Annotated in this window: 54 protein-coding genes, 6 tRNA genes, 2 rRNA genes and 1 other RNA gene (1 of these 63 running past the window's edge); 22 read left to right on the top strand and 41 right to left on the bottom strand. The window is 28.8% G+C overall.

Annotated features, from left to right (window positions below):
* The 4 genes in view from rplD to tuf are tightly spaced (at most 53 nt apart) and all read right to left on the bottom strand, a layout consistent with a single transcriptional unit that may run on beyond the window.
* A protein-coding gene (gene rplD / locus HNP67_RS00315) for a 50S ribosomal protein L4 (protein WP_184123908.1) crosses the window boundary here: on the bottom strand, positions 1 to 193 show its 5' end (the start). It extends 437 nt beyond the left edge of the window; the window shows 193 of its 630 coding nt (coding positions 1-193); the start codon lies at positions 191 to 193; the stop codon falls past the left edge of the window.
* A 9-nt stretch (positions 194 to 202) separates the two neighbouring features.
* The gene (gene rplC, locus HNP67_RS00310) at positions 203 to 823 is read right to left on the bottom strand and encodes a 50S ribosomal protein L3 (RefSeq protein WP_184123906.1); all 621 of its coding nucleotides are present in this window, start codon (positions 821 to 823) and stop codon (positions 203 to 205) included.
* 35 nt (positions 824 to 858) lie between these two features.
* Entirely contained in the window at positions 859 to 1,170 is a 312-nt protein-coding gene (gene rpsJ / locus HNP67_RS00305) for a 30S ribosomal protein S10 (protein WP_002557068.1), read from the bottom strand.
* 53 nt (positions 1,171 to 1,223) lie between these two features.
* Positions 1,224 to 2,408 carry an elongation factor Tu gene (tuf, locus tag HNP67_RS00300; RefSeq protein WP_184123904.1) on the bottom strand — a complete coding sequence of 395 codons (1,185 nt, stop codon included), beginning with the start codon at positions 2,406 to 2,408 and terminating at the stop codon, positions 1,224 to 1,226.
* A 481-nt stretch (positions 2,409 to 2,889) separates the two neighbouring features.
* Here tuf and HNP67_RS00295 point away from each other — a divergent pair, with 481 nt between their 5' ends.
* Positions 2,890 to 3,279 (top strand): hypothetical protein, encoded by a 390-nt coding sequence (locus HNP67_RS00295; RefSeq protein ID WP_184123902.1) that lies wholly within the window; start codon positions 2,890 to 2,892, stop codon positions 3,277 to 3,279.
* A 93-nt stretch (positions 3,280 to 3,372) separates the two neighbouring features.
* Here HNP67_RS00295 and HNP67_RS00290 read toward each other — a convergent pair whose 3' ends face one another.
* The 16 genes from HNP67_RS00290 to HNP67_RS00215 all read right to left on the bottom strand — a co-directional run bounded on the left by HNP67_RS00290 (position 3,373) and on the right by HNP67_RS00215 (position 15,106).
* On the bottom strand, positions 3,373 to 4,737 hold the full coding sequence (locus HNP67_RS00290; protein WP_184123898.1) for an MATE family efflux transporter: 1,365 nt from the start codon (positions 4,735 to 4,737) through the stop codon (positions 3,373 to 3,375).
* Positions 4,738 to 5,270: 533 nt separating this feature from the next.
* A complete protein-coding gene (murA, locus tag HNP67_RS00285; protein WP_184123895.1) occupies positions 5,271 to 6,554 on the bottom strand; it encodes a UDP-N-acetylglucosamine 1-carboxyvinyltransferase in 1,284 nt (427 codons plus the stop codon).
* 89 nt (positions 6,555 to 6,643) lie between these two features.
* Positions 6,644 to 7,465: a TIGR00282 family metallophosphoesterase gene (locus tag HNP67_RS00280; protein ID WP_184123891.1), complete on the bottom strand. Its 822-nt coding sequence runs from the start codon at positions 7,463 to 7,465 to the stop codon at positions 6,644 to 6,646.
* Positions 7,466 to 7,478: 13 nt separating this feature from the next.
* The gene (locus tag HNP67_RS00275; protein ID WP_184124533.1) at positions 7,479 to 7,658 is read right to left on the bottom strand and encodes a hypothetical protein; all 180 of its coding nucleotides are present in this window, start codon (positions 7,656 to 7,658) and stop codon (positions 7,479 to 7,481) included.
* A 44-nt stretch (positions 7,659 to 7,702) separates the two neighbouring features.
* The gene (gene lspA / locus HNP67_RS00270) at positions 7,703 to 8,215 is read right to left on the bottom strand and encodes a signal peptidase II (protein ID WP_184123888.1); all 513 of its coding nucleotides are present in this window, start codon (positions 8,213 to 8,215) and stop codon (positions 7,703 to 7,705) included.
* 10 nt (positions 8,216 to 8,225) lie between these two features.
* Positions 8,226 to 8,972: a Nif3-like dinuclear metal center hexameric protein gene (locus HNP67_RS00265; protein WP_184123884.1), complete on the bottom strand. Its 747-nt coding sequence runs from the start codon at positions 8,970 to 8,972 to the stop codon at positions 8,226 to 8,228.
* A gap of 1 nt (position 8,973) precedes the next feature.
* Positions 8,974 to 9,663, bottom strand: coding sequence for a peptidoglycan editing factor PgeF (gene pgeF / locus HNP67_RS00260; RefSeq protein ID WP_184123881.1), 690 nt, complete (start codon positions 9,661 to 9,663; stop codon positions 8,974 to 8,976).
* Complete coding sequence (gene lptB, locus HNP67_RS00255) at positions 9,660 to 10,451, bottom strand: LPS export ABC transporter ATP-binding protein (RefSeq protein WP_184123878.1); 792 nt, start codon at positions 10,449 to 10,451, stop codon at positions 9,660 to 9,662. The genes pgeF and lptB overlap by 4 nt, the downstream gene beginning before the upstream one ends.
* Complete coding sequence (locus tag HNP67_RS00250) at positions 10,429 to 11,124, bottom strand: LptA/OstA family protein (protein ID WP_184123875.1); 696 nt, start codon at positions 11,122 to 11,124, stop codon at positions 10,429 to 10,431. Before HNP67_RS00250 ends, lptB begins: the two co-directional genes overlap by 23 nt.
* Entirely contained in the window at positions 11,121 to 11,648 is a 528-nt protein-coding gene (locus HNP67_RS00245; protein WP_184123872.1) for a hypothetical protein, read from the bottom strand. The genes HNP67_RS00250 and HNP67_RS00245 overlap by 4 nt, the downstream gene beginning before the upstream one ends.
* 281 nt (positions 11,649 to 11,929) lie before the next feature.
* Positions 11,930 to 12,439 carry a nucleoside-diphosphate kinase gene (locus tag HNP67_RS00240; protein WP_184123869.1) on the bottom strand — a complete coding sequence of 170 codons (510 nt, stop codon included), beginning with the start codon at positions 12,437 to 12,439 and terminating at the stop codon, positions 11,930 to 11,932.
* A gap of 170 nt (positions 12,440 to 12,609) precedes the next feature.
* Complete coding sequence (gene efbC, locus HNP67_RS00235) at positions 12,610 to 12,909, bottom strand: nucleoid-associated protein EbfC (RefSeq protein WP_184123865.1); 300 nt, start codon at positions 12,907 to 12,909, stop codon at positions 12,610 to 12,612.
* A 4-nt stretch (positions 12,910 to 12,913) separates the two neighbouring features.
* Positions 12,914 to 14,596 carry a DNA polymerase III subunit gamma/tau gene (dnaX, locus tag HNP67_RS00230; protein ID WP_184123862.1) on the bottom strand — a complete coding sequence of 561 codons (1,683 nt, stop codon included), beginning with the start codon at positions 14,594 to 14,596 and terminating at the stop codon, positions 12,914 to 12,916.
* 233 nt (positions 14,597 to 14,829) lie between these two features.
* Positions 14,830 to 14,926: signal recognition particle sRNA small type (gene ffs / locus HNP67_RS00225), an RNA gene on the bottom strand.
* A 3-nt stretch (positions 14,927 to 14,929) separates the two neighbouring features.
* A tRNA-Ser gene (locus tag HNP67_RS00220) sits at positions 14,930 to 15,016 on the bottom strand.
* 16 nt (positions 15,017 to 15,032) lie between these two features.
* A tRNA-Arg gene (locus tag HNP67_RS00215) sits at positions 15,033 to 15,106 on the bottom strand.
* A 74-nt stretch (positions 15,107 to 15,180) separates the two neighbouring features.
* Between HNP67_RS00215 and HNP67_RS00210 the strand changes: the two genes are divergently transcribed.
* Positions 15,181 to 15,885 (top strand): hypothetical protein, encoded by a 705-nt coding sequence (locus tag HNP67_RS00210; protein WP_184123859.1) that lies wholly within the window; start codon positions 15,181 to 15,183, stop codon positions 15,883 to 15,885.
* 22 nt (positions 15,886 to 15,907) lie between these two features.
* Here HNP67_RS00210 and HNP67_RS00205 read toward each other — a convergent pair.
* From HNP67_RS00205 to HNP67_RS00190, 4 genes are all read right to left on the bottom strand, one after another.
* Positions 15,908 to 15,994, bottom strand: a tRNA-Ser gene (locus tag HNP67_RS00205).
* 56 nt (positions 15,995 to 16,050) lie between these two features.
* A tRNA-Ser gene (locus tag HNP67_RS00200) sits at positions 16,051 to 16,139 on the bottom strand.
* A gap of 62 nt (positions 16,140 to 16,201) precedes the next feature.
* Positions 16,202 to 17,512 carry a tetratricopeptide repeat protein gene (locus HNP67_RS00195; RefSeq protein ID WP_184123856.1) on the bottom strand — a complete coding sequence of 437 codons (1,311 nt, stop codon included), beginning with the start codon at positions 17,510 to 17,512 and terminating at the stop codon, positions 16,202 to 16,204.
* The gene (locus HNP67_RS00190) at positions 17,505 to 19,022 is read right to left on the bottom strand and encodes a fibronectin type III domain-containing protein (RefSeq protein ID WP_184123853.1); all 1,518 of its coding nucleotides are present in this window, start codon (positions 19,020 to 19,022) and stop codon (positions 17,505 to 17,507) included. The genes HNP67_RS00195 and HNP67_RS00190 overlap by 8 nt, the downstream gene beginning before the upstream one ends.
* A gap of 121 nt (positions 19,023 to 19,143) precedes the next feature.
* Between HNP67_RS00190 and uvrC the strand changes: the two genes are divergently transcribed.
* Positions 19,144 to 20,955 (top strand): excinuclease ABC subunit UvrC, encoded by a 1,812-nt coding sequence (gene uvrC / locus HNP67_RS00185; protein WP_184123851.1) that lies wholly within the window; start codon positions 19,144 to 19,146, stop codon positions 20,953 to 20,955.
* 79 nt (positions 20,956 to 21,034) lie between these two features.
* On the opposite strand, the gene HNP67_RS00180 is transcribed toward uvrC, so the two are convergent.
* Together HNP67_RS00180 and holA are read right to left on the bottom strand one after the other, a co-directional pair.
* Positions 21,035 to 21,658: a hypothetical protein gene (locus HNP67_RS00180; RefSeq protein WP_184123848.1), complete on the bottom strand. Its 624-nt coding sequence runs from the start codon at positions 21,656 to 21,658 to the stop codon at positions 21,035 to 21,037.
* Between the two features lie 3 nt (positions 21,659 to 21,661).
* Positions 21,662 to 22,651 (bottom strand): DNA polymerase III subunit delta, encoded by a 990-nt coding sequence (holA, locus tag HNP67_RS00175; protein WP_184123845.1) that lies wholly within the window; start codon positions 22,649 to 22,651, stop codon positions 21,662 to 21,664.
* Between the two features lie 56 nt (positions 22,652 to 22,707).
* On the opposite strand from holA, the gene HNP67_RS00170 reads away from it, so the two are divergent.
* On the top strand, positions 22,708 to 23,856 hold the full coding sequence (locus HNP67_RS00170; protein ID WP_184123842.1) for a glycosyltransferase family 4 protein: 1,149 nt from the start codon (positions 22,708 to 22,710) through the stop codon (positions 23,854 to 23,856).
* On the opposite strand, the gene HNP67_RS00165 is transcribed toward HNP67_RS00170, so the two are convergent.
* The gene (locus HNP67_RS00165; protein ID WP_184124531.1) at positions 23,853 to 24,695 is read right to left on the bottom strand and encodes a mechanosensitive ion channel family protein; all 843 of its coding nucleotides are present in this window, start codon (positions 24,693 to 24,695) and stop codon (positions 23,853 to 23,855) included. The genes HNP67_RS00170 and HNP67_RS00165 overlap by 4 nt on opposite strands.
* 206 nt (positions 24,696 to 24,901) lie before the next feature.
* On the opposite strand from HNP67_RS00165, the gene HNP67_RS00160 reads away from it, so the two are divergent.
* Genes HNP67_RS00160 through aspS form a run of 7 tightly spaced genes read left to right on the top strand, consistent with a single transcriptional unit; the run spans position 24,902 to position 31,742 of the window.
* Entirely contained in the window at positions 24,902 to 25,489 is a 588-nt protein-coding gene (locus HNP67_RS00160; protein ID WP_184123840.1) for a chromate transporter, read from the top strand.
* 14 nt (positions 25,490 to 25,503) lie between these two features.
* Complete coding sequence (locus tag HNP67_RS00155; RefSeq protein ID WP_184123838.1) at positions 25,504 to 26,037, top strand: chromate transporter; 534 nt, start codon at positions 25,504 to 25,506, stop codon at positions 26,035 to 26,037.
* A gap of 2 nt (positions 26,038 to 26,039) precedes the next feature.
* Entirely contained in the window at positions 26,040 to 27,299 is a 1,260-nt protein-coding gene (gene rpoN, locus HNP67_RS00150; RefSeq protein WP_184123837.1) for an RNA polymerase factor sigma-54, read from the top strand.
* The gene (locus HNP67_RS00145) at positions 27,289 to 27,582 is read left to right on the top strand and encodes an HPF/RaiA family ribosome-associated protein (protein ID WP_184123835.1); all 294 of its coding nucleotides are present in this window, start codon (positions 27,289 to 27,291) and stop codon (positions 27,580 to 27,582) included. Before rpoN ends, HNP67_RS00145 begins: the two co-directional genes overlap by 11 nt.
* Positions 27,583 to 27,594: 12 nt before the next feature.
* Positions 27,595 to 27,876 (top strand): HPr family phosphocarrier protein, encoded by a 282-nt coding sequence (locus tag HNP67_RS00140; protein ID WP_184123834.1) that lies wholly within the window; start codon positions 27,595 to 27,597, stop codon positions 27,874 to 27,876.
* Positions 27,873 to 29,978 (top strand): cation:proton antiporter domain-containing protein, encoded by a 2,106-nt coding sequence (locus HNP67_RS00135; protein WP_184123833.1) that lies wholly within the window; start codon positions 27,873 to 27,875, stop codon positions 29,976 to 29,978. Before HNP67_RS00140 ends, HNP67_RS00135 begins: the two co-directional genes overlap by 4 nt.
* Before the next feature lie 3 nt (positions 29,979 to 29,981).
* A complete protein-coding gene (gene aspS, locus HNP67_RS00130) occupies positions 29,982 to 31,742 on the top strand; it encodes an aspartate--tRNA ligase (RefSeq protein WP_184123832.1) in 1,761 nt (586 codons plus the stop codon).
* A gap of 443 nt (positions 31,743 to 32,185) precedes the next feature.
* Here the strand turns inward: aspS and fbaA are convergent, their stop codons facing one another.
* The 9 genes from fbaA to dnaA form a co-directional block, all read right to left on the bottom strand.
* Positions 32,186 to 33,265, bottom strand: a complete 1,080-nt coding sequence (gene fbaA / locus HNP67_RS00125; RefSeq protein WP_184123829.1) for a class II fructose-bisphosphate aldolase — start codon at positions 33,263 to 33,265, stop codon at positions 32,186 to 32,188.
* 167 nt (positions 33,266 to 33,432) lie between these two features.
* Positions 33,433 to 34,500: an NAD-dependent epimerase gene (locus HNP67_RS00120; RefSeq protein ID WP_184123828.1), complete on the bottom strand. Its 1,068-nt coding sequence runs from the start codon at positions 34,498 to 34,500 to the stop codon at positions 33,433 to 33,435.
* A 44-nt stretch (positions 34,501 to 34,544) separates the two neighbouring features.
* Complete coding sequence (gene jag, locus HNP67_RS00115) at positions 34,545 to 35,273, bottom strand: RNA-binding cell elongation regulator Jag/EloR (protein ID WP_184123826.1); 729 nt, start codon at positions 35,271 to 35,273, stop codon at positions 34,545 to 34,547.
* 11 nt (positions 35,274 to 35,284) lie between these two features.
* The gene (gene yidC, locus HNP67_RS00110; RefSeq protein ID WP_184123824.1) at positions 35,285 to 36,919 is read right to left on the bottom strand and encodes a membrane protein insertase YidC; all 1,635 of its coding nucleotides are present in this window, start codon (positions 36,917 to 36,919) and stop codon (positions 35,285 to 35,287) included.
* Positions 36,920 to 36,930: 11 nt separating this feature from the next.
* Complete coding sequence (rnpA, locus tag HNP67_RS00105) at positions 36,931 to 37,266, bottom strand: ribonuclease P protein component (protein ID WP_184123823.1); 336 nt, start codon at positions 37,264 to 37,266, stop codon at positions 36,931 to 36,933.
* On the bottom strand, positions 37,247 to 37,402 hold the full coding sequence (rpmH, locus tag HNP67_RS00100) for a 50S ribosomal protein L34 (protein WP_004789541.1): 156 nt from the start codon (positions 37,400 to 37,402) through the stop codon (positions 37,247 to 37,249). Before rpmH ends, rnpA begins: the two co-directional genes overlap by 20 nt.
* 91 nt (positions 37,403 to 37,493) lie before the next feature.
* Positions 37,494 to 37,793, bottom strand: coding sequence for a hypothetical protein (locus HNP67_RS00095; RefSeq protein ID WP_184123821.1), 300 nt, complete (start codon positions 37,791 to 37,793; stop codon positions 37,494 to 37,496).
* Between the two features lie 90 nt (positions 37,794 to 37,883).
* Positions 37,884 to 39,044 carry a DNA polymerase III subunit beta gene (gene dnaN / locus HNP67_RS00090; protein ID WP_184123818.1) on the bottom strand — a complete coding sequence of 387 codons (1,161 nt, stop codon included), beginning with the start codon at positions 39,042 to 39,044 and terminating at the stop codon, positions 37,884 to 37,886.
* Between the two features lie 239 nt (positions 39,045 to 39,283).
* Positions 39,284 to 40,738 carry a chromosomal replication initiator protein DnaA gene (dnaA, locus tag HNP67_RS00085; RefSeq protein WP_184123816.1) on the bottom strand — a complete coding sequence of 485 codons (1,455 nt, stop codon included), beginning with the start codon at positions 40,736 to 40,738 and terminating at the stop codon, positions 39,284 to 39,286.
* 186 nt (positions 40,739 to 40,924) lie between these two features.
* Between dnaA and gyrB the strand changes: the two genes are divergently transcribed.
* The 3 genes from gyrB (at position 40,925) to HNP67_RS00070 (ending at position 46,174) form a co-directional block, all read left to right on the top strand.
* On the top strand, positions 40,925 to 42,829 hold the full coding sequence (gene gyrB / locus HNP67_RS00080; protein ID WP_184124529.1) for a DNA topoisomerase (ATP-hydrolyzing) subunit B: 1,905 nt from the start codon (positions 40,925 to 40,927) through the stop codon (positions 42,827 to 42,829).
* Between the two features lie 11 nt (positions 42,830 to 42,840).
* Complete coding sequence (gene gyrA / locus HNP67_RS00075) at positions 42,841 to 45,273, top strand: DNA topoisomerase (ATP-hydrolyzing) subunit A (RefSeq protein ID WP_184123813.1); 2,433 nt, start codon at positions 42,841 to 42,843, stop codon at positions 45,271 to 45,273.
* Between the two features lie 118 nt (positions 45,274 to 45,391).
* Positions 45,392 to 46,174, top strand: coding sequence for a ParB/RepB/Spo0J family partition protein (locus HNP67_RS00070; protein ID WP_184123811.1), 783 nt, complete (start codon positions 45,392 to 45,394; stop codon positions 46,172 to 46,174).
* 264 nt (positions 46,175 to 46,438) lie between these two features.
* Here the strand turns inward: HNP67_RS00070 and HNP67_RS00065 are convergent, their stop codons facing one another.
* The 3 genes from HNP67_RS00065 to HNP67_RS00055 form a co-directional block, all read right to left on the bottom strand.
* Positions 46,439 to 47,152, bottom strand: a complete 714-nt coding sequence (locus HNP67_RS00065) for a hypothetical protein (RefSeq protein ID WP_184123808.1) — start codon at positions 47,150 to 47,152, stop codon at positions 46,439 to 46,441.
* A gap of 2 nt (positions 47,153 to 47,154) precedes the next feature.
* A complete protein-coding gene (locus HNP67_RS00060) occupies positions 47,155 to 47,907 on the bottom strand; it encodes a ParA family protein (protein WP_184123806.1) in 753 nt (250 codons plus the stop codon).
* A gap of 109 nt (positions 47,908 to 48,016) precedes the next feature.
* Positions 48,017 to 48,622 (bottom strand): YigZ family protein, encoded by a 606-nt coding sequence (locus HNP67_RS00055; protein ID WP_184123803.1) that lies wholly within the window; start codon positions 48,620 to 48,622, stop codon positions 48,017 to 48,019.
* A gap of 113 nt (positions 48,623 to 48,735) precedes the next feature.
* On the opposite strand from HNP67_RS00055, the gene HNP67_RS00050 reads away from it, so the two are divergent.
* Complete coding sequence (locus tag HNP67_RS00050; RefSeq protein WP_002557021.1) at positions 48,736 to 49,125, top strand: DUF1893 domain-containing protein; 390 nt, start codon at positions 48,736 to 48,738, stop codon at positions 49,123 to 49,125.
* Positions 49,126 to 49,154: 29 nt separating this feature from the next.
* On the opposite strand, the gene HNP67_RS00045 is transcribed toward HNP67_RS00050, so the two are convergent.
* Positions 49,155 to 49,472, bottom strand: a complete 318-nt coding sequence (locus HNP67_RS00045) for a hypothetical protein (RefSeq protein ID WP_184123801.1) — start codon at positions 49,470 to 49,472, stop codon at positions 49,155 to 49,157.
* 207 nt (positions 49,473 to 49,679) lie between these two features.
* Between HNP67_RS00045 and rsmI the strand changes: the two genes are divergently transcribed.
* The 4 genes from rsmI (at position 49,680) to HNP67_RS00025 (ending at position 52,988) form a co-directional block, all read left to right on the top strand.
* On the top strand, positions 49,680 to 50,357 hold the full coding sequence (gene rsmI, locus HNP67_RS00040) for a 16S rRNA (cytidine(1402)-2'-O)-methyltransferase (protein WP_184123799.1): 678 nt from the start codon (positions 49,680 to 49,682) through the stop codon (positions 50,355 to 50,357).
* A 91-nt stretch (positions 50,358 to 50,448) separates the two neighbouring features.
* Entirely contained in the window at positions 50,449 to 50,997 is a 549-nt protein-coding gene (locus tag HNP67_RS00035; protein WP_184123796.1) for a 2'-deoxyribosyltransferase, read from the top strand.
* Between the two features lie 209 nt (positions 50,998 to 51,206).
* Positions 51,207 to 52,742: ribosomal RNA gene (locus HNP67_RS00030) — 16S ribosomal RNA — on the top strand.
* A 172-nt stretch (positions 52,743 to 52,914) separates the two neighbouring features.
* Positions 52,915 to 52,988: transfer RNA gene (locus HNP67_RS00025), tRNA-Ala, on the top strand.
* A 1,049-nt stretch (positions 52,989 to 54,037) separates the two neighbouring features.
* Here HNP67_RS00025 and HNP67_RS00020 read toward each other — a convergent pair.
* A tRNA-Ile gene (locus tag HNP67_RS00020) sits at positions 54,038 to 54,111 on the bottom strand.
* Between the two features lie 246 nt (positions 54,112 to 54,357).
* Here HNP67_RS00020 and HNP67_RS00015 point away from each other — a divergent pair.
* The 3 genes from HNP67_RS00015 to HNP67_RS00005 all read left to right on the top strand — a co-directional run.
* Complete coding sequence (locus HNP67_RS00015) at positions 54,358 to 54,918, top strand: DNA-3-methyladenine glycosylase (protein ID WP_184123793.1); 561 nt, start codon at positions 54,358 to 54,360, stop codon at positions 54,916 to 54,918.
* Positions 54,919 to 55,052: 134 nt separating this feature from the next.
* Positions 55,053 to 55,892: a Cof-type HAD-IIB family hydrolase gene (locus tag HNP67_RS00010; protein ID WP_184123790.1), complete on the top strand. Its 840-nt coding sequence runs from the start codon at positions 55,053 to 55,055 to the stop codon at positions 55,890 to 55,892.
* Positions 55,893 to 56,096: 204 nt separating this feature from the next.
* Positions 56,097 to 57,671: ribosomal RNA gene (locus HNP67_RS00005) — 23S ribosomal RNA — on the top strand; the annotation flags it as partial.

The raw sequence follows: 57,671 nt of genomic DNA, 5'->3' as shown, positions 1-57,671 counted from the left end.
TCCAAGGCTTTTTAGAGCTTCCCCTGACCTCTGATCTGGTTTTAGTTGAAGATGTTCCAACCCTAAGATTAGACAACTCATTTTTTATAGCATTGTAAATAGACCCATGACTAATTTCTATATTAAAAACTCTATCATCCAAATTTATCGTTCCAATCTCTTTCCCATCTTTAGAAAAAACTTTTCTTTCCATACTAAATACCTACTTTTTAGATTTCTTAACAACAACAAAAGAACCCTTAGCGCCAGGCACAGCCCCTTTTACTAGAAGGGCTCTCTTTTCTTCATCAATTAAAACAACTTCAAGATTTTGAATAGTTTGTTGATTTCCACCCATTCTACCAGCCATTTTGGTCCCTTTAAATGTTCTTGCAGGAGTAGTAGCTTGTCCTGTTCCACCAAGATGTCTATGAAATTTTGATCCATGAGAAGATGGTCCACCACTAAAATTATGCCTTTTCATAGCCCCTTGAAAACCCTTGCCTTTAGTAATACCTGTAACATCTACATACTTAACTAACTTAAAAACATCAACCTTAATCTCATCACCAGCGTCATACCCATCAAGCCCCTTAAGCTCTATCACATATTTTTTAGGCTCAATATCTTTTAAATTTTTATATTGACCTTTTATAGGCTTTGAAATTTTAGAACTCTTAAGATCAACAGAACCTGCTATAAGAGCGCTATAACCATCTCTATCGACTGTTTTCTTCCCTATAATATAATTGGGCTGAAACTCTATAACAGTAACAGGAACCACAATGCCATTTTTCTGAAATATCTGAGTCATGCCAACTTTTTTTCCAATCAATCCCAACATTAAAACACCTCAAATTCATATACTTAAAATATCATTTACTGCTTAATATCTACCTCAACACCTGCTGGAAGCTCTAATTTCATTAAAGAGTCCATTAAAGCAGAAGTAGGCTCTAAGATATCAATAAGCCTTTTATGAGTTCTCATCTCAAATTGCTCTCTTGATTTTTTATTGACATGAGGAGAACGTAAAACAGTATATTTTTTTATTTTTGTCGGCAAAGGAATTGGTCCCTTAATCTGAGCCTTGGCCTTCTGAACAGCTTTAACAATAGATTCGGCACTCTGGTCTAATATTTTAACATCAAAACTAAATAATCTTACACGTATCTTATCTTTAGCAATCAATTTATTCTCCTAAACTTTAAAGAGTATTAAATATATCCTTAAAGTCTCTTAACCTATTCCAATATCTCAAGAATTCTTCCTGAAGCAACAGTTCTCCCACCTTCTCGAACAGCAAATTCTACATTCTTATCCATAGCTATTGAAGAGATCAGCTCAACAACAATATCAACATTATCACCCGGCATAACCATTTCTTTTCCCTCTAAAGCAACAACTCCGGTAACATCGGTTGTTCTAAAAAAGAACTGTGGTCTATAACCTGGGAAAAATGGCTTGTGCCTACCGCCTTCTTCTTTAGTTAAACAATAAATTGAAGCTTTGAACTTCTTGTGTGGAGTAATTGTACCTGGAGCTGACAAAACTTGTCCTCTTTCAATATCTTTTTTATCAACTCCTCTTAAAAGAAGCCCAACATTATCTCCCGCTTGACCCTGCTCAAGAATTTTCTGGAACATTTCAACACCAGTAACAGTAGTTTTTCTGGTTTCTTTAATACCAACTATTTCAACTTCTTGGCCAACTTTAATAACACCTCTTTCAATACGCCCAGTAGCAACAGTACCTCTTCCTGAAATAGAAAATACATCTTCAACAGCAAGCAAAAACGGTTTGTCAATATCTCTTTCTGGAAGATCAAAATAATTATCCATAGATTCAAGAAGTTCTTTAACGCATTTTGTAGATTCAGGATCTTCTGGATTTGACATAGCTCCAAAAGCCGAACCCTTTATTATTGGAGTATCAGCCGAAAAACCATATTTTTCAACAAGCTCTAAAACTTCAACTTCAACAAGCTCAACAAGTTCAGGATCTGCTAAGTCTAATTTATTTAAAAAAACTATTATTTTCTTTATTCCCATTCTTTGAGCAAGAAGCAAATGCTCTTTTGTTTGAGGCTCAGCACCACTATCAGCAGCAACTAAAAGTATAGCTGCATCCATTTGAGCTGCTCCTGTAATCATATTTTTTATATAATCAGCATGGCCTGGACAATCTACATGAGCATAATGTCTATTAACTGTTTCGTATTCAATATGCCTAGCATTAATTGTTATTCCTCTTGCTTTCTCCTCAGGTGCATTATCAATGTCTTCATACTTTAATGCTTTTGCATCTTTATTTAATTTTGAACAATAAATACTAATGGCCGCTGTTAATGTTGTTTTACCATGATCAACATGACCTATTGTCCCAACATTCATGTGTGGCTTTGTTCTTTGAAAAACTTCTTTTGCCATGACTAACCTCCTAAATTGCACATTCTAAATAGCTACTTACATTTAATCTCTTCTTTAAAAAATTTATTCTTATTAAAATAAGAAAATAGCTACAAATAATAAAAAAAATAAAAAATCCATTTTTAGAAATTGACCCGCACTACACGTGTTTTTCTAAAAAATTTTAATAGCTTTAAAATTCTACACATTTTATAAAATATAGTCAATACACTTAAACTTTTAAACTCAATTAACCACACATATAATAGCATCAAAAATTAAAATAAACTTTATATTAATTAAAAAAAAGCACAAAATGCTGAAAAATAAAGCTTTAAAACCAACCATTTAATAAGTAATGCTCTACCAGTACATTCAAAAACACAAAATTCAAAGCAATAGTAAATACTTTTTGAAATCTAGCAGCTATTTAAAATTGATCAAACACCTTTATTTATCAAAAAAGTTAACACTACTCAAATAAAAAAATATAATAAAAAGGATGAAAGCTCAAAAATTTAAGCTTAAATTACTACTAATACTTGCAATTTATAGCATTTCAATTGTTTTTGTATCTTGCATGAAAACAAGCACAATAAAATCAAAAGAAAATGCAAAAGAAATTACCTATCTTATTAGCAATATAAAACCCAACAAAAAAATAGAAATAGTAAACTACAAATCCGACAGCAAAAATAATCTAATAATTACTCTTAAAAATAAAAGTACAGAAGATATAAATGCAAATTCATTGGCAATTTTTAAAGAAGGCAGCAAAACAGGTGAATTAATTAGAGAAAAACTTAATGGACTTGAGACAAAAACTTTTCATTTAAAAACTAAAATCAACACTAAAAGAAAAAACACATTATATATTTTTGAAAAACAATAACAAAGATAAATGATTTAAAACTAAAATATTAAAATTATTAAAAATAAATTAGCTATTTGCTTTGGCAAAATACATACACATAAATCTTCATTACTATTTGTATTTTTTAATTAAAATGGGCTTAGCCCAATAACGAGTGCAAGTAACTGCAAATAAAATTATAATTGCCAAATAATTTGAAATTATAAAAGCATAACCTAAAGAATTTTCAATTATGCCAAAATATTGAAAAATAAAAACTACTGGAAGACGAATAAGCCACAATCTAATAAAAATAACAATCATTGCAATTTTTGTCCTACCAGACCCAATAAGTCCTCCAAAAAATACTTGTTGGAGTCCATATCCAAAAGTACCAATAGTTGTTAACAATAAATAATTATTGGCATAATTTAAAACTTCTAAATCATTTGTAAACAACCTTAGTATAAACTGTTTATTAAAAATAACAATTGAATTTATTATTAATAAAATTGCTAAAGAAATAAAAAACCCCTTTTTCAAAACTTCCCCCACCCTATTTATTTTCTTGGCACCAAGATTTTGACCAACAATTGAAATAATTCCAGTACCAATTCCCATAGCAGGAAGAAATAAAAAAGAAATAATGGTGTTTGTAAGTCCATACGCTGCCAAAAATTTCGGACTAATCTCAATAACTATATAATTGAAAATAAAAAAAGATAACGAAACCATTATTTGCCCAAAAGCTGAAGGCAATCCCAAATTAACAATTTCTTTAATAAATCTTATATCTACCACTAAATCCTTCAGATGAATTTTTAATCCATAATTTAACCCGTAAGTCAAAAATAAATAAAAAGCAACAGTTAACAATTTTGAAAATAAAGTGGCCCAAGCAGCCCCAGTAATACCCATATTAAAACTAAATATTAAAATTGGATCAAGAATAAAATTGACAATATTAGCAAATATAACTATTATCATTGAAAGGATAGTTTCTCCCTGAGCGTTTAAAATATATGTAATTGAAATACTTAAAAACATAGTGGGTATTCCAAAAATTGTCACATAAAAATAAACTCTTGAGAGTTCTTTAAGCTCCCCCTTTACACCCAACAAATCTAAAAGATGCTCAATAAAAAAAAAAGCACAAATGGTCACAAATAAGGATAAAGCAAAGTTTAAAGCAATAAGTTGCCCGGCATACCTTGAAAAACGAGAAAAATTTCCCTCTCCTATGCATTTTGACATCAAAGAAATGCTTCCTGTAGCCATTCCCATAGCAATAGCCATAATAAAAAAATTTATAGGACCAGCAAGTGAAAGCGCTGACAACGGCATAGCTCCAAGCTTGCCAACATAAAACATATCGGTAAGATCATAAAAAGCTTGAATAATATTAGTTATAACAATAGGAAAACTTATTAAAAAAAGAACCTTATATAAATTGCCATTTAATATTAATTCCCTAGTCTTGCTCTTATCTGCAAACATAAAATTTTATCCCCATCTAAAATATTTTTTATAAAAAATCTAAAATCAAATTTATTCATCAGTAATAAAAAAGTATTTAATTCTTAATTTAAAAAACTAAAAATTAATATATAGCGTCAAAACAATTAACAGTCACATGTTATACATTAAATGGATAAGATATAAACAAAATCTATTAACATGCCACACCAAAAAATCATAACCAAAAACAGAAAAATTAAAGCCATTCTTACAAATTAAAGCAGAAAAATAAATACTTTATTTAAAAGAATAACTAATATTATAAAAGCAAAAATTCAAAATCAGAAACGCCACTCTGCAAATTTTTATCAATCTTTCAATATTATTTTTTACACTAAAATATCTAAACTATAAAATATAAAAAATTAACAATATTAGTTAAAAAATACCAACAATAGAAATTAATGTAATATATTTTTATTCATAATTCAACCTCTTAAAAATATCTTATTTCTATCTTCTATTAAAAACATTTTCCATAAATCACACATATGATAAAGCTCAACACCAAGTTATTGACTTTTAACTTTCTTGATTTTTGCACCCAAATTAATTAATTTGCTAGCGACATCTTCGTATCCTCTTTCAATTTGATAAACATTTTGAATCTCGCTGCGACCTTCAGCAACAAAAGCCGCAATAAGAAGAGACATTCCCGCTCGTACATCTGGAGAAGACAAGACATTGCCTTTAAGAGGAGATTTACCCGTAACTACTACACGGTGCGGATCGCACAGCACAATTCGAGCACCCATTTTTATTAATTTATCTACAAAAAACATCCTAGATTCAAACATCTTCTCAAAAACCAAAACTGTGCCTTTTATTTGAGTTGCAGTGACTATAATAATGCTCATAAGATCTGTTGGAAAAGCTGGCCATGGACCATCATCAATTTTTGGAATATGTCCACCAAAATCTAACTTAACTTTTAATTCTTGTTTATCTTTTACATATATATTTTCCCTGTCATATTCGAAATTAATGCCAAGTCTTGAATATACATACCTAATTAATCTGAAATGATGGGGATCTGCTTTTTTAATTTCAAGCTCACCCCCTGTTAATGCAGCAAGGCTAATTAAAGAGCCAACTTGCATGAAATCGGCTCCTATTCTAAATAGGGTCCCACTTAATTTTTTCACACCCCTTATTTCTAAAATATTTGAACCAATTCCTAAAATATTGGCGCCCATTGAATTTAACATATTACATAAATCTTGAACATGTGGCTCACAAGCAGCATTCATAATAACGGTATTTCCTTCAGCGAGAACTGCAGCCATAACGATATTTTCTGTAGCTGTAACAGAAGCTTCATCTAAAAACATTTCAGCTCCAACAAGCTTATTAGCTTTTAAAACAATCCTTCTGTCTTTTGTACTTAATTTGGCCCCTAGCTTGCAAAGCCCATAAAAATGAGTATCAAGTCGCCTCTTTCCAATCACATCTCCTCCTGGAAGCGCCATATCTATTTTCCCAAACCTAGAAACAAAAGGTCCCAATAAAAGTATGGAAGCCCTAATTAAATCCGTAAGAGAGGAATCTATTTCTGTTTTTACAATATTTAAAACTTTTATTTTTAAAGTATTTCCCTCTCTTACAATATCTACTCCTATATCACTTAAAATATCTAAAACAACTTTTACATCATTAATATTCGGAATATTTTCTAAAATAACCTCTTCATCAGTAAGCAAAGCAGCAAAAATACAAGGCAAAGCAGCATTCTTATTCCCACTGGCTGTAATTTGACCACCTATCTTATAACCACCTTCTACAAGATAACTATACACAATACATCCTCCTATACATAAAAACTTAATAAAATTAAATCACGCAGATAAGATTATTAAAATTTAAAGAATATCTAAAGATACAAATATCAAACAATATCCACATCTTTTAAACTTGATTTATAATCTATATATTCTCTAACAGTCTCTGCAGAAAAGGAATGCCCATTCTCATCTATATCAATTAAAACGCCGTTAAAACCAAGGCCTTCCCAAGATTCATTAAATCTCTGATTTAAAAATCCTTTCAAAAATTTATCCACCTCTAAATCAGGAGAATATCCAATAACACTGTCCAAACTCCCAACTCTGCCCAAATCAGTTATAATAGCAGTATTATCTAAAATTCTCAAATCAGCTGTTAAAATCCTCTTCCCGGTTCCAAGACAAGCACTAACTCTTGATTTTAGATAAAAAAACAAAGCATTAACTTCAGCTGTAGTATTTGAATCAAAAATAACAATAATATTATTTGTTTGCATTTTAATTCTTTGATAAAAAAAATCAAAACTATAAAAAGGGTGATTAAATTTATATTTGGTTATTCCTGTTTGACCTACAATCCTAATAACAGCCAATTTTTTGCCATTAACATTATAAATAAAATAAGAATATCCTTTTAATTTTGCAGGACAATTTAAAGGTTTTAAAATAAAATTATACTTATCAAGGTCATCAGACAAATCAGACCTTGCAAAAGCATTTTCACCTAAAGTTAAAACATCAATTCCATACTTTTTTAATAAAAAGGCATGCTTCTTGCCAAGCCCCCTTAAACCTGTAGTAAAATTATTGCCAGATATTACAAAATCGATCTTTTTTTCAACCTTAAAGGATGACAAAAAGGATTTTATAACAATAATCCCGGCTTTGCCGACAACTTCACCAGCAATTAAAACCCTTAAAGACACAACGCCTCTCTTTTTATTGATCCAGTTCAAACAACTTAATAAGCAAACTTTTTACAATAAAAATTGACACAAAATATCCCACAAAAACAGCAAAAACAATCATCATAAAAATCAATATAAATTGCAAATAAGGCTTTACAATAATGCTAAATTTAACAACTAAAAAAAACTCGAAAAAGAACACTAAAAACATAAAAAATAAATTCATTAATATGCATAAAATAAAACCCAAAATCTTCATTTATTAAACGCTTTTCTTTTTATAAAAAAATCATAAACCAAGAATAAAATCATGCCTATAACAACATAACTATCTGCAAAATTAAAAGTAGGCCATCTATCAAGTCCAAAAATTCCATAAAATTTTAAATCTAAAAAATCCACAACCCCAGAAGGTCTAAACAATCTATCAATAACATTTCCAACTCCTCCTGAAAAAATTAATAAAAGTGAGATTCTGGCAATGCAATTTTTTTCTTTCAAAGAAAGATAAAAAACAAATATTAAAATAAAAATAGGCATTGCAAGAAAAAAAATTTTTTTCAAGCTATAATGGATATTAGAACCCATAGAAAATAAAATGCCAGTGTTTCTTACATGTATTATCCTAAAAAAATCATCAAAAAAGGAAAAATATATTGAACCCAATTTGACATACTTTACTATCAAATACTTGGAAAGTTGATCAAAAAAAATTAAACTAATAATAAATACAAAAACATTGAAATATTGCTTACTCCTAACGCCCATACAAAAATCCTTATAAATTAGTATCTTTATAAATAAATTTAACCTCTAAATCTTCTTTAATTTTGAAATCTTCCATTAATTTAATTAAACCAAAAGTTTCAGTAAAATAATGCCCTGCAAAAATCAAGTTCACACCGAATTCTTCTGCTAAAGAATATATTTGATGAGAAGTGTCACCAGTTATAAACAAATCTACATCATGACATAAAGCTTCTTTAAAAAAAGAGTATCCAGAACCACTAACAATCGCAACCTTATTCACTGACTCTTTAAACTTTTTCGAAAAAAGAATATGTTTATTTTGCTTTTTGATTTTTTCTAAAATTTCAGAAAAGCTAAAAACAGAATCAGCAATAATTCCTAAATTAATACCCCCATAATTTCCAAAAACAAAAGAATTTTTTAATCCTAAAAAATCTGATAACACTTTGCTATGCGAATAAACAGAATGGGCATCCATAGGTAAGTGTACCGAATAAAGAGCTAAATTATTTTCAATCAAAAATTTTATTTTATCATACATATTAGAAACAATGCGCTCTTTTTTTGACCAAAAAATACCATGATGGGTAATTAAAAAATCATTTCCTTTTGCTTCTTTTAAAGTTGAAAAGCTAGCATCAACAGCAAAGGCAACCTTGTTAACCTCGGCGTTAAGATTTCCTACTTGAAGCCCATTTAAACTTTTATCAATATGTTCATACTTGTTTATATCAAAAATTGAATTAAGCTTAAAAGACAAATCTCTTACGTTCAAACTAAATTCTCCAAATTAAAGCATAGCTTTGACTTTCTCTTAATCTTCTATAAGAATAAAGATTTTTCAAACAATACGTACAAAGCTTTGAATTATAAATATTTAAATTAAAACTAGAAAGTAAATTTAAATTAAAACTAGCATTATCAAAATATATTTTACCATCTCTTGTGACAAAAGAAGCATTTAATAAACCTTTGCTAAATTTATTACTTACTTCTTTTAAGAAAATTTCAGAAACTTCATAACAACAAGATCTGTTATAAGGCCCAAAAACAATTTTCAAATCCTTAAAAGTTGATCCCATTTTTTCAAACATAAACAACATTTTTAAAACAATCAAATTAAAGCTTCCTTTATATCCACTGTGAATAAGTCCTATAATTTTTTTCACTGAATCATAAAGGTATATCGGAAGACAGTCTGCAAAATAAGCAACAAGAGCTACATCTAAAGAGGTAGATATAAGGCCATCTCCTTCTTGAAAATTAATAAAATCATCTTCAACTTTATAAATAATATCTGTATGCAATTGTTTTAAATATTTTATTTTCTTAGACTTGGGAACAAAGTTGAAATTATCATTACTAAGTTCTTTTAAATTTAGATTAAAAGGCTTTTTAGTATAAATCATTTTAACATCATTAGCTATCTTAAATTCATAATAAAGTTCATGATCTATTGTTTTCATAATCTAAATTCTTCTCCTAAATAAAGCTTTTTAGCTTTCTCACTACTTATTATATAATCAACACCACCCTCATCAAGCACTTGCCCCTGATAAACAATATAAGCTCTGTCTATTATATCAAAAGCATCTCTTACATTATGATCAGTAATAAGAACTCCTATGTTTCTCTCTTTTAAAATTTTTATTATATTCTTTATATCCCCAATAGCAATAGGATCAATACCCGCAAAAGGTTCATCTAAGAGTAAAAAATAGGGATTTACAGCCAAAGCTCTTGCTATCTCTGCTCGCCTTCTCTCTCCACCAGAAAGAGTATAAGCTTTTTGGCTTTGTATTCTTTTTATCTCAAATTCTTTAAGTAAATTCACAAGTTCTATCTTGCGCTCAGCATTAGATAAATCCTCTCTTCTCTCTAAAGCAACCATAATATTCTCTTCAACTGTAAGTTCTCTAAAAATTGAAGCATCTTGGGGAAGATATACAATCCCTATTCGTGCACGCTCATACATATTAAGAGATGAAATATTATAATCATTTATTAAAACTTTGCCGGCATTAGGCTTAATAAAACCCACAATAGTATAAAATGTTGTTGTTTTGCCAGCTCCGTTTGGACCAAGAAGCCCCACAACCTCACCTTTATGAATGTCAATCGTAATACCATTAACAGCAAACTTTTCACCATACTTTTTAATAATATTGTCTGCCTTTAAGACAACATTATTAATAGAATTAAGATTAAGACTTTCCTTAATCTCTTTTATTTTATTTTTTCTCTTCAGAAACATCATTCTCAACTTGAGTAAACTCTCCCTCAACACTTCCCTCAAGTTTATACCTATTAGTTTTTGTATTGAAAATTATTCTTGAAGCAGAATAATAATTGTCTTTCTGGTAAATTACTGGAACCCCCTCAAGAATCATTTCTTTTTCTTCTTTATTATAAGTCCCATTCTCAGCTCTTGCAAAAGTATCATCCTTATATATTTTAACAGAATATTGCATAATATAAACATTAGCTTTATTGCTGCCTTCAACTCTTTCTGCTTTAATAAGCATATTGTTTTCTAAGTCTTCAAGCTCAACCCCTTTTTGAAGATAAAAATTATCCAATTTTCTATTAAAAAACAAAAACTGAGATTTAACATGCATCTTATTCTTATAGTCTTTATAAAAAACATTCCCTCTAGCTTCAAGATAAGAGCCGTTTTCGCCATAAATTTCAATTTCATCTGCTCTAAGATTGAAATCTGGGGACATAACCTCTGAATTCCCTTTTAAAACAATTTTTTTATAAAAAGAAGACACCATTCCTTGTGCAAAATCTGACTTAAAGGTAAAACTAGTACTTTTCTCTTCGTCTCCTTTAAGCCTTTCAGGTTTAAGATTAGATTCTATTTGTGTTGCTTGAATATTATTAACAAAAATAATAAAAATCCATATTAAAATTAAATCTCTCAATTCATGATTCCTTCAACACCAGAATCAAAATAAAAAACATTGCTCTTTAAAAAATAAGAAAACCCTTTTCCTTTTATTTTGCTATGATTAAATCTAATTAATACTATCTCATTTGGAGGAGATTGCAACTTCTTATCTTTATTCTTCCATAAAAGCCTATTTGAATTAAGCAAATAATAATTATTTTTATCTTCTATTTTAAATTCTACAGAATCTCTCATATCCAAATCCTTTGTAATATAAGAACCTTCCAAATTATTAAACTTCCCTAAAATTTCATTATCTAGTGAACGATATAAAAACCTTCCATTCTCTACCTTATAAATTTTATAGTCATTAAAATAACTAAAACTTAAAGAATCTAAAACGGTCTGCTCTTTATTGTATACAACATCATAATACTTGATTCCTAATATTTGTATTGAAGGAAACTTTTTGGCAGCATCAGATCTATTAGAATATTCATCATAATCGAAAGTACAAGAAAAAAACAAAAATAACGAATATAGTCTATATATTTTCATAAATATTTTTCACAAGACTAGAAATTTATTCTATTTTAATTGACAATATATTAAACATAACAACACGACATTAAAATTTTATCAAACAAAATTTATTTACATAATCAATTATAATGCAAAACATAAAACCAAAGTAAAAACACTGCTCTTAAGAGCAATCTTCTGTATAAGAATTCTTCTAAAAATAAAAAATTCAAACAAAAGTACAAAAATTGCTCTTACTTTCGATTGGCATAAGAGCAATTTACAACTTATTCCCTTAAAGAAATAGATTATAAAAATTAACAATAATAATGTTCACATTCATCATCTCTTTTGTAGTTTAAAATTTCATTATCTTTAAACCAAATTGGTATTTCACGAATCGCATCTACCTCATTTGCAGATGCATGAATCACATTATAAATTGAAAAACCTTTTTCATTTGAATACTTAAAACTATGATAAGAAAAATCTCCCCGTATTGTTCCAGGAATAGCTAATTTTGGCTCAGTAGCACCACAAAGCTTTCTAACAACTTCTATGCTTTCAACCCCTTCAACAACAAATGCAAAAACAGGAGAATTTGAAATAAATTTAATTAAAGAATTCCAAACCGCCTCACTATGTCTAAAGACAATATCATCATATAAATAATGTTTTTTTGCTAAACTCTCATCAACAAGAAGCATTTTAGCAGCAACCATTTTTAAACCTACTCTTTCAAATCTAGAAACTACATCACCAATTAAACCCCTCCTAACTCCATCTGGCTTAATAATACATAAAGTTTTCTGCAATAACATTGACATAAATCCTCCTAAAACTTAGGGCATGTATTTAAAAATAATTAAATAAATAAAAATGCTTACCCAATACAAAAGTTATATCTGATTAATTACATTTATATGGAATACTACAAGTTATAAAGCGCTTAATATTATATTGAAAAATCAAAATATAACTTTTACAAAATTAAAAACTACATTCCAAAAGGAAGAACTCCCATGGTTTTTAATTTTATCTCTTCTTTAACCTTAGAAACAGCATCATTTAAAGCAGATTTAACCATTTGTTCAAAAGCATCATTGTCTAAATCATCAAAAAATTCCTTATTGATTGAAACTTTTTTAACATTAAATTCGCCATCCATATCAATAGCAACAATATTGCTACCCGCTTTACCACAAACCGTAATTTTAGAAATTTCCTTTTTAATATTATCAATATTATTCTTAACGCTAGACATATTTTTTAAAAAATCCAACGGATTTACTGCCATATTTTTATTCCTCCAGAACTTCACTTGCTCCAAAAATATTTTTTACAGTTTCTAATTTTTCAAAATCCTTTTCAAGGCTTTGAAAATTTTTCTGAAACACAATGCTTAAATTGGGAAATTCTTTATAAAATTCAGATCTTATCTCACCTTTATAATTTTGAAGCTCATTATATTCAAACTCACTAAACACCTTATAATAAAGAACATTGTCATCAATAGCAACTTCTCCTGAATGAACTAAAGTTTGAACATATCTTGAAACAATATAAATAAATTTATCTCTTATATCAACAAAATCATTTGCTTGACTTAAATTATCATCTTCAATAAAAATCTCATCAATCTCGTCAATACTATTAGTTTCTATAAAACTTTTATCAATTTTTGTTGGTAAATTTTCATCACGATCAGCCTCCTCTTTTTTAAAAGATTCGATTTCAGAAAATTCACATTTTAAGCTAGATTTTGCTGGAATAAAAGCTAAATCATCCTTGCTCTTATCACTTTCTAAAACATCAAAATTGTTTGAATCTATAGCAATGTTTTCTAACAAATTATCTTCAAGATTTTGAATTTGCTTTATTAAAACATGATTTGGAATATAATTTTTAAGTCTTAAAATTTTAATAAAATTAATCTCAAGCTCATATCTTGGATTAACCGAAAATTGCAAATCCCTGTAAGTTTCAAGCAAAACAACAATAATTCTCTCAAGATAGTTCAAATCAAACTCAATTAATTTCTTTCTCAAATCCTCAGATTTAATTCCAACAAACTCAAAATTTTTAACACCTATCTTTAAAAATAATGCCTCTCTAAAAAACTCGATTGAATCTAAAAGAAATTGCTCATAAGACACTCCAGATGAAAAAATAGAATCCAGAACACAAATTAACTCTTTTACATCTTCACTAAGAATGCTAACTGACAACTTTTCTAAAAATTCATCATTGGTTAAGCCCATTTTGGATCTTATTTGATCTAATTTAATGTTAGAATCGGTAAAAGAAACTATCTGATCAAAAAGAGTATACGCATCTCTTACACTACCACTACTTTTATATGCAATCCATTTTAAAGCTTCATCTTCATATTTAATATGATCCTCTAAACAAACCTTCTTAAGCATATCATAAATCTTTTCTAAAGATAGAAGTTTAAAACTAAAATGTTGGCATCTGCTTTTTATTGTCTCTGGAAGCTTGTGTGACTCTGTAGTGGCAAAAATAAAAACAATATAATTTGGAGGTTCTTCAATTGTCTTTAAAAGAGCATTAAAAGCAGAATTGGAAAGCATGTGAACTTCATCAATAATATATATTCTATATTTAGAAATTGCGGGAGGAAACATTATCTCTTCTTTAATTTGTCTAATATCTTGGACTGAAGTGTTTGAAGCACCATCAATTTCAATAACATCAAGACTGCTGTCATTCTCAATAGATTTACAATTGCTGCACTCTCCACATGGCATAACTGTCGGACCATTCTTGCAATTTAAGCATCTGGCAAAAGCCCTAGCTGATGAAGTCTTACCAACACCTCTTGGCCCTGAAAAAATATAAGCATTGGCTATTTTATTTTTCTCTATAGAATGCTTTAGAGTTTCAACAACAAAGTCTTGCCCTTCAAGAGAGTTGAAATCTCTCGGGCGTTTCTTAAGAGCAGTGCCTCTTGAAGACGCCATTAACTTTTTACCTCCCTATGCTTTAATAAGTAAAATATTAGTAAATACATAATACAACATATTTATATCTCAGAACTACCCACTACTTTAAAAGAATTACCAAAGAATTTTATGAAACATAAAAAATATCTAATAAAGAAAAACTTTCTAAAAAGTATAATAAAATTGAAGGTTTCAAAAAGATTAATCTATATCTTAACATACAGCAAAGCATTGCATTTTGGCTCAAAATTAAACCTAAGACTTGCGTACTCATCAAAAAAATCGCTTACCGCTGCTACCTTCCAGTCCTGACGGGATTCGGCAATGCTTGATAGTACGGGTCCTAGGAATCGGAGAGAATGGGATTCGAACCCATGATACATTTTACTGTATACACGCTTTCCAAGCGTGCGCCTTAAGCCACTCGGCCATCTCTCCAAACTAAAAAACTTTTCGTGTCCAAGAGGACTTGAACCTCCGACCTTAAGAATCGCAATCTAACGCTCTATCCAACTGAGCTATGGACACAAACAATTAATTTTTATTGTAATAAAAATTACTATTTATTACAATAAAAACATTCAAAGGAAAATGGAGAAGTTGTGAAAACTAAAATAATCATTTTTTTTTCAATATTATCTATTCTATCATGCTTTAAACCAGTCTCAAGTGAAGTTAATTTTGAATTTGCAATAAAAACTAAAAATATTAAAGAAAATGAAATACTAAAAAACAATAATATCCACATAGATGCAAAAATTCCTTTTATGGAAAATGCAAACTTTGAATTTGAAAATCTTATAAAAAAATGGAAAAAAGATGTTGAGAATAAAATATCAAAAACTGAAAACTCTAAAAATGAATATTTTTATTTTTCTAACTTTACAATATTTAAAAATGAAAATATTGGTATTACATCTATTTTATATAAAGAATCTTTCAGAGAAAAAAATTCAAACACTCTCTTGAAATATTATTCTTTAAACTTAAAAGGAAATAAAAAAATAGAAATTTCAGAAATAATATCAAAAGATCAGCTAGACTCTCTAATAAACGTATTAAAAGAACAGCTAAAAAGTAGAATTAAAGATTTTTATGTTAAAGAAAAACAAAGCCCAAAAGAATTGGAGAAAAAATTTACAAAAATCTTTCCAAGATATAAATATTACTTTAAAAGTAACCAAATTATAGTTTTTTATGATCCGCTCTCAATTAACTGTAATGACTGCGATAAAATTGAGTTTCAATTCCCTATACATGAAAACACAGAAAATGAATATCAGCCACATAAACAACTTCAATCCTAATCTTAAAATCAAATGCTAATTACGGAGAGGGTGAGATTCGAACTCACGGTAGGCTTACACCTACAACGGTTTTCAAGACCGTAGCATTAAACCACTCTGCCACCTCTCCAGAGCTAAAACAAATTTTAATAAATAAAATACACGCTGTCAAGATTTAAATAATTACGGAGAGAATGGGATTCGAACCCATGGTCCCCTTTTAAAAGGACAACTTCTTAGCAGGAAGCCCCATTCGGCCACTCTGGCATCTCTCCTATAGCATTAATACATATTATCTTAGAGATATTATTATTGTCAACCAAATAAATTATAAATATTAGTAATTTATTCTAAACTCTTTATAAGCTTCTATTAAATTTTGGAAATCCTCAATAGAAATGTCAATTTCAGGCAAAATACATTCCTCGTGTAAGATTTCTTGAACCATTTTTTCTTCATTGTTGCTAAATTTTAACTCAATGCACTCATCTTTAATTCTCCAAATATATGTATTTACTCTTATATTGTGATCAAAAACAAAAATGGGATCTCTCAAATTTAAAGAATTATCAATAAAAAATAAATACTCTAAATGCCAATTTACTCTTAAAGATACTGCAAATTCTTCAAGCAGAGCTTCAATTAACATATCCTCGCTAGACTCAAGTAATTTTAAAAATTTTGAATAGGGGCCTGGATTAAGCTCACAAAGCTTTTTCATGTAAAAATAGGCATCCTCAAGATCACGATTCCTAAGAAAAAATAAGGTTGCATACAAATATATCAAATCTAGGTTAGAATAATCATCAACCATTCTCTCAATAGACTTTTTAGGAGAAAATTTTAAAAGTTCGACTGTTGCAATATGCATATTGTAAATTGTATAAATATTGGGAAAATTTAAAATGGCTTTAACATAAGATGTTGTAGCTTGAGTCATGTTGCCTATTTTATGAAAAATAGTTGCCCTATTGTGCCAAATATACTTAGAATAATGAGAATCTGTTAAAAATTTCTCAGAAAGCCTAATTGCTCTGCTTATTTCCCCAATAGAATAGAAGTAATACATTAAATAATTAACAACAAGAGCAAGATTGGCATCAAAAAAAATTTTATCTATTTTTAAAAAACTTGATGTTTGAAAAGTTTCACTTTTTTTTAAAATCCAAATATTAAGCTTAACTAGAGAATTGTTGTGATCCAAATCTCTAGCCTCAAAAAATAATTTTAAAGCCTCATCCTTGTTGCCCAACATTTCAAATAAGACGGCACTATTGTTTAAAGCTTGTACAAAATCAGATTTTTGCTCTTTGGCTTTTAAAAAACAACCTAAAGCAAGCTCATATTCTTTTAAATTGAAATAAAAAACGCCTAAATTATAATTCTCAAAAGGACCTAGATCATCTTTATTTTTTTCGATTTTGCCATAATCTATAAGTTTAACTAAAAAATTATATTCGCTTAAAACAACAGGATAAGTATTTAAAACATATAAAAGAGCCTTATAATCCTTTTTCTTGAAATAAATAAGTGCCTTAAGCGCAAGAGAATCAAAATTCTCATCAAAAACATCTAAATTGTCAAGAGAGCTTTTAAAATCACCATTTTTATAAAAATTTAAAGCCTTCTCAAAACTAAAGTTATTCATATTTTTTAAAAATCTCCATAGGCCTTACAGAAATTTCCTTTGAAAAAGAAGTCTTATTAACACTTTTATCCAAATTGTAAGCAGCAATACTAATGTAATAAAGTCTTCCATCTTCAAGGCCTGTAATCTTAAAAGAAGTTTGATTTCCAACATCAATAGGAGAAGTTAAAACACCGCTGGTTTTTCCATGATAATTACCAGAAGCAACGCCAATATAAATGTAATACCCTTCAACGCTACTATTAACTACAGGAATCCATTCAATAAAAACCTCTCTGGAACCTGGAATAACTTTTGTTATCACAGGAGGAAATGGAGCTGCTTCAGGAACATATGTAATTGACATGCTATAAAGAGAAGGACTGCTTACAGAATCTCCACTAGGATAAAATTCAACTTTTATTTGAATATATTTTGATATCTTTGAATCTGGAAAATCTTTTTTAGGATCAAAATGAATCCACGCCCCAGTTAAATTTTTTTTAATATTCCCATGACTATCTGTATCATAAAATACCTTATTATCTAATCTGTAATAATAAACAATCTCTGTATCCTTAGGAACATTGGAATCAACATCAAAGGATAATACTTGCGAATAATATTTAGAAAGCTTAATAGGCTCTGTAATAATATATCCCATATTTTTTGAAAAAAAAGCATTACTAACTTCTTCAAAGCTTTTATGTATTTCCAAATTCTCAACCGCACCAGTAAAATAAGTTCCCAAGGTAAAATCAATAAAATTACCAATACTTAATAAATATCCTGATCCTTCCTTCTTATTATCTGTTATATATTCTATTGCCTGAGGTTTAGAATCTATCAAATATTCAAGCATACCGTCCTTTTGCCTATATCTTAAAGTATGCAAATGCCATTTCTTTGGAATAAAATCATCATTACTTTTCATTCTAATTTTAATGGGGGTTTTATTATCTTTTAAAAAGACATTGTTTAAAACCCAAACAAAATTTCCCTCATCGCTTTCTAATCTAATAGACTGATCTACCCATAAATTATTAATCTTTTTATAACCATCCCAACTAAAAATAATTTCCCCCGTAACAGAAGTTGTTCGATATACCCAAAACTTAATAGTAAAATCAGAAACGATATTGCCTGAAAAAAAGAAAGCTTTCTTTGTTAGTGGCTTAAACTTAACAGGATTTTGATTTGAATAAAAAATTAAAGAGCCATTAGAAACATTACGAAATTCATTTGAAACTCTCAAACTTTTTGCACTAACTAAATAATTTGAAGATGTGTCTTTTAATTTATTATCCCTTCCTATTTCTAAGCGCAAATCAATATTATTTAAATCTAAAACAGCTTTATATCTATCCAAATAAACACCAAGCAAACCTCTCATATCCCTTTCAAAAGTAACATTGCTAGAATCTTGAATAAATTTAAAATTTTTTTTCGAATCAAGTATTAACTTCAATTCTTGAGATAAAAGAATAGAAAAGCACAAAAAAGATAGCAAGAGCATTAAAATTAATCTCATTTTTGACCTTTTATTTTTTATTATTCATATTTTTAAATACCTCAAAACATAAAACAAACGGCATTATGATACAATATTATATCATAAGATGATTTTTAAAATCTAAAAACTACCTGACATTATGAAAGAGAGTCTAACAAGTTTATTCGAAAAAATAATAAAATTGCCAACCACAAGTGGTTGCTATAAAATGCTAAATGAAAATAAAAAAATACTCTATATTGGAAAAGCAAAAAATCTAAGATCAAGGGTAAAAAGTTATTTTTTAGAAAAAAATAGCCACAAAATCAAAATATTAATGAAAAATGTAAAATCAATAGAAGTTATTACAACAAATAGCGAATACGAAGCTTTGCTTCTAGAGTGTAATCTAATAAAAGCTCACAAACCTGATTACAATGTAAAATTAAAAGATGGAAAAGGTTATCCCATGGTCAGAGTAACCTATGAAAAATATCCAAGAATTTTCAAAACTAGAAAAATAATTAATGACAAAAGCGAATATTTTGGACCATTTACCAATGTAAAAAAATTAGACCAAGTACTAGATTTTATTAACAAAACATTTAAGATTAGAAAGTGTAAAAAAAAATCCAATGCTCCTTGCCTATATTACCATATGGGACAGTGCCTTGGAGTATGCTACAAGGAAAACCTTGAAAAAGAATATCAAAAAGAGTTAGATAAGGCAAAATCCATACTAAACGGCAATATATCCGAAATATTAAGCCAAATTGATACCAAATTAAAACTTGCCATACAAAAAGAAGATTTTGAAACCGCTATCAAATTAAAAGAAATTAAAAGCTCTTTAATAGAAATTAATCAAATCCAAATCATTACAAAAACCAATAATTTAAACATAGACTATGTACATGTTCATCCAGGAGAAAATGTAAATATAATAATAGTATTAAAATACAGAAATGGTAAATTGGTTGAAAGAGATGCAAACTTTGATGAGAGTATATGCAAAAACAATGAGCTTATTTTACAATTTTTGATTCAATATTATACATCTATCAATATGATAGTCCCAGACAAAATTCATATTTTTATCAAAAATATCGACACCAAAAATGTTGAAAAGCTAATAAATGAAATTAAAAATACAAAAACAGAAATTATTTACAAAGAAACAGAAGAAATTACAAAAATAATGGAAATGGCCATATCTAATGCTGAATTATCTTTAAGAGAATATGAAAATAAAAACACCAAAGCACTTGAGAGTTTGAAAATTTTTCTAGAAATGGATAAACTTCCCAGAATAATTGAAGGATTTGACATTGCTCATCTTAAAGGCCAAGAGACAGTAGCCTCTATGGTTACTTTTAAAATGGGAATACCCTTTAAAGAAAGCTATAGGCTTTACAAGCTGAACTCGCTATTGAAAGGAGAAATTGATGACTTTAAGGCAATAAAAGAAGTAATCTCAAGAAGATATTCAGAAATAATCAATAACAACTTAGAACTACCGAATTTAATTTTAATCGACGGAGGCAAAGGGCAATTAAATGCTGCTTTTTCTATCTTAAAAGGCTTGAAAATAGAAAACAAAGTTAAAGTCTGTTCATTGGCAAAAAAACAAGAAACAATATTCTTAACAACTAAAAAAAAAGGAATAAATCTGCCCCAAGGACATCCTGCACTTAGAATACTGCAAAATGTAAGAGATGAAGCACATAGAAAGGCCAACGGATTTAACAAAAAAAGAAGGGGAAAAATAACCCTATTATATACAAAAATACATGGAATTGGAGAAAAAACAGCCCAAAAAATATTAACATCAATTGGAACCTATAAGGATATATTGCCTTTAAGTGAAAACGAAATTTCAGAAAAAATAAAAGTAAATATGCAACTTGCAAAAAGAATAAAAGAATTTGCAATAAAAGAGAACTCAATAAAAAATTATAATCAAGATAAATAAATTTTAAATTCAATTAAAATTTTATATAACCACTAAATTAACGGTGAGATTATAAAATGGATTATTATATTAGTGCTTTTTAAAATAAAACACTATTTGAAATTCCAGGCGATAAAATCAAAAAAAGATCATTAATAAGCTTATTTCTAACCTGTACATTTAAAACATCTCCTAAAAGCTCTATTTTATAACTTTCAGAAGAACTCTTAGATACCCTAAAAAAATGAACAATCTCGGTGTAATCAAAATCATCTAATTCTCCAATAACTTCATTTATTAAATTGTCAAATATTTTTTTACGCTCTTTCTTTTCTAAATTTTTAATGTTTAAAGATTTCCCTTCAATTTTATTTAATTTGGCCAAAAATTTTTCTATCCCATTTTGAAAGTTAATATTTTTAATAACAACTTCAAATTCAAAGCCCTTAAAAATATTTTTTCTACCTACTATCTCATATCTTAGATTATTAAAAAACAAAGGATAAAAAATGAAATCATCCTTTGCCTGAGACTTTAACCCACGAATTTTTGCTCTCAGATCATCATCACTTGGAATATTTAGATAATTAAAAAATATTTCAGGACTGCTTTGAAAATTTTTAATAGTATTAAAAAACTCTATTAAAACAATTTCTGCCAATCTAGATTCAGATCTACAAGACAAAAAACAAAACAAAACAATCCAACTTAATTTTTGCTTCATACATTAAAAATTAAATTTTGATTCTGCAGAATAATTCATTAAAAAATTATTATTAAGCTTTAAAATTGAAAATATTAAAAAGTATGACAAATTTTGATGAATATTTTTAGAATAAATTCTCAAATATAAATCAAACCTATATAAAATTTTCAAAACAATTTTAATTTCTGGAATTGAATAATTTTTAATTCCTACTCTATAAATTTTATTTAATGAAAAAAATATTTTATTTTTATTCAATGCACTCTGTAAGCTGCCACATGCATTATAATCTATTTGCACCTTTAATAATCTTTTAAATTGCCAAATAAGACTCATTAAAACATTAAGCAAATCTTCTCCTTGATCCAAAATAGACTTAATCTTGATCAAAGAATAAGTCATATCTTTTCTCAAAATTGAATTAAATAAGGAAAAAGTATTTTCAAAACGAATAAAACTAATCCAAGAGGTTATGTCTTCCTCGTCAATGGTATTATTCTTAGCAAAAAGCGCAAAAGAATCTATATAAAATTTCAAAATTTTAGTATCTGAATTTAACATTAAAAGCATTAAGTTTATTGCAGAATCTGTAATTTTAATATTAAGATTAAAAAAATTTCTCCTCACAAATGTAAATTTGTCATCATCAGAAATCTCATAAAAAACTTTTTTTATAAACTTAAGCTTATTTTTAAAATCAATGCTACATGTATTACTATTAGAAACAAAAATAACAGTTTTATTATTAGACTTTAAAATTGCATTACATATTAGCTCTAAATCTTTTCCTGCTTTTAAAAGTTCAGACTCATAAACAATAAAAATTTCTTTTTTTGAAAAAAAAGAATTAGAAAATAGCTTCTTAGCAAATCCTACAGCTGACAGTTCTGACAAAAAAATTTTAGTAACTGAAACTTTGGATTTAAAAGCATCCATCTTAATTAACAGCTCTTTTAAATAAGCTTCTTTTAAACCTTGCTCATTACCTAACAATAAATAAACCACTTGCATCAAAGTAAATTATAATCCAAGTGCCAAATATATTATACTTAAGCTAGGAGGAGAATATGAAAGTTGCAATATTTACAGATACATATATCCCAGAAAAAAATGGAGTGGCAACATCAATAAAACAAATCAAAGAGGGATTTGAAAAAAATGGCTATGAGGTTTACATATTTTGTCCAAAATCCAAAACATCTTTAAACGAAAAAAATGTTTATAGATGCTCATCTATTCAAATAAATAAAAAACTTGATGCTGTAATAGCTTTTCCCAATAAAAGAAAAATATCTAAAATAATACAAAGCTATAAACCAGACATCATTCATACTCACTCCGAGTTTTCTATGGGAAAAATTGGAAAACAAATTGCATTAAAACAAAACATACCAATAGTTCACACGAGCCATACAATGTGGGATTATTATTTGCATTATTTGGGAATTTTTAAATATTTTATTAAACCCGATAAAATAATACAAAAACATTATAAAAAAATAAAATATTTTATCTACCCATCAAGTAAGGCAAAAGAAAGATATTTCCAACTTTCAAATAATTCTAACTATAAAATAATTCCAAATGGAGTTGACAGAAAGCTTTTTATAAAAACTCTAAGCAAAGAAAAAAAAGATGAAATTTTGAAAAAACACAATATAAAGCAAACAGACAAAATAATCATCTTTGTTGGCAGAATAAATAAAGAAAAAAATATAAATTCATTAGTAATACACTTAAAAGACCTTTTAATACAAAACAAAAATTACAAGCTTATCATTATTGGCAAAGGAAGTGAAGAAAAGGAAATAAAAAATTTTAGCACCAAACATGGACTTGAAAAACAAATATTGTTAATAGGAACAATTCCGTGGGAAGAAATATACTATTACTACAAAATTTCTGATATTTTTGCTAGTCTATCAAGAAGCGAAGTATATCCAATGACAGTAATAGAGGCATTAACTGCTGGAATACCTGCTATTTTAATAAATGATTATATATATAAAGATGTAATAAAAGAGGGGATAAACGGATTCTTAATAAAAAAGTACGAAAACTTATCTCAGTACATAGAAAAAGTAATAAAAGATGATGAAATACTAAAAACATTTAAACAAAATGCAAAAAAATACTCTACTAAATTTTCCAGTCATTTTTTCACAAAAAAAATTGAAAATTATTACTCAGAAATTATTGCAGAAAACAATCATTAATATAGCTTATCAAAGGGTATAACACAAATTGGAAACTTAATTTTCATATCCAATAAAACATTTTTAATAGACTCCCCAATAAAATATTTAAAATCCCAAAAAACTTCTGTATTAACAAAAAATCGAACCTGCAAAACTATATAATAGGGAGTGTATTTTTTGACAATAAGAGTCGGAGAACAAATCTCAACATTAAATTTATTATTATTGAAAATCATCAGATCCTCTATTTTATCTTTTAATAAACCAATATTCGTATCATAAGGAACTTGAAACGAAAACACAATCCTTCTTCTAGGATTTGCTGAAAAATTAACAACAAAATTGGATGTAAGCTTGCTGTTTGGAATTTTAATAATTTCTTCATCGAATGTTTTAAGTGTAGTAAAAAAAATTTGTACATCCTCAACTAAACCTTCAACATCTCCACATTTAATATGATCTCCGCACTTAAAAAACTTAGAATTCAAAACAATAAATCCACTAACAAAATTAGATAAAATACCCTGAGCAGCAAGCCCAATAGCAAGCCCTAATGATCCAAATACAGCAATAATAGATGTTATAGGCACCCCAAGATATGGCAATATTATTAAAATAATAACAAAGTCTGTTGATATTTTGAAAAAAGATTTTAAAAAGTTAAAAACCGTAGCTTCTAACTTCTCTTCTAACCCAGACTTTTCTAAAGTCTTAAATAAAATTTTTCCCATTTTATTAACTATTAACTTTAAAAAATACCATAACGCTATAGAAATCGAAACTTTTAAGCCATAGCCTACCACACCCTCAATGATATAATTAAAATAATCTTGAAATATAAAAAACTCCTTAAACAAATTAAACTTTCCTTCCAAGCTCCACATAAATTAATTGAATTATAGCACAAAAAACAAACAAGCCTTCCAATAAAAACCCTAATAAAAAAATAAGGCAATATTTTAAAGCCACAATAAAGCATGTTTTCATCACTACCACTCAACAATAAAATGAACATTACAATAATATTTGTGATAAAATTAGTATTCAAAGGTTTTTATTAAATTTGACAAAACAAATGTATAAAAAGAATCAAAAAAAAATATATGAAATTCTGGACTTGTTTTTACTTGTCTTTAAAACAACAACACTTACAATTGGCGGAGGATTAATAATTATATCTGAGCTTAAAAAAATATTTGTTAAAAAAAGAAAAATAATGTCTGAAGACGATTTTAACAAAATACTAGCAACATCAAATGTTATTCCTGGAGTTACAGCAATTAATTTTGTGTTCCTAGTAGGAAAAAAAGTTGGAGGTTTCCCATGCGCACTTTTGCTCGTTGTTGCAGGAATTTTACCTTCCATTATTGCAATAATAATGGTTTTCCTTTACCTAAAATTAGTACCAGATAACATACATGTTGAAAAATTTCTCGAAGGTGCAAAAATATCTTCAATTATCATCATGATAACCGTTGTCTTAAAATTTTCCAAAAAAATGTTAAATAACTCTATAATAAAATGGACAATATGTTTTCTTGTAATTTTTGCAATTTTTAAATTAAAAATAAGAATATCATACATATTGTTAATTTTCTTTTTAGTATACACATTTAAATATATAACAATAAAAAAAATATTAACTAAATAAGAAAAGGATATCAGTTGATTTTAATAAATTTATTCATTACATTTTTAAAAATTGGATTATTAAATTTCGGAGGTGGCAATGGAATTGCAGCAATAATAAACAACGAAATAATTACTAATAAACATTGGATAACAAAAAAAGAATTTGTTAATATGATTACAATATCAAGAATAACCCCTGGGCCTATTGCAACAAACATAGCAACATACGTTGGAATGAAAACTGCAGGAATTGCAGGAGCAATAATTGCTACAGTAGCATTAATAACAGCTCCAATAATATTAATGATTATAATCCTTCTAATACTACACAAAATCGGCTTTTTAAATTATTGCTTAGAGAATCTAAAGCCTATTATTGTTGCACTGTGGATAATTACAATAATCATTTTGCTTGAACATACATACTTAAAGATAGAAAACAACAAAACAGAACTTTTGAGAACCCTGGCTATTGTAGGAATTAATTTTTTTATTTTATTTTTTTACAATAAAATAAGTCCCGCATTAGTAATTATACTTAGTGGATTTTTTTATACATTAATATAAATATGATTAAACAAAAATTAAAATTATCCCAAAATTTAAACTCAATTCAAATACAAACAATAAAAATATTAAGCCTTAATCAAAAAGAATTAACTAAGCTTATACTAGACGAAAGCGAAAACAATAAATGCCTAGAAATAGACTCAAATAAAATATTTTTTGAAACATTAAAAACATATAGGTTTAAAAAAGTTTTTTACAAAGAAGATAATATTATAAAAAATCAACACGACATAGCTCTTGAAAAAACACAAACAAATACTTCTTTAAAAGAACACCTTTTACTACAATTAAGAATTCAAAGAATAAATGAAGATGAACTTAAAATAGGGGAAATACTAATAAACAATCTAAACAGCAAAGGTTTTCATATAATAAATCCTTACGATCTTTTTAAAAAGGAAGAAAAAGTAAAAGTAAAAAAAATAATTGAACTTATTCAAAAATTTGATCCAATTGGAATTTGTGTCCCCAACATAATAGAATCGTTAATTTTGCAAGCAAAGCATCATAAATTAGAAACTAATATTATTAAAATTCTTGAAAAAGCAGAGCTTCTTGAAAAAACTCAAGAAAAGTTAAAAGAGGAGCTTAAAATAAGAAGCAAAGAATTTAATACAGCTTTAGAAATTATCAGACAAAAACTTAACCCCAACCCAACACTCGAATTTAAAGATATAGACGACACTAATTTCTATGTCGATCCAGATATATTAATAATTAATCACAATAATAAATTTAAAATTAAAATCAAAGAAGTTAGTATCTTTAAAAAAGAACTTAAAAAGACACCTGAAAATCCCCAAAAACAAAAACAAGCAAAGTGGTTAATCGAATCCCTACGATATAGAGACGAAATACTTGCAAAAATAGGAATAGCTATATATACATTGCAAAAAGAATTTCTAAGAAGAGGGTTTAAAAGCTTAAGGCCAATGAACCTGAGCATTCTGTCAGAAAAAATTAGTGTATCAAAATCAACAATATCAAGAGCAATAAAAAATAAATACTTAAAATGCGAGTGGGGTACAATATTAATCAAAGAACTTTTTAGCTCTGTTGGTGGAGCAAAAACAAATGAATTTTCAAAATTAAGCATTAAAATAACAGTAAAAAAGTTATTAGAAGCAAATAAAAAGATGTCAGATGAAGCGATTTCTGCTATACTGAAATCCAAAGGAATCTCTATTTCTAGAAGAACAGTGAACAAATATAGAAATGAATTAAAATCTGAGAAAGGGAGAACATATTATGGAACCTAAAATTCAAGCGGTTAATTATAGCTTAAATGAGAATGAAAAAGTTTTTATTCTCAAAAAGCTAGAAAAATTTGATACTCATATTAAAAAACATATTGATAATTTAAAAATCACAATTAAAAAAGAACATGAGATTTTTGAATTGGACGCACACATTCACTTTAATTGGGGGAAAATAATACATATAAGAGAAGATGGAAAAATACTTCTCAGTCTTATTGATAGCACAATAGCAAGGCTTTATAAAACAGCAACTAAAGAGAAAGAGAAAAAAAACAACAAATAAGATAAGTAAAAAATGCAAGAAGCAGAAATTGAGATAATAAATAAAGATGGAATACATTCAAGATCGGCAAACATCATTGCTGAATTCGCAAATAAACACTCTTCATGCGATATAAAAATAACAACAAAAGATGGCAGAAAAGCTGACGCAAGGTCCACAATCGAAATTATCATATTGGGAATAATATACAAAGAAAAAGTAAAAATAACAGTCGAAGGGAAAAAAGAAAAACTGGCAATTAAAAATTTGTTAAATTTGCTAAAACATAATTTTTCAAAAGAGCTTGAAAAATGAACAAAAAAATTTTTTACATAACAATATTGCTACACTTGCCGAATCTTCTATTTTCATACTCAACAAAATACGACATTGAGGTAAAAATGTCAGCTTTTGTCATGAGTCTGGCAATCATTGTAATATCATCTATTTCAATAGGCAATCTAGTGGCTAAAATAGGAATTCCAAAAGTAATAGGGCAAATAACAGCAGGAATAATTCTAAGTCCGAATGCCTTTGGAAAAATTCAAATACCTTTATTATTTCCATTAGGAATAACTCAAATTGGAGAAAATTATTTAATAAATGAAAAAATATTTGCAATTTCTACCATAGCTTCAATAATATTGCTTTTCACAGCAGGACTTGAAACTGACTTAAAATTGTTTATCAAATTTTTGCCACGCGGAGGAATTATTGGAATAACAGAAGTTGTTGGCACCTTCACAAGTTTTGTACTAATGGCAAGCATAATTTTTAACGTTCCTCTAATAAGTCCAACCTCACTTTTTATTGGAATAATTGGAACCCCAACATCAGCAGGAATCGCAGCAAGCATACTCTCGGCAAAGAAAAAAATGAGCACTTCAGAAGGAGTGACAATAATTTCAACCTCAATTATTGATGACGTGCTTTCAATGCTTATGCTTACAAGTGTAATAACTATATCAAGATCTATATCAGATCTTAATATAGCAAGCTCGATCAAAACCATAATTCAAAACATAGTAATTTGGCTATGCTTAACTTTCTCTTTAATATATATATCAGAAACGCTCTCAAGACTGTTGAAAAAATTAAACAGTGTCACCTTAGCAACCGTAATAACACTCTCTCTAACCCTTACTATTGCAAGTATATTCCAAAATTTAGGAATGTCTTTTGTTGTTGGAGCTTATGTATTTGGACTTGCCATGTCAAAAACAGACATTGTATACGTAATTCAAGACAAACTAACAATCTTTGAAAGATTCTTTATACCAATCTTTTTTACATCAATTGGACTTATGTCAGATATTAATGAAATACTCTCAAAAGAAGTTCTTATTTTAGGGCTAGCAATTAGCGCAATAGCAATAATTACTAAGAGTATATTTTGCTTTATTCCAGCACTCTTTTTGGGATTTAACAAACTTGGAGCCTTAAAAATTGCAACTGGAATGGTTCCAAGAGGAGAAGTTTCACTTATTATGGCAAATGTAGCATTATCTTCAGGATTTATTAGCCAAAAAATATTTGGAATCATAATAATAATGGTATTTTTACCAACAATTGTTGCAACACCTATAATAAACTTTTTATTTAAAATAAATAAAAGCGGACTTAAAAAAGAACTCCCAATAGATCAAAATACATACATATGTGTATCATTTGAATATGATAATTTAGCCAAAATTCTTATATGGGACTTTAAAAATGAATTAAGAAAAGAAGGATTTTTCACGCAACAAATTAAAAATGATTCTTCACAATATATTAATGCAAGAAAAAACAACATAGCCTTCTCAATAAAGCGAGAGGGCAGTAAAATAACATTCGAATGCCCAAACAATCACTTAATTATAATACAAGACCTTTTTAGAGAAACAATCTTAAACCTAGAAAAAATAACCAAAGAAGTTGAAACAGTCTCCCTAAGGGCAAAAAAACTAGATTACTCAATAAATTACGATAAAATCCTTAGCAATATCAACCTAAATAAAAGAATAAAAAAGGAGAACATTATTTTAGAATTAAAATCAAACAATAAGGCCGATGTAATAAGAGAGCTTCTAAGCGTAATAAACATTGAAATTGACAAAGAAAGAATATTCCAAGATTTAATGGAAAGAGAAAAATTAATTACTACTGCACTAAAAGAAGGCTTTGCTATTCCTCATTTAAAAACAAATTTAATATCAAAAATACATATTGCAATAGGAATAAGTCATGAGGGAATTGACTTTAATGCCCTTGACAAGAACTTAAGCCATGTTTTTATATTAATACTGTGCCCAGCAAAAGATTACGTTAGCTACCCTAGAATTTTAGCATCTGTTGTGGGTAAAGTTGATCTGTACAAAAAAGAAATTTTAAATGCAAAAACAGATAAAGAAATTTATAATATAATAGTGAGTTGAATTATGTTTAAAGTTATCAAATGTAATGAATTGAATGAAAAATTGATAAACAAAAAAATTGAAATAAATGCTTGGGTAAAAAAAATTAGACACCACGGGAAATTTATCTTTCTAAACATAAGAGACAGATATGAAAAAGCTCAAGTTCTGGTAAACGAAGAATACCTTTTAAAGATCGCAGAAAAAATAAAACTTGAATATTGTATTAAAATTCAAGGACTGTTAATCAAAAGACCTCCTAACATGATAAATGTCAATATGAAAACGGGACATTTTGAAATATTGGCAAAAAACATTGAAATTATCTCAAAGTCTAATGAATTGCCGTTTATGATAGAAGATGACAATAATGCAAGTGAAAACTCAAAACTTGAATATAGATACTTAGATTTAAGAAGAGATTCCTTGAAAAATAAAATCATTTTAAGATGTCAAGCTACCCATCTTATTAGAAATTTTTTAGTAAAAAGAAAATTTTTAGAGCTAGAAACTCCAACTTTTGTAAAATCAACACCAGAAGGTGCAAGAGATTTTGTAATCCCATCAAGAATTCACAAAGGATCTTTTTATGCGTTACCTCAATCTCCACAACTTTACAAACAGCTTATAATGATAGCAGGATTTGATAAATACTTTCAAATAGCCCGTTGTTATAGAGACGAAGATTCAAGAGGAGATAGACAACCAGAGTTCACACAGCTTGATCTTGAAATGAGCTTTGTCAAAAAAGAAAATATTTTTAAATTAATAGAAAATATGCTTTTTTTAATATTTAAAAATTGCATTAATATCAACTTACCTAAAAAATTCAAAAAAATAACATACAAAAAGGCAATGAACAAATATGGAAGCGACAAACCAGATACTAGATTTGAACTTACACTACAAAATATAAGTCGCAATCTAAAAAATTCAGAATTTAATATATTCAAAGATACTCTAAAAAACAAAGGCTCAATTATAATTTTAATAGTAAAAAACAAAGCTGATAAGTTTTCAAGAACAAAAATAAATAATTTAGAAGAAATTGCAAAGCTTTATAAAACACAAGGACTTTATTTTACAAAAATTGAAAACAATAAATTTTCTGGAGGAATTGCAAAATTTTTAAAAACAGAAGAACAACATTTAATAAAAACCTATTCCCTAGAAAATAATGATATAATTTTCTTTACAGCTAATAATAACTGGGAAACTGCATGTAAAGCAATGGGTCAAATTAGACTAAACATTGCAAATGATCTTGGACTAATAGATGAAAATAAATTTGAATTTCTATGGGTCTACGATTTTCCACTATTTGAATATGACGAAAATACAAAAACCTATTCACCAGCTCACCACATGTTCTCTCTTCCAAAAAAGCAATATATTGCCAATTTAGAAAAAAATCCCAAAAAAACTATAGGTGAAATTTACGATCTTGTTTTAAATGGTGTAGAGCTTGGCTCAGGTTCAATTAGAATACATAATAAAGAACTTCAACAAAGAATTTTCAACATAATAGGATTTCAAAAAGAAAAATCAGAAGATAGATTTGGATTTTTTTTAAAAGCATTAGAATATGGAGCTCCTAATCATGGTGGCATTGCTATTGGCATTGATAGACTAATAATGTTGATGACAAAGTCAAATTCAATAAAAGATGTAATACTGTTTCCTAAGAATTCTTTTGCAGCAAGCCCCCTTGATAATTCTCCCTCTAAAATCTCAAACGAACAACTAGAAGAACTTGGAATCAATATTGTTGCTGATAACACTTAATTTATAATACAAACAAATGCTAAACACCTTTAAAATTATAAAAATCATCCATTTTCAGATGTTCCTTGGATTTTTTTAATAACATGCATTCTTTCAAAAAATTAAACCTCAAAGTTTAATTTTTTACAAGCAATAAGTGATATAAAAACACATAAGGTCAATCCAAAACAAAATGCTTTTTTAAAATTCAAACACAATCTTACTCATTGCTTAATCTTTAATCAAAACAATTTCATAAACACAACATTTAATAATAATTTTAAAAAAATTATTATATTTTAAGTTCTAAAAAATAAACAAAAATAACAAAAAAAGATACCTAATAAATTGTAAAAAAATATATCAAACAATCATAATTTTGTAATTCAATATTAAAATATAATTAGAATAATAAAAAAGCCGCTCAAAAAGCAGCTTTCAAATAAAAATTAGTGAATTTTTATTTAATTCCTATTAATATTATTAAGATTTTTACATGCAATCTTTACACGGTCTTTCATAGAAACTTCGGCTTCTCTTAACCAAACCCTTGGATCATAAAATTTCTTATTTGGAACATCAATGTCCTTACCATCTCCTAATTGACTTTGCAAACGATTTTCATTTTTTTTGTAATAATTTAAAACACCCTCCCAAGCAGCCCACTGTGTGTCTGTGTCAATATTCATCTTTACAACGCCATAAGAAAGCGCCTCATTAATCTCATCAAGTGTAGATCCAGAACCTCCATGAAAAACATAAGAAACTGGCTTAGTAATATTTGCTCCTGTTTTTGATATGACATAATCTTGACCATCTTTTAACACTTTTGGAGTAAGTTTAACGTTCCCTGGTTTATATACGCCATGAACATTTCCAAAAGCTGCTGCAATCTGAAAATTTGGGCTAACTTTTAAAAGTTCTGAATATCCATAATAAATATCCTCAGGGGTAGAAAATAGTTCATGCATAGCTCTATCTGAATTATCAACGCCATCCTCTTCTCCACCAGTAATTCCAAGCTCTATTTCTAAAAACATTTCAATTTTTGCCATTCTTTCTAAGAACTTTTTAGAAATTTCAATATTTTCTTTAATAGGTTCTTCTGATAAATCTAGCATATGTGAAGAAAATAATGGTTTTTTGTGCTGACTATAGTATTTCTCTCCATACTCTAAAAGTCCTTCAACCCAAGGAAGCAGATTTTTAGCACAATGATCAGTATGAAGAACAACAGGAACACCATAATGCTCTGCCATTAAATGAACATGCATGGCACCAGAAATAGCTCCAACTATTGAAACTCCTTGTGGTTTTTCCATCTTCAAGCCTTTTCCAGAAATAAAAGCAGAACCACTATTAGAAAATTGTATCATAATAGGAGAGTTAATTTCTTTTGCTGCTTCCAAAACTGCATTAATGGAATTTATTCCTATGCAATTTATAGAAGGGATAGCAAATCCTTCCTTTTTACATATTTCATATAAAAAATGCAGTTCCTTCCCATAAACTACACCCGGTTTAATCTTGTCTAAAACACCCATTTATATCACTCCTTTCCATTTTTATTTTTTCTTTTATCAAATGCCTATAATAAATTATACACCTAAGAAGTTGAATTGAATTTAAATCAATAAATAAATAATTATTACACCAAAAACAAACATAAAATTTATTAAAAATCTATCATTTTGCATAAAAAAGACTAAAATCAAGCCTTCTTAGCAGATTCTAACATTTTATACCACTGTGAAAATTCTTTTATTCCTTCTTTAATAGAAATTTTAGCCTCATACCCAACATCATTTTTAAGCTTTAAAATATCACAACAACTTTCCACAACATCTGCTTTTTGCATAGGCATATAATTTTTTAAGGCCTTTTTATCAAAATTTGCTTCAAGCTCGTTAATAAAATCTAGCAGTTTAATTGCGTGCCCAGTTCCTATATTATATATTCTGTAAGGGAAAGAAGATGTTGATGAATTTGGATTTTTAACGTCAAAATTACAATCGCTCTTAGCCGGATTTTTCAACACCTTGTAAACACCTTCTGCAATGTCACTCACGTATGTAAAATCTCTAGCCATATTCCCATTATTAAAAATATTAATGGACTTGCCATTTTTAATTCCATCTGAAAATAAATATAAAGCCATATCAGGCCTTCCATAGGTCCCATAAACCGTAAAAAATCTAAGCCCTGTTGTGGGAATATTAAAAGACGCACTATAAGCATGCGCCATCATCTCATTAGATTTTTTACTAGCTGCATATAAATTCAAAGGGTGATCCGTAATAGAATCTTCATGAGATGGCATATTTTCATTTATACCATAAACCGATGACGTGGAGGCATAAACAAAATGCTCGATTTTTTCTTTATAAACCCTGCACACATCCAAAACATTAAAAAACCCAACAATATTTATTGAAACATAGCTATCGGGATTTTCAAGACTATCTCTAATGCCTGCTTGAGCAGCCAAATGACAAACATGCGTAAACTTATGCTCTTTAAAAAGCTCTAGCAGTTTATCCTTATTTAGTATATCAAGATAAAAAAAGGATAGATTATTATATTTTTCACTCTTAAAAATCTTATGCGTTTTGACATCCTTAGAACAAAACCCTAAAGCTTCTAACCTTTCGTGCTTAAATTTTAGCTCATAATAATCATTTAATACGTCTATGCCTAAAACTTCATGCCCTTCTTCTACAAGCTTTTTAGCTACATGGAATCCAATAAACCCTGCAATTCCGGTTAAAAAAATCTTCATACTATTATTCCTCTTTAAAATTCAATACAAATAATACCATCAATCTATTTTTTAAAACCAATATCTCTTTTTTGATAACTACGAGAATTGTTGATGCCACGCCTATTATTTCTAACATAAGAGACTCTTATTCTTTTTATGTTTCCATCTCCCTCACTTTCAGTTTTTATGTCACTATAACGATTTAAAGTTGTGTGAATAATCCTTCTTTCAAAAGGATTCATTGATGGTAACAAAATAGAGCGCCTAGTTCTTTTAACTTTATGAAAAGAATTTATTGCTAAATTAATAAATCTAGATTTAAATCGTTCTCTATAATCTCCAATATCCAATACAACCTTATTAAAAGCTCCATTTTCACCAATAAGCCTAGAAGCATAAACATTTGTTAAAAGCTGTAAAGAATCTAAATTTTTACCCTCTCGTCCAATCAAAATATTTGGACTATCTGTTTCAATAGAAATCTTAACATATCCCCCTTCTTTGGGTTCTATTATCAAATGTACAGAATATCCCATTTTAATTAGCATTTCTTTTACAAATTCTAAAATTTTATCACAAATTTTATCACCAATTTTAATTTCAAAACCGCCCTTTTTAACCTCCTTTACATGAGGAGAAACCCTTATTTTAATCATTTCTTTCTTAAATAAAAATCCAACTCTTTCTTTATCTAAAATTTCTACATCAAACTCGCCTTCCTTTAATTCTAGATCTCTCATTGCTTTCTTTATTGCTTCTTGTTCGGTTTTTCCGTAAAATTCATAGCTCATATTATTCCCCCTTAAGACAAATGCATCTTTATATAGTATTGCTGCAAAATAGTAAAAATATTTGTTGTAATCCAATATATCAAAAGCCCTGATGGCATATTGTAAAGTATGAAAAAAAACATAATAGGCATTCCAAAATATAAAAACTTCTGCTGTGCTCCAAGATTTTTTAAATCCATATTAGAACTAACAATTGTAGATCCCAATTGAGTAAACATCATAATAAAAGGTAAAATTCTAATATCGGTCCAAGAAACAAAATAAAGCTTATATCCAAAATGATATACACTGTCACCGATAGATAAATCATCAATCCATCCTGGAATAAAACTGGCTCCTCTTAATAAAAATAAATTATTTACAAGTGAATAAAGAGCAAAAAATATAGGGAGCTGTAAAATTACAGGAAGACATCCGCCAAGAGGATTAACTCCTTCTTCTTTATAAAGCTTTCCCATCTCTTCATTCAACTTTTTGGGATCATGCTTAAACTTTACTTGAAGCTCTTTCATTTTAGGTTGAAGCCTAGAAAGCTCTGCGGTAGCTCTAAATCCCTTAAACGTCAAAGGAAATATAAGTATTCTAACAACAATTGTCAAAAAAATAATTGAAAGCCCCCAATTAGGCATAACATCATAAAAAACTTGCATTACCATTTGCATAGGAACTTGAATCAAATACCACAAACTCTTTTCCACTGACATTCCAAAAGAAATATCTGATAAACCAAAGGCATTGTCACCACTCTTGTCAAAAACGTCTAGATACCTATTATCCTTAGGTCCAGCATAAATAAAAAATTCATCGTTAATATTTTTTTTATTTTTAACATCATTAATAATAAATGATTTAAGAATTCCTCTTTCCTTCTTAAACTCAACTTCCATATTCTCTTTAAAAACCAACACCCCAAAATACTTAGTACTAGAACCAAGCCATCTAGGATTGCTAATCCTTAGGCCATCTTTACCATATTTAAGCTTATTATCATAATAAATTATTTGAGATAAATAATTATTATATTGTAACTTTGCTTTGTCACTCAATCTTTCAATCTCAGAACTAAAAATAACTTTATAAGAATCAATATCAAATAAATTATAATCCTCAAGACCATTTACAGTAACTTTAAATTTCATCAAGTACTCATTTTTTTTCGAAAATGTATACTTCTTTGCATATTCATAAGTTTTACCATTATTTTTAAAATAGGCTTTAAATTCATGATTAAAATCATCTATCTTTTTATACAAAAACAAATCCTCTACTAAATAGTCAAAACTAACATCAAAAAAAGTTTCATTTTTGTTATCAATATTAATTAAATCTGTAGGACCTTTTTCCAAATTTAAATGATTTTTAAGCTTTAATGAGACCAAATTCCCTCTAAATGTAGAAAAAGTAGCAACATATATACCTGTTTCTACAACAATATCTTGAGATTTATTAATCAAATTAAAGTTATTGCTCTTACTTGAAAAGATCTCATTATCATCAAAGATTTTGTTTAAATCAAACTGCACTTCCTTGTCAGAAGACCTAGAACTCAAAATGTTTGAAGAAAAAATATCATTAATGAGCATGAAAAGACCTATTAAAAATAAAGACAAATAAACTGTCCTTAAAATTTTTCTACTTTGATTCACTTATGCCCCTTTCACACTATTAAAACCAAACTGTTCATAAGAGATTCAATACTAAAATAAGTTAAAGTTAACCCATTGTAAGAAACTACAAAAATAATATCCAAAGTAATCCCTTCTAACAATTCTAATTTTTTTCTAAAAGCTTCTTTAAAAAGTCTTCTAATGCGATTCCTTTTAACAGATCCCCTAAAACCTTTAGAAAAGGTAACAAGAATTCTAGAACAAACCAAATGATTAGACTTATAGAACATTTTAAGATTAAGATTTCTAAATCTAATCAGATTGCCTTCTTTGAAAATTTTTTGAATTTCTATTTTTGATTTTAGACTAGTATTTCTTTTTCTCATCAGAAACAGTTAATTTTATTCTTCCTTTTGCCCTTCGTCTTGAAAGAATAAGTCTTCCGCCTTTAGTTTTCATTCTAGCTCTAAACCCAAATTTTCTATTTCTTTTAACACGACTGGGTTGATAAGTCCTTTTCAAAACGCTCCTCCATTAAAAACAATTTTATGCTGCTAAGCTGAAAGTTGAACACTACCATGGTATAGCATATAAATGCGATTGTCAATAATAATTATTTTACCAAAACCTTTATGTCTATTATTTTAATCCCCGTTAATTCCTTTATTGAATTTATTATCTTTAACTTATTAATTGATATACTATATAAAATACTTGAATTGCTTACCTCGAGAAAAAGGACCTGCTCATTTTTAAAATCTAAAAATTTTACATCATCTGACAAAGCTTCAAAGATCTGATTCCATTTATCAGCAATCAATAATTTTGAACTTGTCTTTTTATTAACAAGCAAATTGGATTCTAAATAATCTTTAAGAACATTACCTATTTTTTTAAAAGCAGAATCACTCATAGCAATTTTTTATACCACAATACAAAAAACAATATAAAATAAACTTTAAAAAGCTTATTTTAATATTCAAAATAACATTAATAATTTACTTTAACCTAAAGACATCGGCATTATTAAGTGCGTAAAATGAAAATTTTCAGGTTCACTCAATTTTAATACATTGCCCGAATTAAATTGTATTTCTATCTTTGAAGTTTCAAAAACATTAATAGCTTCCGCAAAGTATGAAATATTAATAGCCATAACCTCATCTGCTCCATCATACAAATAATTTGGATCTTTAATAAAAAATTCACCTTTTCTTCCAGTAATCAAATCTTCTCCAAGAAGTTTTAATTGAAGCTCAGAAAAAGTTAAAACCAACTTTCTTGATTTGTCAACATATAAATTGACTCTTGCAAGTCTATCTTTTAGAATGCCTAACGAAACCAAAGATTTATTTTTCTGTTCTTTAGGTATAATACTTTTATAATCCGGATAATTGCCACTAATCAAACTACAAGCTATTTTATAATTATCAAATTCAACATAAAATTTTTTATCCGAAGACTTTATTTTAACCATACCTTCTCCTGACATAAGATGTTTTAAAAAATTAAATATTTTTACAGGAACTATAAAATTCACATCTTTTTCAACTATGACTTCCGTTTTACAAATAGACATTCTGTGACCATTGGTAGAAACAAGCATTAATTTAGAGTCTTCATCTTTTGTAAAATACACACCATTTAATACATTCTTGGATTCATCAAAATGTGCTGAAAAAGCTATTCTATTTATTACTTTTTTAAAAGATTTTTGTTTTATTTCAATTTCAAAAGTGAAATCTTCATTAACCATATCATAATTGTAATTTTCTATTTCTTCGTATGAGAAAGTAGGTTCTTTTAAATGATCTTCATATTCTTCTTTATCATCCTTTAACTCTTCTCCCATAATTTCTAATTTACTATTATTTTCATTGAAAAGTATTTTGATTTTCTTATAAAAACTGAATGCTTTTACTGCGTCATAAAAATTTGAAGCATTAATTAATACTTTAAAGTCTGTTTCTGAAACAACCGAAATTGTGCTTTCAAAAAAAATATTTCTGTCTGTTGATTTAATTATGAGATTAGATTTTTTTACCTCTATTAACAATGCACTCCAAATATCATTCATGTTTCTGTTCAATATTATTCCCTTTGCTTTTTCTATCTCATTTATAATTTGATTTGTTTCGCAAATAAAAAACGTGTTATTTAGCATAGTTCCTCCTTATCTATTTTATTACATTTTGTCTTTGTAAAATTTCATAGATTTTTCATTTTTAGTTTTTATAAATACATAGTAGTAATAGTAGTAAGTCTCTGTTTGATTGTCTAATTGTATATAATACTATGTAGCATAAGGAAGTATCTTGTTAAATTATAGTTTATTTTTTGTTGTATTTTTGATAAATTATTTGTTTCAATTGTTTAAAAGAATTCTTGATTTTTCAATTAGGTTTAATTTTTTTTTATTTTGTTCATAAGTTCTGTGATTAAATTGTTAATTTCTTTGTCATTATTTCTGTCTCTATCTATTTTATTTATCGAATAAAGCACTGTTGAATGGGTTTTCCCCCCAATAATTTTCCCAATTTCAATTGTTGATAGCCCTGTAAAATTCCTTAAAAGGTATGCATAAATATGTCTAGCCTTTGTTATCTCTGGTTTTTTGCTATGCCCCTCAATATCCTTGTGTGTAATTTTTAGCTCTCTTAAGAGTATTTTTTTTATATTTTCAATATTAATTTTATTGCTTGATTCATTGGTTGTTTCTTTTTCGTAAATTATTATTTCTTTGATTATTTTTTCAACAATGTCAATGTCAATTTCTATATTGTCCAAATCTATATATGCTTTTAGTTTTGTTACGGCAGCCTCAAGGTCTCTTACATTTGTTGTAACTTTTTGAGCAACTAGATTTAGTATATTTTTAGGGACTTTTATACCATCTTCTTCTGCTTTCTTTTCGATAATAGCTACTCTGAGTTCAAAATTAGGTTTTGATATATCAACATTTAGTCCCCTTGTGAATCTACTTTTTAGTCGATCTGTAAAATTTGTAAGTTCAGAAGGAGACCTGTCACATGTAAATACCAATTGTTTATTGTCTTCATAAAGTGCGTTAAATGTGTGAAAAAGCTCTTCTTGTATACCTTCTTTTTTTTGTAAGTCGTGGATATCGTCTATAAGTAGCATGTCTAAGTATCTGTACTTTTTTTTAAATTTTTTTGTTTCGTGTGTCTTTATGCTTTCTACAAATTCATTTAAAAAATTTTCAGCTGTAACGTATAATATCTTAAGGTTATGATGCAATTCTTCTGTTTTGTTTCCTATGCTTTGAAGCAAATGTGTTTTTCCAAGTCCAACTCCACCATAAATTAAACACGGATTATATTTTTTCCCAGGATTTTTTGAGATTGATAAACTTGCATTGTATGCAAGTTTATTATTTGGTCCTATGATAAAATTTTCAAATGTATATCTTTTTTTAAGAAAGGGGTTTTTAAAATTTATGGGCTCTTCTTCTTTGATATACATTTTTATACGATCTTGAATACTTTGAATGGGTTCTTTAAAGAGTGTTTTTTCTTTAAGCTTGTTGAAATTTGGAAAAGTTTCGTTAAAAGCCATTTTTTGGCTTTCTTGTCTGTTAGAATGGGTTTTGGGTGTTTGATTTGTAAATATAATAACTACGTTAGTATAACCATTTTTTGTGAGGATTTCTTTAATTTTTTTTGTAAATCTTTTTTCTATTTGATTTTTGTGAAATAAATTTGGAGTGGATATTTTAATATTGTCACCTATTGATTCTAAAAAGCACAAATTTTCAAACCAAACATAAAACTCTTCTTCTGATAGTTCTTTTTTTATTTCTGTTAAAATTAAGCTCCATATATTTTTTGATTTTTCCATTTTTTGTCCTTGTTGGTTTTAGCACTATACTTTTAACATTATATAGTATAATGTTAAATTAAGATTCTATCTAAATTGATTGTAAACTTTTAAAAGTTTTTGGTACTTTGTATGTAATAGATATTATTTTTTTTTTAATGTAGAATTTATCTGTGTCTAGATTTTGATTAAATGAATGGAAGGTTTATGAATTATGTTGCTAGTAACATTCAGGTCTTAAAAGGACTTGAGGCTGTTAGGAAAAGGCCTGGCATGTATATAGGCTCTGTTTCTGATAATGGGTTGCACCATTTGGTTTATGAAATAGTTGACAATAGTATTGATGAGGCTTTAGCTGGGTTTTGCGATAGAATAGATGTTATTATTAATTTAGATAATACTATAACCGTTATTGATAATGGGAGAGGGATTCCTACCGATATTCATGAAGAGGAGGGTATTAGTGCTCTTGAGCTTGTTTTAACAAAGCTACATTCTGGCGGTAAGTTTAACAAAGGCACTTATAAAGTTTCTGGAGGGCTTCATGGCGTTGGAATTTCGGTTGTAAATGCTTTGTCTTCGTTTTTAGAGGTCTGTGTTAATAGGGATGGAAAAATTTTTAGGCAAACTTTTTCAAAAGGTATTCCAACTTCTGAAGTAGAAATTGTGGGGGAATCTTCTATTACGGGGACTAAAGTTACTTTTTTAGCAGATTCTGAAATTTTTGAAACTTTAGATTATAATTTTGATGTTCTTGAAAAAAGGCTTAAAGAGCTTGCTTTTTTAAACGATGAAATATACATTTCAATAGAAGATAAAAGAATTGGTAGAGAAAAATCTTCAAAATTTTATTTTGAAGGTGGGATAAAATCTTTTGTAGATTACTTAACCAATGACAGTAAGGCTTTTCAATCAAAACCCTATTATATTGATGGCTTTATTAATGATGTTATTGTTAATGTGGGGCTTAAATGGACTGAAAGCTATTCTGACAACATTCTTTCTTTTGTTAATAACATTAATACAAGAGAAGGGGGAACCCATGTTATGGGCTTTAGAAGTGGCCTTACTAAAGCTATGAACGAAGCCTTTAAAAATTCAAAGATAAGCAAAAAAGATGTTCCAAATCTTACAGGAGATGATTTTAAAGAGGGGCTTACGGCTGTTATTTCTGTTAAAATTCCAGAACCTCAATTTGAAGGTCAAACAAAGAGTAAGCTTGGTAATTCTGAGATAAGAAAAATAGTTGAGGTTATTGTATATGAGCATTTATTGGAAATTATTAATTTAAATCCTTTAGAGATAGACACTATTCTTGGAAAAGCAATAAAAGCCGCTCGTGCTCGTGAAGCTGCAAGAAAAGCAAGAGAATCAGAAAGAAAAAAAAATGCATTTGAAAGCTTAGCATTGCCTGGAAAATTGGCTGATTGTGCTTCTAAAAATCCTTTGGAAAGAGAGATCTATATTGTAGAGGGTGATTCTGCTGGAGGAAGTGCTAAAATGGGTAGAAATAGATTTTTTCAGGCCATTTTGCCATTATGGGGGAAAATGCTTAATGTTGAGAAAACGAGAGAAGATAAAGTAATTACCAATGATAAGCTTATTCCTATAATTGCATCTCTTGGTGCAGGAGTTGGTAAAACTTTTGATATTACAAAGCTTCGTTACCACAAGGTCATTATTATGGCAGATGCTGATGTTGATGGATCTCATATTAGGACTTTGCTTTTAGCTTTTTTCTTTAGATATATGAGAGATTTAATTGAAAATGGTTATATATATATAGCTATGCCTCCTCTTTATAAAATAAAGTATGACAATCGTATTTATTATTTTTATGAAGAGAAGGAAAAAGAAAAATTTTTAAATTCTATTGAAACTAAAAATCGCAATAGTATTTCTCTGCAGAGATATAAAGGTCTTGGAGAGATGAATCCAACGCAGCTTTGGGAAACTACTATGGATCCTGCTAGAAGAAAAATGAGATTGATGAATATAGATGATGCTCTTGAAGCTGAAAAAATTTTTGTTACTCTTATGGGAGATTTAGTTGAACCTAGAAAAGAATTTATTGAACAGAATGCACTTAATGTAATTAATCTTGATGTGTAATTGGAGCGTTAATGGCAGTCGGAGAAAATAAAGAACAAATATTAAATGTTAAGATAGAAGATGAAATAAAAACATCTTATTTAAATTATGCAATGTCAGTTATTGTTTCCAGAGCTCTTCCGGATGTAAGAGATGGTCTTAAGCCAGTTCACAGGAGAATACTTTATTCTATGTATGAGATGGGACTTCGTTCTGATAAGGCTTTTAAAAAAGCTGGTAGAATAGTGGGAGATGTTCTTGGAAAATATCATCCTCATGGAGATCAATCAATTTATGATGCTCTTGTAAGACTTGCTCAAGATTTTTCACTTAGATATCCAGTAATACGGGGGCAGGGAAATTTTGGATCTATTGACGGAGACCCCCCTGCTGCTATGCGATATACTGAAGCCAAAATGGAAAAAATAGCTGAATATATTGTTAAGGATATAGACAAAGAGACTGTTAATTTTAAGTCTAATTATGACGACTCTTTAAGTGAGCCTGAGATTATGCCTTCGTCATTTCCGTTTCTTTTGGTTAATGGTTCTAGTGGAATTGCTGTTGGAATGGCTACTAATATGGCACCCCATAATTTAAGGGAAATTTGTGATGCTATTGTTTACATGTTGGATAATGAGGATGCTTCTATATTTGATTTGCTTAAGATAGTTAAAGGTCCTGATTTCCCAACTTTTGGAGAGATTATTTATAATGATAATTTAATTAAAGCATACAAAACTGGCAAGGGAAGTGTTGTTATTAGGGCAAGATATCATATTGAAGAAAGAACAGAAGATAGAAATGCTATAATTATAACAGAAATACCTTATACGGTAAATAAATCTTCACTTCTTATGAAAGTTGCTCTTTTAGCAAAAGAAGAAAAATTGGAAGGACTTTTAGACATAAGAGATGAATCTGATCGAGAAGGCATTAGAATAGTTCTTGAGGTTAAAAGGGGATTTGATCCTCGTGTTATTATGAACTTGCTTTATGAATATACTGAATTTAAAAAGCATTTTAGTATAAATAATTTAGCTCTTGTTAATGGTATTCCCAAACAGTTGAATTTAGAAGAATTATTATTTGAATTTATTGAGCATAGAAAAAATATTATCGAAAGACGTATTGAATTTGATTTGAGAAAGGCAAAAGAGAAAGCACATGTTCTTGAGGGGTTAAATATTGCTTTAAATAATATAGATGAGGTTATTAAGATTGTTAAATCGTCTAAATTAGCAAAAGATGCAAAGGGGAGGCTTGTTTCAAATTTTGGTCTTTCAGAGATTCAGGCCAATTCAGTTCTTGATATGAAGTTGCAAAAGCTTACAGCTCTTGAGGTTTTTAAGCTTGAAGAGGAGCTTAATGTGTTGGTAGGCTTAATAAAAGATTATGAAGATATTCTCTTGAATCCAGTAAGGATTATTAATATTATAAGAGAAGAAACTATTAATTTAGGTTTGAAATTTGGCGATGAGCGTCGAACTAAAATAATTTATGATGAGGAGGTTTTAAAAACTAGTATGTCGGATTTAATGCAAAAAGAAAATATTGTTGTTATGCTTACAAAGAAAGGTTTCCTTAAAAGACTTTCACAAAATGAGTATAAATTGCAAGGTACGGGAGGAAAAGGTCTTAGTTCATTTGATCTAAATGATGGCGATGAGATTGTTATTGCTTTGTGTGTCAATACTCATGATTATTTATTTATGATTTCAAATGAAGGAAAGCTTTATTTAATCAATGCTTATGAAATAAAAGATTCTTCAAGAGCTTCAAAGGGTCAAAATATTGGTGAGCTTATTAATTTGGGAGATCAGGAAGAAATATTAACTATTAAGAATAGTAAGGATTTTGCTGATGATGCTTATTTATTGCTTACAACTGCAAGTGGAAAGATAGCTAGATTCGAGTCTACAGATTTTAAAGCAGTAAAGTCACGAGGCGTTATTGTTATTAAGCTTAATGATAAAGATTTTGTTACAAGCGCAGAGATTGTTTTTAAGGATGAAAAAATAATTTGTCTTTCTAAAAAGGGTAGTGCATTTATATTTAATTCAAGGGATGTTAGACTTACTAATAGAGGTACCCAAGGTGTTTGTGGAATGAAGTTAAAAGAGGGAGATTTTTTTGTCAAAGTTTTGGCGGTTAGAGAAAATCCTTATCTTTTGATTATTTCTGAGAATGGGTATGGAAAAAGATTAAGTATGTCTAAAATATCTGAGCTTAAAAGAGGCGCCACTGGTTATACTAGTTATAAAAAGTCTGATAAAAAAGCGGGTAGTGTTGTTGATGCTATAGCAGTTTCAGAAGATGATGAAGTCTTGCTTGTAAGCAAACGTTCAAAATCTTTAAGAACAGTAGCTGGAAAAGTATCTGAACAAGGCAAAGATGCCAGAGGAATTCAAGTATTGTCCCTTGATAATGACAGCTTGATTTCTGTTTCGAAATTTATTAAATAAAGAATTGGTTTTTCTTATTTAAGAATGTTCCACGTGGAACATTCTTTTTTTTTATTCTTAAATTGTAATTCAATATTATAACCTGTTAAAATTTTGTGTTGTAGGAGGTTCTGATAATATGGATAGAGTTTTTAAAATGATAGATATTCATCTTTTAGATATTGATAATGATCAGCCAAGGAAATCTGTTAGTCTTGTTGAATTAGAAGAACTAAGTATTTCTATAAAAGAAAATGGAATTTTGCAACCTTTAATTGTTTGTAAAGCAAATGACAGATATAAAATAATAGTAGGAGAAAGAAGGTTTAGAGCTGCTAAACTTATTCAGATGACAAATATTCCTGTTATCGAGGTTAATATAAAAGAATCCTGTAGAGATTTTATGCCTTTGGTTGAAAATATTCAAAGAGAAAATTTTACGCCTGTTGAGGAGGCTTATGCCTATAAAAATTTAATGAATAAATATTCTTTAACTCAAAAGGATTTATCTGAAAAAATTGGCAAAAGTAGGGCCTATATTTCAAATTTAGTTAGGATTTTAGATCTTGAGCAAGAAATATTAAATGCAGTACATAGGAAAGAAATTTCTTTTGGGCATGCTAAAGTTATTTTATCCTTAAAAGATAAGCAAGACAGGTATAATCTTTATTTAATGATACTGAAAAAAAAAATTTCTGTAAGAGATGCAGAAAAATATGTTAAAAATTTATACAAATTCCTAGTAAAAAAAAGAGAACTGGAGCAAGATCCTTTTTTAAGCAACATAAAAGAATTTTTATTTGATAAAATCCAAACAAAAATAGATATTAAAGGTAATCAAAATAAAGGCAAAATAGAGATAGAGTATTTTACTTCAGGTGATTTAAGAAGGATTGTTTCTTTTTTTGGCCATATTAGCTAAATTGTTTGTATAATTTAAAGATTGTAAAATATATTTTCTTAATTTTATGAGAGTTTTTATTTTTAGGCATTTGGTATAATACATAAATTTTTTAAGTTTATTTTAAAATTGTTTAGTTTTTATAATAAATATTAGGCTTTAAATGAAGGGCAAAGTTTATATTTTGTTATGTGTAACTAAATTTAAAAGTAAAAAATAATTTAATATTTGAAAAATGAATAGAAAGAATATATAAAATATATTCTTTCTGGTGCAGTGCTAAAGTTAGATAGAATTATTTTTAATATGTTTTATTTTTTTCTTTATTTCTAAAATAGAATGAAAAAATAATTTTAATTTTTCTTGCTTTAATTTGTTAAATTCGATATTTTTAAATTCTTTTATATTTTTTAATATGAAATCCAGCTCTTCTTTTATGTCGTTTTCATATTTTTCTTTTTTTTTAAGTAATGATTTGTGTGTATCCTTTAAATCAAAACTTTTTTTATAAACAATTTTAAATTCTTTTAAAGAATTTATTTTGCCATTTAGAACCTCGGTTTTTAAAATAGAGGGACAAGATTTTTTAGATATTTCATATGATAATGATAAAGGTAATTTTTCTATAGTGAGTTGCTTGTCGGAATTTTCTATAAGCAGATTGTATCTTGATATTAAAGCGTAAACCTTGTCTTTTTTAAATCCCATACTTTTGAACCACTGATAAAAAAGTCCGTTATATTGATTATTTCCTTTTAATTTGTCTTGAGCATCTTTAAGTATCTTTCCAATTTTTGTATAAGTGTTGTTGAAAATATTGAAAATTTCGTATTGTTTTTTTTTTAAAAAATCAGAAATATCTTTATCCAGCTTATTGTAGTCAAAGTTTTTTCTTTCAATTGAGATAATTTCTTTTTTTTCGATATTTTCTAAATTGGTTGAAGATGTTTCTAATTTTTTACCCATTAGAAACATTAAAGTTTCTAAATTGTCAGACATAGTTATTCCTTAATTTTATTTATTATCTCTTTTGAGAGCTCTAAGAAATCTTTTGCAGCATTGCTTTCTTTGTCATATTCATATACAGGCATTTTTGCTTCTTGAGATTTTGAAATGCTTATATTTTTCCTTATTTTTGTATTTAAAAGTTTTTCTTTAAAAACTTTTTTTAATGAGCTTATATATTTTTCTTTACTTTTATTTCTTATGTCGTATTTATTTATAAAAACCCCCGCAATCTCTAAATTTTTATTTATTTGCTTTACAGTATTTATTGTATCTATTAGTTGATTTATGCCTTCAAATGCAAAAAATTCCGTTTCAATTGGTATTAACAAATAATTGCTTGCAATAAGGGCATTTATAGTTAATATTGAAAGTGTAGGAGGGCAATCGATAATAATAAAATCATATTTGTCTTTTTCATACAGCGTTAATGCATTTTTTAAAAAATTTTCTCTTGAAAGCTCATTTATTAATTCTTTTTCTAGCAAAGCCAATTTAATGCTAGAAGGAATTATGTCTAATTTAAAATGATTTAAGGGCTTGACCTTTATTTTTTTATTAATAAGTTCATAACTTGAGTTTTCGGCTATATGCCCTGAGGTGTTTGTGCCGCTAGTAGAGTTTCCTTGTGAGTCAATATCTATTAGAAGAATTTTTTTATCAAGTAGGATCATGGAATAAGAAATATTAATGGCGCTGGTGGTTTTTCCTACGCCCCCCTTTTGATTAATTACAGATATTATTTTCATATAAATTTTCTCTTTTTATTTGGTTTTGTTTTTATATTTTAAAACATAAATGATAAAAATAATAATACTTTAAATTAGTTTTTAAATATTTGATTATTTGACATACATATTATTCTTTATGAAGCTTTAAAATTTCTTGAATTAAGCCATTTTCTATAAAAAATTCTGATATTTTTTGTTTATTTTTTGTTTTGAATTTAATTGAAGTGTTTATTTTGTTTAAAAAGTTTGAATCTATTATTTCTATTTCAAGTTTATTTTTCATTTTTAATAGTAAATTGTATTGGTTGTAAGTTAAATTTAAGCTTAAAATTTCTAATTCTTCTTTTTCTATTATAGATGTATTATTTATAACTTCTTTGGCAGATTTGTAATATGCTTTGATTAATCCCCCTCTGCCAAGCAAAGTGCCTCCAAAATATCGCAATGTGATTATTAAAGTATCAGTTAAATTATTGTGTATTATAGCATCTAGTGTAGGTTTTCCAGCTGTTAAATTAGGCTCTCTGTCATCACTCATTCCATTTAAGAATGAGTTCTTATTTCCAATTCTAAATCCATAAACTACATGCGAAGCATTTTTAAATTTTATTTTATATTTTTTAATAGTTTTATTTATATCGTCTTTTTTTTCAATATTAAAAATATATGAAACAAAGATGGATTTCTTTATTTCAATTTTAGAATTGCTATTATTTTTTGGCACTAATATCATATAACGTAAGTATACTATCTTTTTAGATATTGCAGTATTTATTGTTTATGTATATCATTAATAGTGTTTGTTTTTATTATTGATTGTTATAAATATCTAGAAAAGAGGTAAAAATGATATCAGGCTTGAATCCAACATTAAGGTTATTCAAAGATCATAAAATACTTTATTCCAACATGGAAAGGGGATTAAAGCCCCTTTTAGAAGTAGATAATTTTATTAATAAGTATATCCAGAATAAAGAAGGGCTTGAAATTTATGATAAGGTTGTGGGCAAGGCTGCGGCTGTTATTATTTATAATATAGGGCTTCAAAATGTTCAAGCTGGGGTTGTTTCTCAGCCCGCAAAGGATTTTTTAGAAAGCAGAGGAATAAAAGTGGCTTATAAAAAATTGGTAGAAAAAATAAATGACAGGGCAGAAAGTTTGATTGAAAGCTTGGAAAATCCCGAGGAGGTTTATAAGTATATGATTAAAAGAGGTATTATAGTTAATAATTTATAAATTGTGAAAATAATTGATCCATGTTTTAGCTAGCTATGTGACTTTGAGTATACAGTGATAATTAAGGCTATATTGTATATTAATATTATTAAATTTCCCCAATTTAGATAAAAATTGCTTTTATTATAGTTAAAGATCCAAATTCCAGCATAAACACCCAAAAATCCTCCTATAGAAGATGTAAACATGATTAAATTAGGTTCGATTGTATGTTGATTAATTTTATTTTGATTTTCTTTAGCATCAGACTGTTCGGTAAATTTGCTGTCAATAAAAATCATGGCAAAACCTGCAAGAGTAATGCATAGAAAATAGATCATAAATATTTTTCTAATTAATACAAACATAAGTTTTCCCTTTCTTTTAACTTTTTAATCATTAATACTTAATGATATAACTAAACGTAATACAAAAGCAAGTATTTTGATAGACATATAAAATATAGCTTATATTTTATTTTTATATTTGGTGAATAAAGGGTTTTAGATTTTTATTATTAAAAAATTGTTTTTAATAATATTTATTTTTGTTTTTTGGAGGAATTAAAAGTAGCCATGTTATATATTGTTGGTACGCCAATAGGCAATTTAGAAGATATTACTTATAGAGCAATTGATGTTTTAAAATCGGTAAATGTTATCTTTGCAGAAGATACGAGGGTCACTAGTAAACTTTTGTCGCGATATAAAATTAATAAAAAAATGATTTCTTGTAATGCCGTAACAGAAAATAAGAAGATAGACTTACTATTGGCTTATTTGGCAAAAGGAGATTCTATTGCTTTTGTTAGTGATGCTGGTACTCCAGGGCTTAGTGATCCTGGCAGCTTATTAGTTGCTGCTGCTTTTAGAGAGGGGTATAAAGTTTGTCCAATTCCCGGAGTTAGTTCTTTTAATACAATTGTAAGCGTTAATCCTTTTAGAGATAAATCAGTGTTTTTTGAGGGATTTTTGCCTAACAAAGGTCTTAAAAGATTTAAAAGAATTGCTGAGCTATATAAAAGGGGGGATGCTTTTGTTCTGCTTGAATCTGGTCATAGAATTTTGAAATTGCTTGTTGAAATTTCTTCTGTTAGTTTAGATGCTAAGGTTCTTATTGGTCGCGAGATGACAAAAATTTATGAAGAATATCAAATTGGCAAACCTTTAGAATTAAAAAAATATTTTGAATCGAGCAAGGATAAGGTTAAAGGAGAGTTTACTATTTTAGTCAGTAGAAGTTGCTCACAATAAATGTTTTTTACTTAGATTTTAAAAATTTATTTATTGTTGATTTTATTGTATTGATTTAGTATGTTATAATTAAATTTTAATAGGGGTTTTTATGAAGATTTATTTAGCTTCTCCGTTTTTTACCGAAGAGGAAATTAAACTAAGGGATGAGGTTTTAAAATTTCTTGAAGAGTTCAATTTAGATGTTTTTTCTCCAGAGCATCATGCTGTTAAAAAGATGGGATTGCTTGAGAAGGTTGATGACAACTTTGCAAATAGAGATATAAGAGAGAAGATAAGAGAAGTAGATTTAAAAGAGCTAGTTAGTAGCGATATTGTTTTGGCCTTGGTTAATTATGTTGATGCGGGTACGGCTTATGAGAGAGGATTTGCCTTTGCTAAGAAAATACCAAGTATAGATTTTTTTAAAGATAAACAAGATTCTGATTTTTATAATTTAATGTATAGTGACTGTATTGCAGCTTTTTCTAATTATAAGGATCTTAGGGAAGGAATTTTAACTTTTAAAGAATTGTGGATTAAGTTTAAAGGAGATAATGAAAATTTCAGAACCTTTTTTGATTATTTAAAAGCTAAATTGGGAAATAAATTAAAAAAAATTTTTACAACTTTACCTGTTAATGAAAAATGTGGTTGTTAATGCTTTTAGCATGGTTTGTTAATAAAATTTATTTTTTTATATTTTATGTTAATAAAATAATGAAAAGGTATTGACAATATGTTATTTCTTTTGTTAGAGTATTAAAGGTTGAAATGATTATTGGAAGATGAGAGAAGGGAAGAGTTAAGTAAGGTTAAAAGCCAAAAAGAATAAACAAAACCTGTTAATTTTTTAAATAAAAAATAAGAATAACGAAGAGTTTGATCCTGGCTTAGAACTAACGCTGGCAGTGCGTCTTAAGCATGCAAGTCAAACGGAATGTAGCAATACATTCAGTGGCGAACGGGTGAGTAACGCGTGGATGATCTACCTATGAGATGGGGATAACTACTAGAAATAGTAGCTAATACCGAATAAAGTCAGTTAATTTGTTAATTGATGAAAGGAAGCCTTTAAAGCTTCGCTTGTAGATGAGTCTGCGTCTTATTAGCTAGTTGGTAGGGTAAATGCCTACCAAGGCGATGATAAGTAACCGGCCTGAGAGGGTGAACGGTCACACTGGAACTGAGATACGGTCCAGACTCCTACGGGAGGCAGCAGCTAAGAATCTTCCGCAATGGGCGAAAGCCTGACGGAGCGACACTGCGTGAATGAAGAAGGTCGAAAGATTGTAAAATTCTTTTATAAATGAGGAATAAGCTTTGTAGGAAATGACAAGGTGATGACGTTAATTTATGAATAAGCCCCGGCTAATTACGTGCCAGCAGCCGCGGTAATACGTAAGGGGCGAGCGTTGTTCGGGATTATTGGGCGTAAAGGGTGAGTAGGCGGATATATAAGTCTATGCATAAAATACCACAGCTCAACTGTGGAACTATGTTGGAAACTATATGTCTAGAGTCTGATAGAGGAAGTTAGAATTTCTGGTGTAAGGGTGGAATCTGTTGATATCAGGAAGAATACCGGAGGCGAAGGCGAACTTCTGGGTCAAGACTGACGCTGAGTCACGAAAGCGTAGGGAGCAAACAGGATTAGATACCCTGGTAGTCTACGCTGTAAACGATGCACACTTGGTGTTAACTAAAAGTTAGTACCGAAGCTAACGTGTTAAGTGTGCCGCCTGGGGAGTATGCTCGCAAGAGTGAAACTCAAAGGAATTGACGGGGGCCCGCACAAGCGGTGGAGCATGTGGTTTAATTCGATGATACGCGAGGAACCTTACCAGGGCTTGACATATATAGGATATAGTTAGAGATAATTATTCCCCGTTTGGGGTCTATATACAGGTGCTGCATGGTTGTCGTCAGCTCGTGCTGTGAGGTGTTGGGTTAAGTCCCGCAACGAGCGCAACCCTTGTTATCTGTTACCAGCATGTAATGGTGGGGACTCAGATAAGACTGCCGGTGATAAGTCGGAGGAAGGTGAGGATGACGTCAAATCATCATGGCCCTTATGTCCTGGGCTACACACGTGCTACAATGGCCTGTACAAAGCGAAGCGAAACAGTGATGTGAAGCAAAACGCATAAAGCAGGTCTCAGTCCGGATTGAAGTCTGAAACTCGACTTCATGAAGTTGGAATCGCTAGTAATCGTATATCAGAATGATACGGTGAATACGTTCTCGGGCCTTGTACACACCGCCCGTCACACCACCCGAGTTGAGGATACCCGAAGCTATTATTCTAACCCGTAAGGGAGGAAGGTATTTAAGGTATGTTTAGTGAGGGGGGTGAAGTCGTAACAAGGTAGCCGTACTGGAAAGTGCGGCTGGATCACCTCCTTTCTAAGAGAAAGATAAACTAAGGCTAATTCCATTAACTCTTCCCTGCTCTTTTCTTTTGATAAAAGAGATATTAAAACCAGTGTTATTTTTGTAAGTTTAGTAGGAACTTATGTATTAAATTTTTTATTGTTGATATTAAAGAGCTTTATTAAACTTAAGTTTAGGGTATTTTGGGGGTTTAGCTCAGTTGGCTAGAGCATCGGCTTTGCAAGCCGAGGGTCAAGGGTTCGAGTCCCTTAACCTCCATTTGGTATGTGTCTTAAATTGCGATTAAGCATGTTTTCAAGTACTTTTGCTAAAGTAATTATTTGAAGATGAGCTAGAGGAAGTTAGAATTTCTGGGTTAAAGGTGAAGTCTTTTGATACTAAGAAGAATGATTGGGGGCAAAAGCAAACTTCTTATAAGAATTTACGTTATTTCAATAAATCATAAAGATTATATTTTCCAGAAGTCTTATAGATGATCTACATTGATTCCTAGCTAAAAGCCAGTAATGAATGTGGATTGTTAAGGTGATGTCTGGGGGACAAATCTTGTAACTAGCTGTAGCCTTTGTTATCGTTATCACTATGTAATTACAGGGATTCATATAAGACTTTTGGTTATAATTTGAAGAGTGAGGGCTGTGTTTAAATCATTGTTCTTATCTCTTAGAGCTACGGACGTACTATAAAATGGCCTGTACAAAGCGAAGAGAAACAGTGCTGTGAGGTGAAATGTATAAAGCAGGTCTCAGTCCGGATTGAAGTTTGAAATTCGACTTCATGAAGTTGGAATTGCTAGTAATCGTATATCGGAATGATATGGCTAATAAGTTCTCAGGCCTTGTACACGCCTGCCCTTCACACTACACCCGAGTTGAGAAACCCAAAGCTATTATCCTATCCCGTAAGGAGAGGGTTGAGATAGTTACAAGGCGATTATACTTTCAGTATGGCTGGATTAGCCTCTTTTTAAGAGAAGGATAAATTAAGACTAATTTTATTGACTATTTTTTGTACTTTTATTTTGATGAAAAATTTTTTTAAGTTAAGGTAGATTTTTAGTTTAAAATTTAGAAAAAATGAGCCTTTAGTAAATGCTTAGCGGTATTCATATTTAATTAAGCTTTGTTTAATAGTAAGTACAATTTTAGATTTTAAATCCAATAGAACTAAAATTGTTCATTTTAAAAATTGAGATTATATATTGTATTACAGTATAAGCATGTCTCAATACAGGAATTAAATAAGTTTTTGTTCTAATTAATCATAGCTTAAAACAGCACTGCTATGCTTAAAACGATGGAATACATTGGGACCAGGATGAGTTGAACATCCGACCTCAGGTTTATCAGACCTGCGCTCTAACCACCTGAGCTATGATCCCTTAAGCATATAATTCTTTACAAATTTTATTTAAATCTTATAACTTTGTCAATATCTCTTATATCTTTAAAAGATATAAGAGATATTGTGTATAGGATGTAATTTTACATATTTATTAAAACATGTATTTATTGAATAATTAAATTATTTTAGTTTTTATTTTTATTATGGGCAATATGTTTTTATGTTGTAGATATTTGTTTTGGCAGTATTTTTTTTATTGTTATCTTGTTTTAAAATTGAGTTTATGGATCGACAATTTTTTTTACAGGATGCTACTATTGTTGCAAAGTTATTGCTTGGTAATTTGTTAATCAGAAAAATCAACAAAGAGGAAATGGTTACTAGAATTGTTGAAACGGAAGCTTATATGGGGACAACAGATAGCGCTTGTCATTCTTATGGCGGCAAGATGACAAATCGCACAAGTTCTATGTATAGTATAGGAGGATATTCTTATGTGTATATAATATATGGAATGCATTATATGTTTAACATTGTGACCGCAGATAAAAATAATCCCCAAGCTGTTTTAATTAGAAGTGTAGAGCCCATTTTTCCATTATTGAGGGAGAAACGTATTCTTACCAATGGTCCTGGAAAACTTACAAAATTTTTAAATATTGATTTAACTTTTAATAAAGTTGATCTTATTGGGAATAATGAGCTTTTTTTACAAAGAGGTGTGAATCTAGATTTTAATATAGTTTGTTCAAAAAGAATCAATATTAATTATGCACAAGAAAGTGATATAAGCAAGCTTTGGAGATTTTATATCAAAGATAACAAATTTGTTTCAAGGAGTTGATTTTAATTTAATTATATTTTTTAAAATTTTTTAAAAAATATAATATTATTAAATTTGATTGTTTTATCCTTTAAAAGGAATTTTATTGAGAATAAATTATTTGTGATAGTATGTTTTACAAGAGAGATTTATATATGAATTCTAATTATAAAAGATATAAAATGCTGGTTTTTGACCTTGATGGTACTTTATTGAATAATAATCATGAGATTACTTTTTTAACCCTTGAAGTTCTTTTGGCTTTAGAGAGAGATTTTAAAATAATTATTGCAACCGGTAGAAGATTGAGTGAAGTTAAAAATATTAGGAATCAATTAAAAGAAATTAATATTAATGAAAATTATCTTGTAACAGCGAATGGGGCTGAAGTTTTTTTGCAAGAAAATTTAATTTTTAGGCATGCAATGAGTTATGGCTTAGCAAAAAAAATTCTCAAGATACACACAGACAATGTTGATGTTAATCTTTATACTTTTGATACTTGGTATTCTAATGCATATGTTAAAAGTCCTATTATGAAACATTTTATTAGAGATTTGGGCTTAAATGTTACTATTGGAGATTTGACCAAACTAAACGTTGATTCTGTTTCTAAGATTGTTTATTATTGTGATGATTTGGCAATTCTTAATAAACTTGACAATGAGATTAGGGGTATGGATTTTCAGGATATACGGGTGTTTTTTTCTTCTAAAGATTTATTAGAGGTTACCAATATTAATGCTAATAAATATAATGCTATTAAAAATATTGCTTTTCTTGAAAGCATCCCATTATATAATGTTTTAGCTTTTGGAGATAATAACAATGATTATGAGATGCTCAAAAATCTTGGCAAAGGGGTTTTAATGAAAAATGCCAATGAATTTCTTAAAATTAATTTAGCAAATAACGAAATGACAAGATTTGGTAATAATGAGGATGGTGTTGCTAGATTTTTAATTGATTTTTTTGAGCTTAATATTAAGTATTAATAATTTCTATTCGAATGTTTAATGTATTTGGGTTATTTTTAGTAGAATTTTCTATTTAAAATATAAATTTTTTACTTATAATGTATTTTTGTAAATTTATTTATTAAAACATTGGAATAAGTATTGACATGGATTAAACAAAGATATATATTAGTTTATGTTGCATAAACAAATTGGCAAAACAGAGATGGAAGATAAAAATATGGTCAAAGTAATAAGAGTCTATGGTGAATGCCTAGGAGCTTTAAGGCGAAGAAGGTCGTGGTAAGCTGCGAAAAGCTTGGGGGAGAAGCAAACATTTATTGATCCCAAGATTACCGAATGGAGTAATCCAGCTAGCAAGATGCTAGCTATCTATTATTTAAATAATAGAGGCGATACCAGGGGAAGTGAACCATCTAAGTACCCTGAGGAAAAGAAATCAAAGAGATTCCCTTAGTAGTGGCGAGCGAAAAGGGAGTAGCCCAAACTTTAAATGTGTCAAGCTGCAGAGCGTTGCATTTATGGGGTTGTAGGACGTTTAAGCTTAGTCTGTGATAAGCAAAAAAGTTACAAAATATTTATATAGAAGAATAATCTGGAAAGTTTAACCAAAGAAGGTGATAGTCCTGTAATTTAAATGTAAATATCTTTTTAAAATGTTCCTGAGTAGGACGAGGCACGAGAAACCTTGTTTGAAGCTGGGGAGACCACTCTCCAAGGCTAAATACTAAAAAGCTACCGATAGAGAAGAGTACCGTGAGGGAAAGGTGAAAAGAACCCCGGGAGGGGAGTGAAATAGAACTGAAACCGTAGACTTACAAGCAGTCAAAGCCGTAATTTATTGCGGTGATGGCGTGCCTTTTGCATAATGAACCTGCGAGTTATCATGTCTAGCAAGATTAAAGCATAGAAGTGCTGGAGTCGAAGCGAAAGCGAGTCTTAAAAGGGCGATTTAGTTAGATGTGGTAGACCCGAAGCCGAGTGATCTATTTATGGCCAGGCTGAAGCTTGGGTAAAACCAAGTGGAGGGCCGAACTCTAGTCTGTTTAAAAAGGCAGGGATGAGCTGTGAATAGGAGTGAAAGGCTAAACAAACTCGGAGATAGCTGGTTCTCCCCGAAATGGATTTAAGTTCAGCCTTATTTTAGTTTAATAGAGGTAGAGCACTAATTGAGCTAGGGCCTGTCAAAAGGTACCAAACTCAGTTAAACTCCGAATGCTATTAAATGATGGATAGGAGTGAGACTATGGGCGATAAGGTTCATAGTCGAGAGGGAAACAACCCAGATCAACAGCTAAGGTCTCAAAAATGTGTTAAGTGGAAAAGGAGGTTTAGGTACGTAAACAGCCAGGAGGTTGGCTTAGAAGCAGCCATACCTTTAAAGAGTGCGTAATAGCTCACTGGTCGAGTACTTAAGTGCCGATAATGTAACGGGGCTAAACACATTACCGAAGCTTTGGATCTTAACAAAAGTTAAGATGGTAGGGGAGCGTTCTGTAAGCCAGAGAAGTTAAACTGAAAAGTTTGATGGAGGTATCAGAAGTGAGAATGCAGGTATGAGTAACGAAAAAATGGGTGAGATTCCCATTCGCCGAAAACCTAAGGTTTCCTGGGTGAAGGTCGTCTTCCCAGGGTTAGTCGGCCCCTAAGGCAAAGCTGAAAAGTGTAGTCGATGGGAAACGGGTTAATATTCCCGTACCTCTTATAGTTTCGATGGAGTGACGCATGAGGTTAACTACTGCTAGGCGATGGTTGTCCTAGTTTAAGCATTAAGGTGATGATCTTAATAGGAAAATC

The sequence above is a fragment of the Borreliella californiensis genome (genome assembly GCF_014205885.1).
Classification (GTDB): Bacteria; Spirochaetota; Spirochaetia; order Borreliales; family Borreliaceae; genus Borreliella; species Borreliella californiensis.
Note: the sequence above shows the minus strand (reverse complement) of the source record. Positions and strands in the feature narration are given on the sequence as shown.

Excerpts from the sequence above, each read along its gene's own strand:
- rplC (WP_184123906.1), bottom strand. The coding sequence starts at position 823 with ATGTTGGGATTGATTGGAAAAAAAGTTGGCATGACTCAGATATTTCAG.
- tuf (WP_184123904.1), bottom strand. The coding sequence starts at position 2,408 with ATGGCAAAAGAAGTTTTTCAAAGAACAAAGCCACACATGAATGTTGGG.
- HNP67_RS00295 (WP_184123902.1), top strand. The coding sequence starts at position 2,890 with ATGAAAGCTCAAAAATTTAAGCTTAAATTACTACTAATACTTGCAATT.
- HNP67_RS00290 (WP_184123898.1), bottom strand. The coding sequence starts at position 4,737 with ATGTTTGCAGATAAGAGCAAGACTAGGGAATTAATATTAAATGGCAAT.
- HNP67_RS00275 (WP_184124533.1), bottom strand. The coding sequence starts at position 7,658 with ATGTTTTTAGTGTTCTTTTTCGAGTTTTTTTTAGTTGTTAAATTTAGC.
- lspA (WP_184123888.1), bottom strand. The coding sequence starts at position 8,215 with ATGGGCGTTAGGAGTAAGCAATATTTCAATGTTTTTGTATTTATTATT.
- pgeF (WP_184123881.1), bottom strand. The coding sequence starts at position 9,663 with ATGAAAACAATAGATCATGAACTTTATTATGAATTTAAGATAGCTAAT.
- lptB (WP_184123878.1), bottom strand. The coding sequence starts at position 10,451 with ATGTTTCTGAAGAGAAAAAATAAAATAAAAGAGATTAAGGAAAGTCTT.
- HNP67_RS00245 (WP_184123872.1), bottom strand. The coding sequence starts at position 11,648 with ATGAAAATATATAGACTATATTCGTTATTTTTGTTTTTTTCTTGTACT.
- HNP67_RS00240 (WP_184123869.1), bottom strand. The coding sequence starts at position 12,439 with ATGTCAATGTTATTGCAGAAAACTTTATGTATTATTAAGCCAGATGGA.
- efbC (WP_184123865.1), bottom strand. The coding sequence starts at position 12,909 with ATGGCAGTAAATCCGTTGGATTTTTTAAAAAATATGTCTAGCGTTAAG.
- dnaX (WP_184123862.1), bottom strand. The coding sequence starts at position 14,596 with ATGGCGTCTTCAAGAGGCACTGCTCTTAAGAAACGCCCGAGAGATTTC.
- HNP67_RS00195 (WP_184123856.1), bottom strand. The coding sequence starts at position 17,512 with ATGAATAACTTTAGTTTTGAGAAGGCTTTAAATTTTTATAAAAATGGT.
- HNP67_RS00190 (WP_184123853.1), bottom strand. The coding sequence starts at position 19,022 with ATGAGATTAATTTTAATGCTCTTGCTATCTTTTTTGTGCTTTTCTATT.
- uvrC (WP_184123851.1), top strand. The coding sequence starts at position 19,144 with ATGAAAGAGAGTCTAACAAGTTTATTCGAAAAAATAATAAAATTGCCA.
- HNP67_RS00180 (WP_184123848.1), bottom strand. The coding sequence starts at position 21,658 with ATGAAGCAAAAATTAAGTTGGATTGTTTTGTTTTGTTTTTTGTCTTGT.
- holA (WP_184123845.1), bottom strand. The coding sequence starts at position 22,651 with ATGCAAGTGGTTTATTTATTGTTAGGTAATGAGCAAGGTTTAAAAGAA.
- HNP67_RS00170 (WP_184123842.1), top strand. The coding sequence starts at position 22,708 with ATGAAAGTTGCAATATTTACAGATACATATATCCCAGAAAAAAATGGA.
- rpoN (WP_184123837.1), top strand. The coding sequence starts at position 26,040 with ATGATTAAACAAAAATTAAAATTATCCCAAAATTTAAACTCAATTCAA.
- HNP67_RS00145 (WP_184123835.1), top strand. The coding sequence starts at position 27,289 with ATGGAACCTAAAATTCAAGCGGTTAATTATAGCTTAAATGAGAATGAA.
- HNP67_RS00140 (WP_184123834.1), top strand. The coding sequence starts at position 27,595 with ATGCAAGAAGCAGAAATTGAGATAATAAATAAAGATGGAATACATTCA.
- HNP67_RS00135 (WP_184123833.1), top strand. The coding sequence starts at position 27,873 with ATGAACAAAAAAATTTTTTACATAACAATATTGCTACACTTGCCGAAT.
- aspS (WP_184123832.1), top strand. The coding sequence starts at position 29,982 with ATGTTTAAAGTTATCAAATGTAATGAATTGAATGAAAAATTGATAAAC.
- fbaA (WP_184123829.1), bottom strand. The coding sequence starts at position 33,265 with ATGGGTGTTTTAGACAAGATTAAACCGGGTGTAGTTTATGGGAAGGAA.
- HNP67_RS00120 (WP_184123828.1), bottom strand. The coding sequence starts at position 34,500 with ATGAAGATTTTTTTAACCGGAATTGCAGGGTTTATTGGATTCCATGTA.
- jag (WP_184123826.1), bottom strand. The coding sequence starts at position 35,273 with ATGAGCTATGAATTTTACGGAAAAACCGAACAAGAAGCAATAAAGAAA.
- rnpA (WP_184123823.1), bottom strand. The coding sequence starts at position 37,266 with ATGAGAAAAAGAAATACTAGTCTAAAATCAAAAATAGAAATTCAAAAA.
- HNP67_RS00095 (WP_184123821.1), bottom strand. The coding sequence starts at position 37,793 with ATGAGTGATTCTGCTTTTAAAAAAATAGGTAATGTTCTTAAAGATTAT.
- dnaN (WP_184123818.1), bottom strand. The coding sequence starts at position 39,044 with ATGCTAAATAACACGTTTTTTATTTGCGAAACAAATCAAATTATAAAT.
- dnaA (WP_184123816.1), bottom strand. The coding sequence starts at position 40,738 with ATGGAAAAATCAAAAAATATATGGAGCTTAATTTTAACAGAAATAAAA.
- gyrB (WP_184124529.1), top strand. The coding sequence starts at position 40,925 with ATGAATTATGTTGCTAGTAACATTCAGGTCTTAAAAGGACTTGAGGCT.
- gyrA (WP_184123813.1), top strand. The coding sequence starts at position 42,841 with ATGGCAGTCGGAGAAAATAAAGAACAAATATTAAATGTTAAGATAGAA.
- HNP67_RS00070 (WP_184123811.1), top strand. The coding sequence starts at position 45,392 with ATGGATAGAGTTTTTAAAATGATAGATATTCATCTTTTAGATATTGAT.
- HNP67_RS00065 (WP_184123808.1), bottom strand. The coding sequence starts at position 47,152 with ATGTCTGACAATTTAGAAACTTTAATGTTTCTAATGGGTAAAAAATTA.
- HNP67_RS00060 (WP_184123806.1), bottom strand. The coding sequence starts at position 47,907 with ATGAAAATAATATCTGTAATTAATCAAAAGGGGGGCGTAGGAAAAACC.
- HNP67_RS00055 (WP_184123803.1), bottom strand. The coding sequence starts at position 48,622 with ATGATATTAGTGCCAAAAAATAATAGCAATTCTAAAATTGAAATAAAG.
- HNP67_RS00050 (WP_002557021.1), top strand. The coding sequence starts at position 48,736 with ATGATATCAGGCTTGAATCCAACATTAAGGTTATTCAAAGATCATAAA.
- HNP67_RS00045 (WP_184123801.1), bottom strand. The coding sequence starts at position 49,472 with ATGTTTGTATTAATTAGAAAAATATTTATGATCTATTTTCTATGCATT.
- rsmI (WP_184123799.1), top strand. The coding sequence starts at position 49,680 with ATGTTATATATTGTTGGTACGCCAATAGGCAATTTAGAAGATATTACT.
- HNP67_RS00035 (WP_184123796.1), top strand. The coding sequence starts at position 50,449 with ATGAAGATTTATTTAGCTTCTCCGTTTTTTACCGAAGAGGAAATTAAA.
- HNP67_RS00015 (WP_184123793.1), top strand. The coding sequence starts at position 54,358 with ATGGATCGACAATTTTTTTTACAGGATGCTACTATTGTTGCAAAGTTA.
- HNP67_RS00010 (WP_184123790.1), top strand. The coding sequence starts at position 55,053 with ATGAATTCTAATTATAAAAGATATAAAATGCTGGTTTTTGACCTTGAT.